This is a genomic window from Shivajiella indica, assembly GCF_042683085.1.
Taxonomy (GTDB): Bacteria; Bacteroidota; Bacteroidia; order Cytophagales; family Cyclobacteriaceae; genus Shivajiella; species Shivajiella indica.
Map to the genome: position 1 here is coordinate 930,333 of NZ_JBHUIV010000010.1, position 57,671 is coordinate 988,003.

The following is a 57,671-nucleotide window of genomic DNA, read 5'->3' on the forward strand; positions in this document are numbered from 1 at the left end:
TCCCCGTAACCATCCAAACTACTTCCTGTAAGTCTGTATTGTATCAGACCAAAGACCATTCCCAATCCGGCAAGTCCAAATCCAAAATGCCAATCAAAAGTGGCTACCGTACTACAGGCAATAGGGGCCACCAAAGCCCCAATATTGATACCCATATAGAATATGGAAAATCCGGCATCTCTTTTGGAACTTCCAGCAGGATATAACTGACCTACTATTGAGCTGATATTGGGCTTGAGTAATCCGGTCCCAATGGTAATTAAAATCAAACCGATAAAAAAGGAATTTGAATCTAGCACGGATAAAGTGTCTCTTGCCTCGATACTTGCTCCACCGAGTAAATTGGCCAGACCGGGTAATGCCATGGTAAAATGTCCCAATGCAATAATAATACCCCCATACCAGACGGATTTTTTCAAACCGAATAACCTATCCGCAAACCAACCACCAGGTAAAGCCAATAAATATACCCCCATGGTATACAGACCATAAATGGCCCCTGAAGTTTTATCGTCAAAACCCATTCCTCCATCGGCTATAGCGGCCGTCATAAAGAGGATCAACAGTGCCCGCATTCCATAATAACTGAATCTTTCCCACATTTCGGTGAAAAACAACGTCATCAAACCTTTTGGGTGACCAAATATAGTGGGGCCTGAGAATAAGTCTCCTTGCAGCCCTCCGGGGTTATTAACTTTTTCTATTTCCAAAATTTGAACTATTTAATGATTGAAGGGATTTATTATATCTACAATGATAAGAGAAAATTCCAAATTCTCTCAATAAATTATACAAAGCCATTAATTGGAAAAAAAATTGAAAAAGCTCAAGGTAACTTTTGTTACTTTTGGAAAAATAACATCTTATGAAAACTGCAGATATTTTAACCGAAAAGGGGCTGATGAAAGTTGAATTTTATGAAAAAGATGCTCCTAAAACAGTGGAAAACTTTATTAGTTTGGCAAAAAAAGGCTTTTATGATGGCCTTACCTTCCATAGGGTAATCCCAAATTTTGTTATCCAGGGCGGATGTCCCATTGGCAATGGTACAGGAGGACCGGGCTACAAGATAGATTGTGAACTTGATGGAGAAAACCAATACCATGACCGCGGTGTCCTATCTATGGCACATGCGGGAAGAAATACCGGAGGTTCCCAGTTTTTCATATGCCACAGTAGGGACAATACCAGCCATCTGGATAAAAGACACACATGTTTTGGCAAGGTGGTGGAAGGTCTTGAAGTTATTGACCAAATCCGTCAGGGAGATAAAATTGAAAAAATTACCATCCATGAAGATTAATAAAAAAGGCTGCTTCCGGAAGCAGCCTTTTTTATTATCCAAATAATGAGCCAGCTATGGTTGCGGTCATCAAACAGGCTAATGTTGCCGCTAATAAGGCCCTCATCCCCAATCTGGAAAGATTTCCCTGTTGGTTAGGTGCGATACTTCCAATCCCTCCTACCTGTATGGCAATGGAACTGAAATTTGAAAAACCGCAAAGTGCATAAGTGGAGATTACAATGGCCTTTTGGGAAAGTGAACCGGAAGTTTTCATATCAGCTAAACTCAAATAAGCGACAAATTCATTGATTACAGTTTTTTGGCCCAAAAGTGAACCCACCTGTAGGGTTTCACTCCAATCCACCCCTATTACCCAAGCAAATACCCTGAAAATCTGGCCTAAAATATATTCCAATGAAAAACCGGTAAACTGCCCGTCCGTGGAGGCTGCCACCAAAGAATTCAATCCAGAATATTGTCCGATCAATCCTGATAAAATATAATTCAACGCTGCAATCACTGCGATAAAAGCCAATAACATACCACCCACATTCAGTGCCAATTTCAAACCATCTGATGCACCGATTGACATGGCGTCAATCAAATTGACTCCCATATTGTCCCCACTTACTTCCAGTTTATCATTGATTACTTCCTTATCCGTCTCAGGAATCATTATTTTGGACATCACTATGGCTGCCGGTGCATTCATAATGCTGGCACCTAAAAGGTAAGCAGCAAACCTGGTCTGCTCTTCCAGGCTGTCACCTCCCAGGAAGGCCACATAACCAGCCAGCACACCCCCTGCTATAGTGGCCATACCTCCTGTCATTAAGCACATGAGTTCTGACCTGGACATAGTGGGAATAAACGGACGCACCAATAAGGGTGCCTCTGTTTGCCCTAAAAAAATATTTCCCGCGGCAGATAAGCTTTCCGGACCGGAAAGCCTCATGGTCCTCGACATGACCCATGCAATTCCAAACACTACTTTTTGAAGTACACCCAAATAATAGAGCCCTGCAGATACTGTGGAAAAAAAGATGATGGTAGGCAATACTTTAAAAGCAAAAATAAACCCAAAAGTATCAGTGGCTAAGTCACCGAAAATAAAGATGGCGCCATCACTTGAAAAACTGAGAAACTTCACAAAAACCCTGCTTATCAAGGAAAATATATTGGCAACAAATTCAACTTTGGTAATCAAAAAGCCAAAAATGGCCTGTAAGATAACCCCTATTCCAACCAACCTCCAATCCACTGCCTTTTTATTGGCGGAAAAAAGAAATGCAAAAGCCAAAAGTATAATGATCCCAATTAAGCCTCTGAAATAATCCATTGAGTAAGTGAAATAGGTAATAAGTGAATAAGATTATATTTTTAATTGATTTTCACAATCTATTTTGAAAGAAAGGATAGCATTAAAACATTATAACCAAAAGAAATTGAAGAACAGGATGACTTAAAATTTCTATTGGATATTTCCTGAATTTTCATACTTTATTTAAAAGTTTGAGTCAGGAAGAAGAAAAGCCTGGTAAAACCAGGCTTTTTCAGTTTCTCCGGTTTATTTCATCCCTTATCCTGGCAGCCTTCTCATAATCTTCATTATTGATTGCCTTTTCCAGGAGTTGGTTCAATTTATCCAGACTATAATCTTTTAAAGAATCAGAGGCTTTTGAAGATCCTGATGCCGGCCTTTTGGTCGGAGTGGATTTCTCCTCTTCCTTTCTTTCCTCCTCTTCAATATATTCAGAGGCAAATTCTGCCATTACTTTTGCCGAGCAATAAATCGGCGCATCGAATCTTACCGCAATGGCTATTGCATCAGAGGGCCTGGCATCGATTTCAACAACTTTAGAAGAGGATTTACATACAATATTTGCATAGTAAACGCCTTCTCTCATATCCGAAATCAAAATGTGGTCAATGGAATAGTTGAAATTGCCGGCAAACGATTTAAACAAATCATGTGTCATGGGCCTGTTGGGGATTATCTTTTCAATCTCAATTGCAATAGCCTGGGCTTCAAACATACCTATGACTATAGGCAAACGTCTTGTTCCCCCAACTTCTCCCATCACCAAGGTAAAAGACCCTGATTGAGAATGATTTGAAGATAATCCAAGAATTTCTAGTTCAACAGTCTGATCCACTTGTTATCCTATTTTAATGCTTTTACAGCTTCCGTTAATTTTGGCAAAACTTCAAATGCATCCCCAACAATTCCGTAATCAGCGGCCTTGAAAAATGGTGCCTCAGCATCTTTGTTGATCACAACAATGCATTTTGAAGAATTCACCCCCGCAAGATGTTGAATAGCCCCCGAAATTCCAACAGCTACATACAAAGAAGGAGCAACTTTTACACCTGTTTGTCCCACGTGTTCATGGTGTGGTCTCCAGCCAATATCAGAAACTGGCTTGGAACAACCTGTTGCAGCCCCTAATTCCTTGGCAAGGTCTTCAATAAGACCCCAATTTTCAGGCCCTTTCATTCCCCTTCCTCCGGAAACAACGATATCAGCTTCAGGCAAAAGAATCTCCCCTGTTGCTTTATCTGTTGAAGTGATTTTGGTAGCAAAATTATCAGGGGAAAGCTCTAAACTGGTTGTTTCAATCGCTGCGGCAGGACCATCAGTTTTTAGATCAACAGCGTTTTTCTTGACTGCCAAAATCCTATTCTCTTTATTGGCGACAGTTTCTGCAAATGCTTTTCCGGTATAAATGCTTCTTTTGACTTTGTAGCCCGAAGTCAAATCCGGAAGAGCGACAACATTGGATACTAGGGATGCATCCAATTTGATCGCCAATCGGGAAGCAACTGCATCTCCAAGTGAGGATTTCGCAAGAACAAGGGTCTTGGCCCCAACTTTTTTGAATACTTGGGCAACCGCTTCAGCATGGGCCTGAATTATTCCTGAACTGAGTTTATCATCATTGACATGAATTACTTTTGATGCACCTGCACTTCCAGCCTTTGACAATTCATCAGAGGCAATTGATCCCAAAGCCACGGCAATTACTTCCCCCTCTGAAGTTATACTTGAAAGTGCCTTTGCATATGAAATTGCTTCCAAACTGGTTTTTTTAACGGAACCATCCGCATGCTCTATATAAACTAATATTGACATATCTATCTGTTTTTCAATTATTTATTAATAAAAATTTAAAGTACTTTTGCTTCATTTTTCAGCAACTTCACCAATTCTTCCACATGGTCTTTATCCACCAGCTTAACAGTTCCTTTGGCAGGAGGAAGTTGATAAGAAACGACTTCGGTAGCATTGCTGTCCTCCATGGGCTCCACTACCTGTAAAGGTTTAGTCCTGGCAGACATGATACCTCTCATGTTGGGAATTTTCCATTCCGCAATAGGTTCCTGACATCCTGCGACCAAAGGAAGTTTTGCCTCCAGGTATTCCTTTCCTCCTTCAATTTCTCTTGCCATTTTGACTGTTTCTCCATCAATCTCTAACTTCATTACCGGTGATACTGAAGGCATGTCCAACAGTTCACCTACCATACCATGAACCATCCCACCATTGAAATCAATGGATTCCCTTCCCATTAAAATCAGGTCGTAGTTGTTTTGCTTTGCAATGGCTGCTATTTGTTGGGCCACAAACAAAGAATCTTTTGGAAAGCTGTTTACCCTAATGGCGTCATCTGCACCTATAGCCAACGCCTTTCTTAAAGTTGGCTCGGTTTCGGCTTCTCCAACATTCAAAGCGGTCAGACTCGCTCCCAGCTGTTCTTTAAGTTCAACTGCCCTAGCGAGTGCATAATCATCATAGGGTCCAATTATAAATTGAACTCCATTTTTATCAAACTTGGTATTATTATCTGTGAACTGAATTTTGGATGTGGTATCCGGTACATGAGTAATACAAACAAGAATCTTCATTTATAAATTTTTAGGTTATTTATTTTTAAATTGTGTGAATTTAGTAATTGCATTATAATTAAAAAAAGAATTCATGAGCAAAATGTCCCGCATTGAGATGCTACAATCGTTTGCGGAAAGTGAACCCGACAACCCCTTCAACTGGTATGCACTTGCCTTGGAATTTCAAGATTCCGATCCTAAAAAAGCATCCTTTTTATTTGAAAAACTATTAAATGAACATAAAAGTTATTTACCCACCTACTACCACGCAGCCCATTTCTTCTCCGAACAGGATTCAATCGACAGGGCAAAGGAAACTTATGAAAAAGGAATTTCTTTAGCTGAGGAATTAAACGAAAGAAATACCCTGAGGGAATTAAAAAACAGTTATCAAAATTTTCTTTTTGAAAATGACCTTGAATAATGTTATCATTAGAAAAAAGTGTAATCAGTTGACCAGCTGAACAAAGGCTTTTAAGAGATTTTAATTACAATTTTCCCCAACTGCATCCCTGCTTTCATCCTGTCAAATGCGTTTACGCAATCTTTTAAGGAAAAGACCTGATCTACCAAAGGTTTTATTCTATATGTTGAAATAAAGGACAGCATATCCTCAAAATTTTTATCACTGCCCATTGTGCTCCCAATTATGTGGATTTGGTTCCAAAAGACTTTTCTGGCATTAATTTCCTGCGGATTTCCTCTTGTAGCTCCGTAAAAAACAAGTCTTCCTCCAGGTTTCAGCACATGAATGAGATTATTTACCGTATCTCCCATGGCGCTGTCAATCACCAAATCAAAGCCTCCTGTTTTCTCCAATGCCTTATCTGTCCAGTTTTTCTCAGAATAATTGAACCCGCTTTTTGCACCTAAGGAAATAGCAGCATTGATTTTTTCATTTGAACTGCTACTTACATAGACTTCTGCCCCTATGGCAATAGCAAACTGGGCCGCAAACTGGGCAACCCCACCTCCGAAACCTGTTACCAAAACTTTTTGGCCAGGAAGGAGACCGCCCTGTACCAACAAAGCCCTATAAGCAGTAAGCCCTCCCAAAGGTAAAGCTGCTGCTTCATACCAGCTTAAAAAAGCCGGTTTTTTATGAATTCTGTCTCCTTTGACATGGATAAACTCCGCCAAAGTACCGTTGGTAGGTATGCCTATGATATGGAATTCCTTGGACTGGGCCTTTTCATCAGTACCCCAATTATTTGCAGGATTAATGATTACTTCTTTACCTATCCAACTGGAGGAAATTTTCCCTCCAACTTCCACTACAATACCCGCCCCATCAGAACCCATCACAATCCCATCCTTTAAATTGGGATACAAACCCTGCCTAGCCCACTCATCCCTATGGTTCAAGGCTGCAGCTTTAAGTTGGATTTTCACCTCATCTTCTCCCAATTCAGGTAATTCTACATCCGTATAAACGATCTTTTCTTTTGTGCCCCTATCTAATACTATTGCTTTCACGGCAGCCTATTTTTACTAATTTTAAAAATTATTATGATTTGACAGTAAAAGCTTCATTTTTCAAATAAGTTTAAACCTCAAACTTGAAGTTTGGAATTTTGGTTTTGATAATTGATAATTGATAATTGGTAATTGGTAATTGGTAATTGGTAATTTAAAACGGCGCAGGCTCCCCACTGCCAATTCCCCCTGGAAAAGGATCATCAAAATCACCTCCATTGGCCTTGCTTTGTAATCTGATAGTATTACCTGATTCGAAACCTTGAGAACCGGCTCCCGATGGGAATTTACTACCGTACATCACATCCTGAGCCTTATAGGGTATATTCATATCCAAATCAGTAAACTTGGTATATTTCCCAATGAACCTAAGTTTTACATTTTCAAGGGATCCATTCCTGTGCTTGGCTATAATGACTTCACCTACTCCCATGGTAGAATTTCCTTCCTCATCCTCTGTAATCCCGTAGTATTCTGGCCTGTATAAGAACATGACCATATCAGCATCCTGTTCAATAGCACCAGATTCTCTTAAATCAGATAATTGCGGACGCTTATCTCCTCCCCTTGTTTCCACTGCCCTGGACAATTGGGAAAGTGCAATCACCGGAATGCTGAGTTCTTTGGCAATTTTTTTCAATGCCCTGGAAATACTGGCAATCTCCTGCTCCCGGTTTCCTCCCCCTCCTGATTTGGAATCTCCTGACATAAGTTGAAGGTAATCCACTACCACCATCTGAATATCATGTTGGGCTTTCAGTTTTCTGCATTTCGCCCTTAATTCCAATATGGAAAGAGCGGGGGTATCATCCACAAATAATGGCGCTTTGGATAATTTTGCAGTCTTATGGACTAATTGTTCCCATTCATAATCTGCCAGGTTACCCCTTTTGATTTTTTCAGAATCCAATTCAGCTTCAGAAGATATCAACCTGTTGACCAACTGAACAGAAGACATTTCCAACGAAAAAATGGCTACTGGCCTATCATGATCTACTGCTGCATTTCTAAGAACGGACAATACAAAGGCAGTCTTACCCATTGCTGGACGGGCGGCAATGATCACAAGGTCGGATTTTTGCCACCCTGAAGTAACCCTATCCAATGCAGTGAATCCACTCGGTACACCTGTTAAACCATCTTTCTGACCCTTTTTCGATTCCAGTTCCATGATGGCTTCTTTCATGATGGAACGCATATCCGAATAATTCTTCCGGATGTTTTTTTCGGATATTTCAAAAAGGGATTGCTCCATTTTATCCAAAAGTTCGAAAACATCGGTAGTATCCTCATACGCATCTTTTTGGATCTCTGAAGCAATACTGATCATCTCCCTTTTCATGGACTGCTCGGTTATGATTCGGGCATGGTATTCTATATTCGCAGCAGAGGATACCTTGGAAGTAAGTTCGGTAATAAAAAATGCCCCTCCTGCCATTTCCAACAAACCCTTTTTTCTTAATTGGTTGGTTACTGTCAACAGGTCGATCGGCTGACTGTCTGAAAACAAGTCAAGTATTGCGGAATAAATAACCTTATGGGATTCTTTATAGAAACTTTCAGGCTTTAAAATATCAACAACAGTTGTCAAAGCATCTTTTTCAAGCATCAATGCTCCAAGTACTGCTTCTTCCAATTCAATCGCCTGTGGAGGTAATTTGCCCACTCCTGAAGAAATATTCAAATCCGGTTTACGTCTAATAGGTCTGTTGGGGTTAGGTTTGTTTTCTGCCATAAGAACAAATGTACAGGCTTTGGCCTTAAGTTTTTGAACAATTTATTCACGAGATATCCACAGCAATTTATTAGTAACTGATTATCAGTGTTCTATCTTGAAACGAATAAAAAAAAATTGTATTGTTCAATTTTGAAGAGGTTTGAAATATATACCATTCCTGTATTCCCAGAATGTTCCAGCAAGCAATCCCCAGCTAAAATACCAAAGCAATTCAGAAACAGGTATATTAAACCACTTCTTTTCAAGAAAAGTACCTTCCAATAAACCATATTTGACCCAAAATTCGGGGAAAAAGATGTTAAACAACAAAAAATAGAAAAAGCCTATCAGAAAAAGCATGAAAAATCCGGTTTTAATGGACACATGAATAAGATCCGGTCTTTGCACCCAAATGGTAAGGGAAAGGAAAGTAAAGGTCAAAATGCTTACTATCCCTGAATTCAATCCCATCAAAACATTAAATACCATCAAGCTTGACAAACCGATAAAAAAGAGGATGATGAATTGTTTGTTTTTTACTTTATTCTCTTTTTCATAATCTATGCTTCTCCTGGTCAGCACCAAATGTGCATAACAGGGTATTCCAAACAATGAAAATCCAACAATAAAGTCTTCAGGGCTGTACACTCCCTCTCCTAAAAGTGTCGGCGGCCTCCAGTAATCCCTGAAATACCAGTATTCCGCCAATAATCCGGCAATCCCCCCTACCAAACTGACCCTCAGCATACCCGGTTTAAAAGGATTCCTGATAAAAATCAGCGTCCAAGGAATCAGTAATAATAATCCTAAAAAGAGGTAAGCATATTTTTCCATAGCTTTAAAGATAAAATCCAAATATCTGGAAAAATAAGAAAAAAATAAGTTCTCCGAATCACAAGGATTACTACTTTTGGATATTCATTGTTTAAAGATGTCAAAGAAATATCATTTTATTGCCATTGGTGGGGCTGTTATGCATAACCTGGCTCTTTCCATGGTGGCCAAGGGATATCAGGTTACCGGTTCTGATGATGAAATATATGAACCTTCAAGAACCAGGCTGGAAAATGCAGGAATTCTTCCTGATCAAAAGGGCTGGTTTCCTGAGAAGATCAATTCTAATTTGGATGGGATTATCCTGGGAATGCATGCCAGGATAGACAATCCTGAGCTAATACGGGCAAAAGAACTGAACATCCCCGTTTACTCTTTTCCGGAATTTATCTATAACCAAAGCAAAGATAAAAAGAGGGTAGTTATATCTGGAAGTCATGGAAAGACAACCATTACATCCATGATTCTCCATGTATTAAAGTACCACCAAAAAGATTTTGATTACCTTGTCGGGGCACAAATTGAAGGTTTTGAGCTTATGGTCCGTCTTTCTAACGCTCCGGTTATCATTATTGAAGGGGATGAATACCTGACCTCACCTATTGACAGGACTCCCAAATTTTTTCATTACCATCACCACATACTTTTGATGAGTGGAATCGCATGGGATCATTTCAATGTATTCCCGACTTTTGAAAATTACAGAGCGCAATTTGAAAAACTGGTGGAAATGACTCCAAAAGGAGGTTCATTCATCTATTGCGAAAAAGATCCTGAGGTTAGACAACTGGGAGAAAATTGCAAACTTCCCGGTGTCCAAATAATCTCCTATCAGGCACATCCGCATACTGTGGAAAAGGGAATTACTTTTCTGATCACACAAAATGGAAAATTACCCATAGAAATTTTCGGAGAACATAATCTCCAAAATTTACAAGGAGCCCTTGAGGTTTGCCTAAGTCTTGGTTTAAGCAAAGAAGAATTTTATACTGCCATTCAATATTTTAAAGGAGCAGCAAAAAGACAGGAAATCCTCGCCAAATCTGAAAATTCCATACTCTTTAGGGATTTTGCACATGCACCATCCAAATTGAAAGCCACGGTACAGGCAGTAAAAAACCAGTTCCCTGAACGGAAATTAATAGCAGTGCAGGAACTTCACACCTACAGTTCACTCAACAAGGATTTTATCCACAATTACGCCCATACCTTTGATGCTGCTGATATTGCCATTATCTATTTAAATCCAAAAGCCGTATCTTTGAAAAAGCTGGAATTGATGGATGAGCAGACCCTTAGAAATGGATTTCAAAGAAATGACCTAAGGCTTTTTACAGAGATAGACCAATTGAAAGCTTTCCTGGAAGCACAGGATTATCATCTTACCAATCTTTTGATGATGAGCTCCGGGAATTATGATGACATGGACTTAAGTCAAATACAATCAAAAATCAATAAAAAATATCAATAATGAATTTAAAATTAAAAACCCCTATCGCTTTTTTTGATCTTGAATCTACGGGGACCAATATAGCAACAGACAGGATTGTAGAGATTTCAATTTTAAAAGTACATCCAAATGGCAGGGAAGAGATGAAAACTTCCCTGATCAACCCCACAATACCCATTCCTAAAGAATCTTCAGCCATTCACGGGATTTATGATGAGGACGTCAAAGATGCACCAACTTTTAAGTCATTTTCCAAAGATCTTCACCAATTTCTTATAGGAGCAGACCTTGCAGGCTTTAATGTATTGAAATTCGATATTCCTCTTTTGGTGGAAGAATTTCTTCGTGCAGGTATTGATTTCGATATCGAAAAAAGAAACATCCTGGATTCACAGAAAATATTCCACATGATGGAAAAAAGGAATCTTTCTGCTGCATATAAGTTTTATTGCGGTAAAAATCTGGAAAATGCACACAGTGCAGAAGCAGACACCATTGCCAGTTATGAAGTATTCAAGGCCCAGATTGAAAAATATGAAGGAGAAGAAGCAGAGGATTTATTGGGAAATAAATTGGGAATTTTTGAAAATGATATGAAAAAAATCCATGGTATTCTCAATGAAAAAATGGTGGATCTGGCAGGCCGGTTTATTTTTAACGAAAGTGGAGAGGAGTGCTTTAACTTTGGCAAACACAAAGGCAAAACCATTGAGGCTGTACTGAAAGAAGAACCTTCTTATTATGATTGGATGATGAAAGGTGATTTCCCATTAGATACCAAAAGGAAGTTTACCCAGGTAAAACTCAGGGCATTTAATCAGCGATAGGCTTAAGTTAAACCGGTTTTTTTACTGAAAAGTAAAATACTTCGAAACAAAAGATTTATCAAAAGAAAAATCATGTTGAAAATCATTGATTCCATAATCAGCTTCAAAAAATGTTAATTCTAATCCAAGTTCTGAATTTACAATTTAGGAAGGGTCAAAAATTATTCATTAGACCCAATCAATTATGAAATCTTTTCATTTTCAATTTAACCTCATTTTCAAAATAGGATAATCCCTTCCCTGATCGTCCTTGTCACTTCTTTCATACACCTCAAATCCCAATTTCTTATAAAAAGTCACAGCATTGGTATTCTCCTCGTTGACATCTACTTCATTGGCTTTGAGTTCCTGGATGGCAAAATCCATTAATTTTCTCCCAAGTCCTTTTCCAATGTGATCAGGGTCCAAAAAAAGCATTTCCACCTTATTTCCAGTTAATCCCACAAAACCCAAGACTTTTTGCTCCTGTATGAGGCAATACACCTCAAATTGGGTAAAATCCATTTGCTTGACCAATTCCCTGATTTCAACAAAATCAGTCAACTTCAAAAAATGATGTGTTCGGGCAACAGATTTACCCCAGACCGAAACCAATTGGTCTTTGTAATCTTCCTTAAAGGGTAAAATAGAAAAGTTCAAATTAAGGGTGCAGGGTATAGTCTGATTTTCTGAGATTTACCAAAAAAGGATTATGGATAGTTTTACCCAAAACCCCTTTGGTTTTCATCTACTTCAATAAAAGTAAATTTAATTTATCTGAAAATTCAATTTTTAAATTAATTTTTTTTTTGATACCGATAGCCTTAAATAACTAATCATTTTCAGAATTCAGATTTATTTTAATTCAAAACCTTGGAAGCAAAATCATTAAATGCAGCAAGCTGATTTTCCCTATCTTTAGTTGAAATCTCATTCCTCAAATTCAATCTGGTAAAAACATGGAGGTTGGAATCCACCATTTCTATCTCAATGTCTCCACCTTCACTGTTTTTGATACCCTTAAATAGCAGCACTGAACTTACAGGGTCAGCTGTAGGGTCTTTTATTGATTTATACACTTTTAGTGAACAATTTGGGGGAAGATTGATACCATCTTCCAATTGCTTCCTGACAGTTGTCAACAACTTGTTCAACTCCTGAAGAGTTTCCTGAGGGCGGAAATGGTACCAATATTTGTCTTCCTCCACTGTATTGTCTGCCTCTATGTAACCCAATATTGGGCCGACCAATGGAGCGAGTGAGAGGATTTTTGAAGAAGGGATAACAATTGGGTCTACAAAAAAGATATTTCTGGGAATTATCTTTCCCAAAAAATAGCCGGAATGGAGCATATCCACAATCAAAGTACAGCTAGTTGAAGATCCAATAAAATTGATATTTGTATATCCTAAAGTAACAAGACGGTCATATTCCTCTTTAATGGATATTTGCCAATCCTTCCAAGTGGCTCTTTTAAAATCTTCATAAGTTCTTCCATGTCCACCTAGCAACACCATAGATATAGCGTACTCTGGAATATTTTCCGACCAAGTTCTAAATTCTTCCCACTCAAAGGTAGAGGCACTATACCCGTGCATGACAATAAATACTGGTCTAGATTTTTCCTCAGCGGTAGGATTTGGATTGGATAGGGATAGAAGATAGTCTTCGGGATTATCCAATGATGGATCATAAATAATTTTTCCATCAAGCATCCCATCTGTTATGTCAGGGGAATCATTGCATCCTAAAGTAATTGAGATACTTACTATTAGAATTAAAATGCGACCTATTTTTTGAATATGCTCCATGATAATGTGGATTGGACGAATAGGGGATAGACTGTACCTGCGCCTTGATTACCATTTCCGGTGACTAAATTATAACCTAAAGTAATCATCACTTTAAATGGAGCTTTCGATTCAAAAACGGCTCCCAATTCCGGTGACAACAAAAAGGATGTATTATCTAAGACATCAAAAACAGGTTCTTCATAATCTGCTAAGAAATACCCAAAATTTAATCTTACGATTGGCCTGAATGTATGTTGTGGTCTAAAATACCAAGAAGTATTAAAAAGAAAATTGTCTTGTTTAATAGCATTTGAATTGATTGCCGTTCCCAAGCGACTCGTTACATAAGAAAACCCAAAATATAAGCGGTCAGGCTTCAGGTTTCTATGGGAATATTGTATTGATACCCCATTTTCCCAATAAAAATTAACAGTTTTCTGGAAGCGGATGCCAACATCTAATACTGATTCCTGTCCATTTGAAACTACTGGATTCAAAGCGAAAAAAACGGCAAGTATTACCAAATATTTGATTTTTTCTCTTTTCAGCATGCGTAATAGTATTTAGCAAACCTCTGAAACAATATACTTCAAGTTTTACTATAATTCAACCAAAATAGATAAAATATGCGGTATGGAACTACAAGCAGAAAAAGGCTTGACTGGCTGGAATTTCTATTCCCAGATAGAACAATGATCTATTCTTTTTCAATAATCAAAAAAAGTGCAGCGGTCAGCTGCACTTTTTTTACATTCAAATGAAAACAAAATCAGTTTACTAATTATTATTTTCAGACATCAATTTTTTCCACTCTTTTCATAATACTCCATGGCCTTTGGCATTTGCTTGGTCAGCTCTTCTTTCCTTCTGTTAGGTCCAGGGTGAGTAGACAAAAATTCCGGTGGAGCCTCACCGGACCCGGCACCTGCCATCCTGTCCCAAAAACCCGGGGCAACTCTGGGGTCATATCCCGCCATAGCCATAAAATTCAAACCAAGTTGGTCTGCTTCCAATTCATGTTTCCTAGAAAATGAGAGCATTCCCAATTGTCCACCTACACCAAAAGCCTGTAAAAATAAGTTTTGGGTCAAACTCGGATTTTGTCCCATTGCCACCTGCATTCCTCCCAATAATCCATTCATGACAAGACCATTGGACATTCTCTCTCGACCATGATTGGCGATGGCATGGGCTACTTCATGGCCCATTACTACAGCAATCCCTGCCTCATCCTCGCATACTGGAATTATTCCAGTATAAAATGCTACCTTTCCACCAGGCATACACCAAGCATTTACTACATCCTGTTCCAGCAAATTAAATTCCCAGGCAAAACCCTGTAATTCCTTTTCATAACCATTCTCCTTCATATACTTTTCTACAGCCTCCGCAATCCTTCTTCCAACCCTTACCACCATTTGACCATTAGGTGTATTCGTCACTACTTTGCCTTCCTTAAGGACTTGATTGTACTGGTCATAAGCCATAGGTAGCAATTCAGAATTATCGACCAATGCCAATTGGCTTCTGCCACTCATGGGTACCTTAGCGCAAGAATAAACAACCATTCCAAGGGCCAATAAAAAGATTAATTTCTTTACCATAACTTTTAAATTTTTAAACGAAAATCACCAAAAAAGATGCCATTTCAAAAAAGGATATCACATTTTTATTAATTTGAAGGCTAATATAATCCGTCTATGAACCCAGAGGCAGCACAATATCAAAAACGCATGAGCAATCCATTTATATTTTGGTGGGCCATGCTTTTCAAGTTACCATCAGTTATTTTTTGGAGGATTAGGATAAAATCTATATCAGAAGAAAAATGTGAAGTCACTATACCCTATTCCTGGAGGAGTCAAAACCCATTTAAGTCCATTTACTTTGCGGCTTTGGCAGGCGCTGCTGAGTTAAGTACAGGGGCACTTTGTCAACTTTCCATGGCAGGGAGGGGGAAATTCAGTATGCTGGTGGTGGATTTTAGGGCGGAATACCATAAAAAAGCCAATGGAAAGATCACTTTTGCCTGCAATCAGGGCAGAGAACTGACAGAACTTATACATAACCTCGAAACTGAGCAGACTGCAAAACTCACTTTGGTTTCAACAGGTACTAATCCTCAAGGGGAAATTGTGGCAAAATTTTATGTCACCTGGTCCTTTAAAAGGAAGACATAATAATTTGACAACTTTCTTTATTTGTTTTTCTTAGGTTTGAAATTAGGAGAAGACGTATTTATGGGTTCCTCATCCCTCCTAAATTTGGTCCTTTGATCCAAAAAATCAATCAGCATTTTCTCTACTCTCTGCCAGTCCATATCCAAAAACTGATGGTCCATATTCTGTAGGTTAAATTCAATGATGAGGTCATCCAGATCCTTATTGGTAAGGTTATATTCTAATTTCAGCGCATACATGACCGAGTCGGATTGGATCAGGTCCAGATAATCCTTTTGTCTTGCCAAAAAAGCCAACTTCCTGGCATACTGTCTCTTTTGACGCTCTGATTTCATAAAATAGGAAATGGGACCATCTAAAGTAAAGCCTGGCATCATGCCTCCCTGTTCAGAAGTACCCATATAGATTTTCCCGGGCCCGGCCGGTCGGCTACTTAAAGAGCGGTAATTGGAAAGATTGCCTGCTCTAAAGGGCATAATCATCAGATCCCCGTAAAGATCAAATCGGGGCAAGGTCCTGGCGTCCAAATAAATTTCCGTCAGGATATGCCTGTCTTCATTTACAGCAATAAATTTTGGAATGTAATAATTTCTTGTAATTAAAATAGTATCTCCTTTGGAAGCTTTCAGCCTGAAATATCCCCGTTCATTGGTAAGGCTGCTATCGTTGTTATGGAGATTGATTACCCATACATTGTCCAGAAAAGCCCTGTCCAAACCATCAATTACGTTTCCTGTAACAACCTGGCCAAATGTCATGACAGGGCTGAATGCAAAGAAATAAAGCGAGATCAGCAGAAACCTTTTCACAAAACGAAATTATTCCTAATTGGATTCCCAGAGAAATATCCGGCGTTAAAAATTATTAAAGGTTTACTAAACAGTAACCATATATAATCTTAAAAAATAATTTGTGCCTACACTAACATTAATTTGTATTTTGCTTAACCAATGACAAATAGCTATTTCTCGCGGCGGGCGCTGCGTGAAACCTTTTATTATTTGATGATGTGTAAAAGTCAAATTTTAAAATCTCAGCATGACATCTTATATTGTCATTACCTGTTTTGTACATTTACCTAAATGTTAAAATCTCAGAATGACACCCATTCCAAAAAATATACCCTTCAAACTCACCCGATTTGCACCAACACCAAGTGGTTTCCTTCATATTGGAAATATTTATTCCTTTATTATCACCTACCATCTTGCCAAAAAACATCAATCCAAAATAATGCTCAGGATCGATGATATGGATAGAGAAAGGATAAAAAACAAATATATTCAGGACATTTTTGAAACCCTGGACTTTTTGGAAATCCCATATCATCAAGGGCCTAAAAATCTACAGGATTTTCAGAAAAATTTTTCTCAGGTCAACAGGTTAAACTTATATCAGGATGCTTTGCTTCAATTAAAGGAAACGGGGCTTTTATTTGCCTGTGATTGCAGTAGAAAGAAAATTGAAAAAATGGATCCTAATGGATATTACACAGGATTTTGCCGCAATAGAAACCTTGATTTTAATAAAAAGGATTTAGCTTGGAGAATAAAAGTGGACAAGCATCAAGAAGTAACTTTTATCGACCTGAAGGATGGATTGGTTACGGGGAAAATCCCAGGAATTTTAAGCGATTTTATAGTCAGAAAAAAAGATACTTTCCCAGCTTATCAGTTGGCCTCAGTCGTAGATGACCTTCATTATGGAGTGGATTTAATTATCAGGGGGAAAGATTTATGGGGTTCAACGTTGGCACAAACATTTTTATCCAAACGCCTACCTACTAATAATTTTGCCGAAACAACATTTTATCACCATCCTTTAATAAAGGGGCCCAACAATCAGAAACTTTCAAAATCTGCAGGGAGTACTTCTATCCAATTCCTGAGAAAATCCGGTAAAAAAAAGGAAGATGTCTTCGAAGTGATCGGAAATCAAATAGGGTCAAAAAATCCATTACGTTCATTGGAGGATTTTTCTTTTGAATAATTAATATCCTTCCGACCATTTTAATTCTAACAGCCTTTATTCAAAAATAAAAAACCTTTGGGCATGCATTTAAATGCCCAAAGGTTCTTCAATAATTATCCGGTTATCATCCAAACACATAAAGTGTTTGTGGAAAAATCACCTTTATACTTCACATAAATTACCAATACTTGGCTGGTTTATCTTTGGCAGGAAGGGATTTTTGAATAAACTGTCTGATGTCTTCATTGGAGGTTGCCAGGTCTTCAGCTCTCAAATACATCATATGGCCGCTTCTATAACCTTTGAAAGACATCCTGTCCTGCAATTTCCCGGCAGGATCCATTTGCCACATATTGAATTTGGCATTAAAATAATCTGTTCCTCCGTCAAAATAACCGGATTGGGTCATGACATGTAAATATGGATTTTGAAGCATGGCCTGGGCCAGTTGGTTGCCCGTGTTCTCATTGCTTCTGTCCCAAGGATGTACAGGGCCAAAAAGGTAATAGGTCAGGTCAGTTTCGTATTTTAGGACATTTTTTGCATAATAGTTCATTGCGGGTGAAAATGCATGGTTCCAAGCGGTCAAAGCTGGATCATAATCATAGCGCTCACCGGCATCTGTTTGGTCAATTCCTCTATAACGGCTATCCAATCTACCAACCGTCAAACCCTTATCCCTCATCAACTCTTTCCAATAATAACTTGTCGGAACGGCCAGGGCAAATTGCATGAACACCTCCTCACTGATACCAGAATAATAGGCCATTTTTTTGGCAATGGCTTTTCTTTCCTCAGGATCCAAAGCACCACCTTTTGCAATGGCAGGAATGACTACATCCAAGGTATATTTTTCTACTTCGGGAAGAATCTCATCCAAGTCTTTAGACTGAAGATCTGCAGGTAATACCTTGTGATACCAGGCGGTAGCTGCATAATAAGGGAGGTAATTTGCCTTGGCAACAGGGCCGCTTCTGTCTAAACCCAATCCTGTTGGTGATACCAAAACCACCCCGTTAAAATACATCCAATGGGAATTTTGAAGCTCATGAACCAAACCGGCAACTCTGGTAGTTCCGTAGCTTTCACCGATCAGATACTTGGGAGAAGGCCACCTATTCTGTCTGCTAACAAAGGTTTTAACCCAATCTGCCAGATATTTGATATCTGCGTTGATCCCAAAGAAAGTAGATCTTGGCACTTCTTTGTCCACAATCCTGGAATACCCGGTATTTACCGGATCAATGTAAACAATGTCTGCCACATCCAAAATAGAATGAGGATTTGCCTTTACACCATAAGGTTGCAGTGGGTAACCTTCCTCATCAATATTTAAAACAAAAGGACCGGTATATGCTAAATGCATCCAAAGGGAACCTGATCCGGGGCCTCCGTTAAAAGAGAACACTAAAGGTCTGCTTGCTTTATCACTTACATCTGTTCTTTCATAATAGGTATAAAATAGGGTAGCAATTGGCTTTCCTTCCTCATTCCAAACCGGCATTGTCCCAGCTGTGGCTTTATAAGGCACCCTTTTTCCTTTAATAGTAGCTTCTCCTGTGGTAACTGAAGAAGATTCCACCTTTATTTCCCTATTCTCCTGTGCATAAGTCCATGAAAGAGAAATAGTTAGAAAGCATAAAATAAGTACATGTTTTTTCATCATCATCAAGTTATTTTTCTGCTTCTAATATAATGGAATGTAACTTGATATTTTTGGTAATTATTTAGGCGTATTGGAGAAAAGGATAAATGGAAATTGGCCTATCCTAAAATCAGTTTTCCTTCATACTGATAATATAATCTAACAAGTTTTTTATTTCTTCCTCACTTGCCCCGTTCAACAATCCTTCAAACATAAGGGATTTGTCCATGGGTTCTGTTCTTTCGATTTCGGATTTGGAAATTTGGACAATATAGTTCCCTACCAACATCAGGGAAATTTCATTTTCTTCAATGCTTACTGGCCTGCCCAATAACACTTGCCCGTCTTTTTTAATAACTTTTAATCCAACCATACTGGGTTTAATAATTTTAGAGGGATAATAGATCTCATCTAATATTTCTTCCCTCGAAAGCTTATTGCCAACATCTTTCAGATTGGGTCCCAACAATTCGGTGGAACCGTCCATAGAATGGCAGGCAAGACAGGCAAGTTCTGCAAACAATTGCTTACCTGATTCTACTGAACTGCTTGAAAAATTTCCGTTTTGATTCAAACTGGACCTTGAAGTCAAATAATTAACCTCCGGATCATAAACCAATTTGTAAAACTTCCCTGTTTTTTCCTCGGTAGGATTATACCAATAATCAGATTTACCATGTTGGGCAAGATATAAATCACCAATTTTTGAAAAGGTTAAATCGGATAACTTGGGCAGGTCAACAACAGGATATTCCTCAAATTCATAATTTCCGTTTTCAGATTGGGAAATGTGTACACGTGCCACTCCTCCCCTGTTCCATCTTTCACCAGGCCCATAAAAAGCCACAAAAAGATCAGCAGAGGTTCCCCCGAAATCATTATTCTGGCGGTTGAATTCTATGCCTGAAGGAGCTACTTCTGTTTTTAAGTCATATACGGAAGGTTGTACATGCTCTGGATTGTTAAATTTTTTGGGATTATGTCCATAATAAGCACCTTTTACCAGAAGGTTTAACTCTTCAGTAGGATTCCCGCCACCTTCATTGTCTGCAAAAAATAAATCCCCGTTAGGATGAAATGCCATCCCGTGGACAGAACGAATACCTGTACCCATTTGCTCCACATTTTTGCCATCAGTAGAAATTCTTAAAATGGAGCCCCTGAAACCATTGGGATCCGGAGAAGCTCCTGCATTCCAGGAATCCGTAGTGAGGTTGAAATATAACCAACCATCCGGACCGACATTTAAGCCGGGTGTCCATTCATAAGGATGGTGGCTGTAAGGAATCTCATTGAATACCGTCCAAGTGGAATCTGCCATTCCATCTCCATCCCTATCAATGAAAGCCCTAATTTCCTGGCTTGTCCCTATAAAAACGGTATCACCTTTAAAAGTAAAACCAGAAGGTGACCTAAGTCCTAAATTGGAAATATTGAAATATAACAGAGCTTCATCCTCCAATCCATCCCCATCAGAATCAATCAGGGTATAAATTTCCCCACTTTGATTGGCTGAGAAAATTTTCCCATCGGGCCCAAGAGAAATGAAGGTAGGATTTAAAATTCTGACACCTTTTTTAATGGGCAATTCAATCACTTTATAGGGTCCATAAACCTTGAATTCCTCTTCAACCTCCAGGTTTTTATTCTTTTCATGATCAGAGTTACAACTCATTAAAAGTAGGAACAGTATAAAAGATCCAAACCCAAGGAACTTATTTTTTTGACTTATCATTTGCTTTCAATTATTTATTAATCAACATGCAATGGGCTTGTGCTCTAAAATAGAAAAATCATAAAAAAGTATATTTTAGAAGAACACGCAAATAACCAAATTATACATTTAAATTTAGAATTTAAATAAAATAATTATTTTAATTATTTACAAATCAAAGAATTTAATTCTTTTAAATTAAATTTTTAGTGATGATAATTTCCATAAACGGTTATTCAAAAAATCAACTTAGCATTAGATTCGTTATATAAATTAAAACTCCTATGCGCAAAATTTACCTGCCATTTCTACTCTTTTTTTGGATCGGACAAATTCTAGCCCAAGAAGCCCATACCAAGGGAAATTATGAATTAGCAGCCCGGTTTTCCCCTGAAAAACTAAAAAAACTCATTTTCACCACTGAAGTGGATGCCCATTGGCTAAAAAAATCCGACCGTTTCTGGTATGAATATGAAACCACTGAGGGGAAAAACTGGTACATTGTCAATCCTGCAACAAAGCACAAAACAAGGCTATTTGATAAAGACAAACTGGCTGCAGAATTAACCAAAATTGTAAAAGATCCATTTGATGGCCAACATTTGGAGATCAGTAACTTGAAGTTCCTGGAAGATGAGAATACCATTCAGTTCAAGATAAAAAGTACTCAGGAAGTGATCAAAAAGGATTGGGAGGAAATCAAGTCAAAAAACAGAAATGCGAAGGATTCTTTGGAAAAGAAAACATTTGTATTCCGTTTTGATATTAACACCCATACTTTGACAGAAATCATAGATCCTGAGGAAGAAGCCAAAAGACTTTCCTGGGCCAATATCTCACCGGACTCTTCCAAGATTGTGTTTGCAAAAAACGAGAATCTTTTTTGGATGGATAAAGAGAATTTTCTGAAAGCGGTGAAGGATGAAAAAGACAGCACTATTGTGGAACAGCGATTGACTTCTGATGGGGAGAAAGATTACAGTTATGGGGGATTTGGCCGGGGAGAAGATAATGTTGAAGAAGAGAAGAACAAAGATAACCGTAAAAGGGCCAATGTGTTATGGTCATCGGATTCCAAGCAGTTCATTTTGACCAGGAATGATTCCCGGAAAGTAAAGGATCTTTGGGTGATCCATAATACCAGGGATCCAAGACCTACCCTGGAGACTTACAAATATGCCATGCCAGGAGAGAAAGAACAGCCTATTGCTGAATTGTACCACTATTCTTTTACTACTGGAGAAATGTCCAATTTGGATGTTTCAACATTCAAAGACCAAACTATCGGTTTGTGGTCAGAAAATATTCCTGCTTCCAATAGAGATGATGACTTCAAACCGGTAAAATGGTTGGGAAACAATGATTATTTCTATTTCTCCATTACTTCAAGGGACCTGAAACGCATAGATATCAACCGCTGGAATATTAAAGAAGGCAAAAAAGAGGTAATTATCGAGGAGAGGAGCAACACCTATATTGAAATCCAAAAACCTGAAATCATCAACAATGGAACAGAATTGATCCATTGGTCTGAAAGGGATGGATGGGGACATTATTATCTCTATGATTTAAACGGAACCCTAAAAAGACAACTGACCTCAGGACCTTTTCATTCAGAAAACATTGTAAGGGTGGACGAAGAAGGACGTTTCCTTTATTTTACTGCCAACGGTAAAGAAAAAGGGGAAGATCCTTATTATGAGCACCTATACAAAGTAAGTCTAAATGGGGGTACCATCACGATTATGAACCAGGGAGACTTTAATCATGCAGTTTCCATGAATGATAAAGCCACCTATTTTGTCAACAATTACAGCAGAGTCAATACAGTTCCTGCATCTGTTTTGCATGATGCCATGGGCAGGAAAGTCATGGATCTGGAAATTGCTGACTTAAGTTCTCTTTTTGCAGCAGGTTATAAGTTTCCTGAACCTTTTCAAGTGAAAGCTGACGACGGAATCACTGACTTATTCGGAGTCATGTACAAACCCTTTGATTTTGACAGTACCAAAAAATATCCCATCATTGAATATGTTTATCCGGGCCCCCAAACAGAAGCCGTCAACAAATCCTTCGGCAGGTCAATGGACCGAATTGACCGCTTGGCTCAGTTTGGTTTCATTGTGGTGACAGTAGGAAACCGGGGAGGACATCCGGGAAGATCCAAATGGTATCACAATTATGGCTATGGGAATTTGAGGGATTATGGTTTGGCTGACAAAAAAGCCACCATTGAGCAATTAGCGGACAGACATCCATTTATTGATAAATCCAGAGTGGGAATTCACGGACATTCAGGTGGTGGTTTTATGTCAACAGCTGCTATGTTGGTATATCCGGATTTCTTTAAAGTCGCGGTTTCTTCTGCAGGCAATCATGAAAACAACATTTACAACAGATGGTGGTCGGAAAAACACCACGGGGTAAAAGAAGTGGTAACAGCTAAAGGAGATACTACCTTTATTTACCAGATTGAAAAAAATCCTGACTTGGCAAAAAACCTAAAAGGCAGGCTATTACTTGTAACAGGAGATGTGGACAATAATGTACATCCTGCCCATACCATAAGAATGGCCAATGCCCTGATCAAAGCGAACAAACGTTTTGACTTTATTATCCTTCCAAGTCAGAGACATGGTTTTGGAGATATGACTGAATATTTCTTTTGGAGAATGGGAGATTATTATGTCCAGCATCTCTTAGGAGATAATACCCCTCCTCCTGTGGACATGTTGGAAATACAAAGGGAAAAACCCCAAACAAAATAAATTTTAAGTCGTCCAAATAAGTTGGACGGCTTTTCTCAACAAAGAGGTCGGAACCCTTGAATTTAATCTACCGTTCTTTCAGTCGGATTATTGATTTCAAAAGGCTTTTACGATATTAGGGTTTCATTTATTAAAGATTAATCGAACCATGCTCATTGACCAATACCAACGGATACATAACTACCTGAGAATTTCATTGACGGACAGCTGTAATTTCCGATGTGCCTATTGTATGCCCAATGAGCAGATTGAGTGCCTCCCCAATTCCCATTTGATGTCCACAGAAGAGATTGAGAAAATAGCCAGAATTTTTGTGGATCTTGGGGTTAACAAAATCAGACTAACAGGGGGTGAACCCTTAGTAAGGAAGGAATTTCCTGAAATCGTCAGAACTTTGTCCAAATTACCTGTGGAACTTACTTTAACCACGAATGGGGTTTTGGTCCAAAAGCATATTGAACTTTTTAAAGAGGCCGGAATCCGAAGCCTTAATGTCAGTTTAGATTCTCTCAACAAAGAAACTTTCTTCAAGCTCACCAAAAGGGATCAGTTTCAGCAAGTTTGGGACAATATCCTATTGTTATTGGATAAAGGTTTCCGTGTAAAAATAAATGCCGTTGCCCTAAATGGCATTATTGAAAAAGAAATTTGTGATTTTGTCCGAGTCACAGAAAAACTTCCCTTGCATGTTCGTTTTATAGAATTCATGCCATTTTCAGGTAACCATTGGAAAAGCGAGAAAGTAATCACTGCAAGGGAGATGCTGGAGATGGTAAAATCAGAGTTTGAGGTGGTTAAGTTACAGGATGAACGTCATGACACCGCCAAAAAATATAAGGTCTTGGGGCATGAAGGCACCTTTGCCTTTATCACCACAATGAGCGAGCACTTTTGCGGTGATTGCAACAGGATGCGTCTAACGGCTGATGGTAAAATGAAAAACTGCCTTTTTGGAAAAGAAGAAATGGATCTTTTAGGAACTTTAAGAAAAGGAGAGGATATATTACCATTAATCCATCTTTCTGTCAAAAGAAAACATGCCATGTTGGGGGGGCAGTTCAGTCCAAACTACCAAAAAACTGAAGCCGATAAAATCGAAAACAGAAGTATGATCAAGATCGGAGGATAAGCCAGTGGATATGATTTCAGTAATACAGGCAAAAAACCTACTCCAATCACATTTTATCAGAGGAAAAATACAGGAAATGCCTTTGGTGGAATCTCTGGGATTATTCCTTGCAAAAGATATTCAATCTCCATTAGATATACCCTTTTTTGATAATTCAGCCATGGACGGCTATGCAATTGCCTGGAATGACACTCATCCGATCAGGAAGCTTAGGCGGGAAACAAAAATCAGGGCTGGGGAAATGCAGGGAATTAACCTAGAAGAAAATGAAGCCATCCGGATTTTTACAGGTGCGCCGGTTCCAAAAGGTGCCGATACCATCATACCTCAGGAATGGGTGAAATTGGAAGGTGATCATTTAAGTTTCGATATTGAAAAATTTGTTAAAGGTTCCAATTTAAGAAAGCAGGGGGCACAGAATCGAGCGGGGGATTTAATTGCAAAAAAAGGAGCGGCCATCACTCCCGGAATGATTGGACTATTGGCCTCTGTTGGTATAGGGAATATTCCTGTTTTTACCCCCCCAAGTGTTGGAATTATCTTGACTGGAGATGAATTGGAAGATGTAGGAAATCCACTTGAATTTGGAAAAGTATATGATGCCAATGGACCGGTATTGCAGTCTTATTTGTATCAATTTGGAATCAAACATGTTGAATTGGCCAAAGCTGTGGATGATCCGATACAACTTCAAAAAACCATTGATGCTTTCATCAATAAACATGATATACTCATTATTTCAGGTGGAATTTCTGTGGGGGATTTTGACTATGTGAAGTCCGGTTTGGAAAAAGCCGGGGTAAAAGAATTGTTCTATAAAGTAAAACAAAAACCAGGTAAACCTCTTTTCGTGGGGCAAAGGTCCAATCAGTGGATTTTCGCATTACCTGGAAATCCGGCTTCTACCCTGACCTGTTTCAACCAATATGTTAAACCCTGTTTGTTAAACTGGATAGGAAAGGAAAATCCATGGGAACCCTTGGGTTATTTTCCATTAGATAGAGAATTCCGAAAAAAACAGGGTTTAACCTTCTTCTTAAAGGCAAAAATAAAAGATGGGGTACTTGAAATTCTACCTGGTCAGGAATCTTTTAACCTAATTTCTTTTGGATCAGCAAATTGTATTGCGGAGGTGCATGAAGATGTTGAACACTTGTCAGCAGGCACAAAAATACCCGTTTATTCCTGGTGATGTTCATATTGATTAACCTCAATAGAAAGAATTGGTTAAATTAGCTATCTGGAACCTGAATTCTTTCCTTGTTGGAAGAAGCAATTAATCTGAAAATGTGAATTCATGGAATCATGTCAGAAAAAAATTGAATCATGGAAAAAATAAATACCTCGATCAAAGTCATTGCTTTTGGATTGATCGCTGAAAAAATCAAAGCAAAGGAGTTAGTTTTGGAAGGGATGCCAAATACAGATGTTTTGATTGGTTTTCTCCATCAACAATATCCTGAATTACAGCATTTAAAATTCAGCATTGCCATAAATAAAAAACAGGCTATAGGAAATACCGAAATTCCGATCGGTGCAGAGGTGGCACTTTTACCGCCTTTTTCTGGAGGTTGATAAAATGGAAAGATTCAGTAGACAATATATTTTGAAGGGCTTTGGAAAAGAAGGGCAACAAAAATTGAAAAATTCCAAAGTACTTGTTATTGGTGCAGGAGGTCTTGGAAGCCCAGCCCTACTCTACCTTGCGGCTGCTGGAGTCGGTACCATAGGAATAATGGACGGGGACTTGGTGTCTATATCCAACCTGAACAGACAGGTGCTTTTCGGAGAGAATGATATCGGACACAACAAAGCAGAATCAGCTTCCCATCAACTAAAATCAAAATACCCGGATATTTTATTCCATTGTATTCCTGAATTTGTTTCCAATCAAAATGCCCTTGAGATCATTGCTTCTTATGACCTGATAATTGATGGATCAGATAATTTCCCGACCAGATACTTGGTCAATGATGCCTGTTGCTTATTGAAAAAACCTTTGGTTTTTGGGGCTATTTTCCAAAACGAGGGGCAGGTTGCATTATTGAATGCCAAGGGTGAAAGTTCCGTGAATTACAGGGATCTTTATCCCAATCCCCCTTCAGTTTATGAAATACCCAATTGTAGTGAAACAGGTGTTTTGGGCGTATTACCCGGAATAATGGGTACTTTACAAGCCTCTGAAGCCATTAAATTTCTCACGGGCTATGGTCAAATTCTGGAGGATGAAATGCTGTATTACAACCTTTTGAATAATGAGACTTATAAACTTCAATTAAGCCTTAATTTAGAAGGAAGGGAAAAGATGCCTAAAACAGTAAAGGAATTCCGTGAAATGGATTATGCTTTGGTTTGCGGTGCAGAGGAAAGTATAGGTTGGGAAGATGCCTTAAATGAAATTGAAAATAATTCCGGTTCTTTATTGATAGATGTAAGAGACTTGGATGAAAAACCAAGGTTGGAAATCCTTAATCCTTTGGAAATTCCCCTTTCTCAAATCCATTTTCCGAAAAGGGAAATCATTCAGGCTGAAGTTATTTTCTTATTTTGTCAAAGTGGAATCAGGAGTTTGAAAGCTGTCCAAATCCTGAAAAAATCCTTAACCGGAAAAAATATATATTCAATCAAGGGGGGGATAGAAGCACCCCAATCTCCCATAAATAAAGTACCCTATGGAACCTAATAGAACCCCGAAAAACATTTTTGTTCAAGGAGCAATTTCACCAGAAAAAATTGCCAAATCCATCGCCAATCATAGTACTAAAACAGAAATTGGAGGCCATAGCATTTTCCTTGGACAGGTAAGGGCCGACCAAAAAGAAGGAGGAAGCGTCAGGGCTATTGAATATACTGCCTATGAGGACATGGCTTTGGAGAAGGCATTTGAAATACGGGAAGACATCTTTTCAAAGTATCCTTTATCCTGTATGCATATCTATCATAGTCTTGGGGAGGTCAAAACAGGCGAAATCTGTTTGTTTGTTTTCACCTCCTCCAAACACCGCAAAGCCGCCATAGATTCCTGTGAGGAACTAGTGGAACGCATTAAAAAAGAATTGCCCATCTGGGGCAAGGAGCTGGTTGATAATGATAAATCTGTTTGGAAAGAAAATACCAATGGGTAATGGGTAATGATAAATTCTCAATTACAAATTACAAAATTCAACTCACAAGATTAAATTCTAAGAACTAGTAATCAATTAATATATACATCCAACGTCCTTCAACCTTTATATTTTTAACTTAAAAGAATGGTCGATATAACCCATAAATCCCCTACATTAAGAAAAGCCATTGCCCAGGCAATTGTATGCGTGAGTTCACAAGCCACAATTGATGCCATTATCAATAAGAAAGTCCCAAAAGGAGATGTTTTTGAAATGGCCAAGGTTGCCGGACTTTTTGCAGCAAAAAGGACTTCAGATATGATTCCGGATTGCCATCCTTTACCCATAGAATATACTTCTATTTCTTACAGAATTGAAGGGTTGGAAATATATGTGCATGCAGAGATCCATACCATTTACAAAACAGGTGTGGAAGTAGAAGCCATGCATGCGGCTTCTGTTGTGGCCCTGACCATGTACGATATGTTAAAACCTATCGACAAGGCAATCAGCATTAATCAGATAAAGCTTTTGGAGAAAAAAGGAGGTAAATCTGATTTCTTAAAAACCGATGGAATGGCTATCAATGCAGCTGTAATAGTTTGTTCCGACACTATTTCAAAGGGAGAAAAAGAAGATCGGGCAGGTAAAATTATTATTGAAAAACTTGAAAAATTCGGGGTCAAGATCAAAGACTATCGAATCATTCCTGATGAATTCAAACAAATACAAGATCTCGCCCAAAAATTTGTTAAGGAGAATGTGAAGTTGATTGTATTCACAGGAGGAACTGGGTTATCCCCAAGGGATGTGACACCTGATGCCCTAAGACCCATTATAGAAAGGGAAATCCCAGGAATTGAGGAGGCCATCCGGTCTTATGGACAGCAAAGGATGCCCATGGCTATGTTATCCAGATCTGTGGCTGGTCAAATAGGGAAATCTTTGGTTTTGGCACTCCCAGGTTCGACCAAAGGTGCAGCTGAATCAATGGATGCTATTTTCCCTGCCATACTCCATGTTTTCAAAGTATTGGAGGGAAAAAGGCATGATTAATTAAGTGTCTGTGTCCTTCCATTCATATATTTAGGCAATTACCGTTCCTAAGGATCATTCATCCAGAGGAAGAGTATTCTTATGCCATTCAGTAAAAAATCGCTTTATTTGCCCCATCAAAAATACCCCTTTCACCATGAAGATAATTGCTATTGGAAGAAACTATGCGGAACATATTGAGGAACTGAAAAATGAACGTCCCTCTGCCCCAGTGGTTTTCTTAAAACCGGATACAGCTTTACTTAAAAACAATGCTCCATTTTATCATCCTGACTTCTCGGACAATATCCATCATGAAGTAGAATTGGTCCTCAAAGTCTGTAAGGAAGGGAAATACATTCAAAAGCAATTTGCCAACAGGTATTTTGATGAAATTGGTCTGGGTATAGATTTTACGGCAAGGGATCTTCAGGATAAGTGTAAAGCCAAAGGATTGCCATGGGAAATTGCCAAAGCTTTCAATGGATCCGCACCTATCGGCGACTTCCTTCCGGTCAGCACATTCAAAGATTTTAATGACATCAATTTCCATTTAAATATAAATGGAGAACTGAAGCAAAAAGGAAATACAGGGATGATGTTGTTTGACTTCGGGACCATTATCGAATATGTATCCCAATTTTTTACCCTAAAAAAAGGAGACCTGATTTTCACAGGAACTCCTGCGGGTGTAGGGAAAGTCTCAATTGGCGATCATTTGGAAGGTTTCATTGAGGATAAAAAACTATTGGATTTTGAAGTCAAGTAAACATCTTCTTTTCTTATTACTTTTCTTTTCTTCTTTCATACAGGTCAATCTCCGGGATGAGATTCCGGCTCCTACCTATTTATTCCCTGTCAGGCCGGGAGAAAAGAATTTCCTTTCCGGGAATTTCTCAGAAATCCGCCCCAATCATTTCCATTCGGGAATTGACGTAAAAATTGGAGGGGTAAATGGAGAACCCATTTTGGCCATTGAAGAAGGCTATATTTCCCGGATAAAAGTTTCAAGTTTTGGCTATGGTAATGTGATTTATCTCAAACATCCAAATGGTCAATCCTCGGTTTATGCCCACCTCGATGCTTTCTCTCCCAAAATCATGGATAAAATGAGAAGAGAAATGTATGAAAATAGGAAAAATGAATTAGAGCTTTTTCCGGATCCTGATTGGTTTCCTGTAAAAAGAGGTGAAATCATAGGATATGGAGGTAATACAGGCAGCTCGGGCGGACCTCACCTTCATTTCGAGATCAGGGATAGTCTTGACAGGGCCATTGATCCTTTTTCATTTGGTTTCAGAGAGGTGGTGGACAACACTCCCCCTGTGCTTTATCGGGTTGCTGTCAGACCATTGGATTATGAATCCAGGGTAAACGGAAAATTTCAAAGGCAGGAATTTACTCCGGTCATGGAGGGGAACAGATATTTACTTCGGGATCAGGTGAAAATTTCGGGTAATGTTGGATTGGAGATCTATGCAATTGATAGAATGGAAGGTGTAAATAACGTGTTTGGAATACCCATTTATGAGTTAATGGAAGGCGAAAAAACACTTTTCCGAATTAATATAGACCATATTGATTTCAATATCGGCCGGTATTTTTTAACCCATACCCACCAGAACAGATTTACCAGATTATATCCTTATAATAATAACCCTTTGCAGATTTATGAACCTAACACGGGTTCTGCAGGAATAATTTCAGCCAATCCGGGAGAAAGGAGGCAGTTTAGGGTCAATATGAGAGATTACTTTGGCAATGTCCGATCTCTTGATTTCCGGGTTGAGGGAGAAGAAATCATACACTTTCCTAAAACCAATACCTCATCATCGGTTCCCGGAAAAGGAATAACTTATGATAGAGAGGTCATGGTGATTCAATCAGAAGTTTCCTATTGGGGTAATGTAGCAAAAGTCTTTGTAAATGGTTATGAAATGGATCTTCCGCCAGCTTATGTGGCAAATGGAAAAAGGACCTATTTATGGGATCTGAATTTTGGAATCCCTGATTCCGTAGACTTGTGCAATGAAATGATCAAGCCAAATGTTTTGAAAAAAATCCCTTTTGGGGAGGAAATATCCTTTGCCAATGCCGATGTTGAAATCAATTTTTCAGAAAACAGCTTATTGGATGATCTTTTTCTAAAAGTGGAGAAAAAAAACAACACCAGTATCACAGTTAACAATAGTCAGGAATTTCTACAGGGAAACATTGAAGTTTTGTGGAAGAGTCCCGAAATCTTTGGAGATAAAAGTAAAGTTCATGTATATTTCCAAGCAGATAATGGACGGAAATCTTTTATTGGTGGTGAATGGGAATCCGGACATATCCGTTTCCAAACCAGAAATTTTGGTACTTTTGTATTGGATGAAGATATTATTCCTCCAACAATACAAGCTGCTAGGGTCAATCGGGAAAATTTGAGGTTTATCATCAGAGATCAGAAGTCAGGAATCAAAGATTTTGAGGCCTTTGTGGATGGAAAGTGGGTATTGATGCGGTATGAACACAAACAAAATGTGATTTGGTCCGAAAAATTGGATAAACAACCATTCCTTGGGGAAGTTTTATTATTAGTGCGGGATATGGCCGGGAATGAGTCCCGATTCAGTACCGTAATAAAATAATTATCAACCAAAAAATTTTAAATTATGTCATTAGAAGTAGGAAAAAAAGCTCCGGATTTTGAAGCTAAAGACCAAAATGGAAATTTGGTTAAATTGTCAGATTTTAAAGGAAAAAAAGTTGTCCTGTATTTTTATCCAAAAGACAATACTCCAGGATGTACCGCACAGGCCTGTAATCTTAGAGATAATTATGAAGCATTGCAAAAGGCTGGATATGTAGTTCTAGGAGTAAGTTCAGATTCACAGAAATCCCATCAAAAATTCATTGAAAAACAAAGCCTCCCCTTTACTTTGTTAGCTGATGAGGATTTGAAAGTCCATGAGGCCTATGGCACCTGGGTAGAGAAGTCCATGTATGGAAGAAAATATATGGGAACTGCAAGGACGACATTTGTCATTGATGAAAAGGGGAATTTGGCTGAAATCATTGAAAAAGTAAACACAAAAGAACATACAAATCAAATTCTCAAATAATTCCAAACCAATGGAAAAAAAATCTATCGATCAACTCAAAAAAATCTGTTCTCAGGTCAGAAGGGATTGTTTGCGCATGGTACATGCGGTACAATCCGGACACCCTGGAGCAGCTTTAGGTCTTACTGAATATTTTGTTGCCTTATATTTCTATGAAATGGAACATAATAGCAACTTCAACATGGATGGTCAAGGTGAAGACCTGTTTTTCTTATCCAATGGACATGTTTCAGCACTTTGGTACAGTGTATTGTCAAGAACAGGATATTTCAGTACTGAAGAATTGAAAACATTTAGAAAGATCAGCAGTAGACTTCAGGGACATCCTGCCACAGAAGAAGGCTTGCCAGGTGTACGCATTGCTTCAGGATCTTTAGGACAGGGGCTTTCTGTTGCCATAGGAGCCGCCCAAACCAAGAAACTGAACAAGGACAATCATTTGGTTTATGTCATGATGGGAGATGGTGAGCAACAGGAAGGACAGGTTTGGGAAGCGGCCATGTACGCTGCCCACCACAAAGTGGACAACCTTATTGCTGCCATTGATTACAATGGACAGCAAATTGATGGACCTACTGAGAAGGTGATGGATTTGAAAAACTTACATGCCAAATATGAAGCTTTTGGTTGGGAGGTAATTGATATCAAAAAAGGCAATGATATTGAAGAAGTATTGAAAGGATTGGAAAAGGCTAAAAGTCTTACAGGTAAAGGCAAACCTGTGGTTATTCTCCTTTATACTGAAATGGGATATGGAGTGGATTTCATGGTAGGTACGCACAAATGGCATGGTGTTGCTCCAAATGATGAACAGCTTGAGAATGCCTTGGGACAATTAGAGGAAACATTAGGAGATTATTAAAATGGAAAAGACTTTGGATTTAAAATATACATTTACAGAAAAGAAAGATACACGCTCTGGTTTTGGGGATGGTTTATTAGAGGCCGGACGTAAAAATCCGAACGTGGTCGGATTATGTGCTGATTTAATTGGTTCCCTGAAAATGGGGGCTTTCCAAAAAGAATTTCCTGAAAGATTTTTTCAAACAGGGATAGCAGAAGCCAACATGATTGGTTTGGCTGCTGGTATGACCATAGGAGGAAAAATACCCTTCACTGGCACATTTGCAAACTTTTCTACCGGAAGGGTTTACGATCAGATCCGCCAGTCAATCGCTTATTCTGAGAAAAATGTCAAGATCTGTGCTTCCCATGCCGGACTTACCTTGGGAGAAGATGGGGCTACCCATCAGATTCTGGAAGATGTGGGAATGATGAAAATGCTGCCCAATATGACTGTAATCGTTCCATGTGATTATAACCAAACCAAGGCAGCCACTTTGGCTTTGGTGGACCATCATGGACCTGCCTATTTAAGATTTGGAAGACCCAGTTGGCCTATATTTACTCCTGCTGATCAAAAATTTGAAATCGGCAAAGCGGTAAAAATGATTGAGGGAAAAGATGTGAGCATTTTCGCAACCGGACATTTGGTTTGGGAAGCAATTGTAGCTGAAGCCATGTTGAGAGAAGAGGGTATTTCAGCAGAAGTAATCAATATCCATACCATCAAGCCTTTGGATGAAGCCGCGATTTTGGAATCTGTGAAAAAAACAGGATGTGCTGTTTCAGCGGAAGAGCATCAGATCAATGGTGGTTTGGGTGACAGTATTGCCCAGGTATTGGCCAGAAATTTACCTTCTCCTTTAGAGTACATTGGAGTCAATGATTCCTTTGGAGAATCAGGAACTCCTACCCAGCTGTTGGAGAAATATGGATTGAATGCTGAGAATATCGTAAAAGCTGCCAAAAAAGCCATTTCCAGAAAATAAGAAAAACCCCGAAAAATAAGATAAGCCGTGATGGGATTTCCATCACGGTTTTTTTATATTCGTTATTGGAAATGATTTATTTAAACTTAATCTCTTTTTGTATGAAACTATTTTCTTCAATTATCCTCCTATTTGCCTTTTTTGCAATCGATCCGGTAAGTTGTGAAGAAAAGGTTAAGCAAATGAATGAAAGTACAAAAAAGGAAAAGGAAGCCCCAAAACCTGCTGAGCCGGTCTTTATGCCAGAAGAAAATTCTACAATTGAAGGAGCCCGATTTGAAGAGGATAATAATGGAAAAACACAACTAGTGGGGGTTTATTTTATGCCTTCTTGGAATACCTCTTCTGATCCAAAAAAGGATATCGATAGTTTTTGGTCATGTCTAACAGGCAGGGAAGATTGTTCCAATTTAAAAAACCCAGCGATTTGGGGACCTAGAGGAAGAATTTATAATAATCAATACCGCTATGAGGGGCCTTTTTTGGAAAGAAAACCACATCCTAGTTTGGGAGGATTTTATAAAAGAGATGATCCCAAAGTAGCACGAAAACAGTTGGAATACATGAAGAGCTATGGGATAGATTTTTTCGCATATAATTGGTTTTTTGGAAGGCATTTTTATTACTACCGGTATTTCGGCCCCCAATCCAAAATCTATTATCCTGAAGGTTGGAAGATCGACCCCAATAGGGATGGTCGAGTTGCGGTACCCGGAGTAGAGGTTTGGAATGAACAATTAACGGTATTACTTCAGGAGAATGAAAAACTTCCAGCTGACAAACAAATGAAATGGGCTATCAATTGGTGCGATGACAGCGACGAAAGATGGCAGGCATGGCTGGATCTGGGTTCACCTGCCAGTATTCAGGCCGGAAGAAATTTTCCTGGGGAAAGTCCTGATAAAGCCCTGTATTTACAGGTACATGATAAGATTACCCAACTTTGGATAGATAAATATTTTAAAAGGAAGGATTATTTAAAGGATACTGATGGAAGACCTATTGTCTATTTTTATTTCCCTCATGATACCGAATCCAGAGCAGCGTTTTATGGTATTACCATGAAAGAGCTCTTGGACAGATCCAAAGCATTAGCTCAAAAAAATGGCTTGAAAGGAATCAAATTCATTGCAGTGTCCACCGGTGCCATGTTGCCTGTAGAAAAACCATATGGTATGCCGACCAAATGGAAGGCTAAAAACAGCAAAGAGCCTTGGAGAGGTGGAAGTTATACCGAGCGCCTGTTGTTCCAGGATTATGTACCTAGATTAAAAGGAATGGGATTTGAAGGATTAAGCTCCTATGTATACCATTCCTATTTTCAGCAGTACAACAAAAGTTACGCAGACATGCGAAAAACCTATGAAGGACATTGGAACAAATGGAGTGAATATTATAAAAATGATCCCGCTTTCGAATACCAAGTTCCGGTGGCTATGGGATGGGATATGCGGCCCATGGGAGGAACCTGGCCACAACAGACAGGCTTTCCTTCTGAACCGGAAAAAGACAGGGTACACAGTACCAAAGCCACTTTTAAGGCAAAGCTTGAAGATGCCAGGGAAATTTCTGAAAAATATCAATCCAGTAATGGAAATACCATCATGATATGTTGCTGGAATGAATATTTAGAAGGCAATTACATTGAACCGACAGAGGGCCATGGTTTCGGGTACCTGGAAGCCATCAAAGAAGTTTTCGTGGACAGAAAGACAGGATTTATCCCCTCTCCCTCAATTTCTGTTGCCAGTTCCAGGAATCCCTAAGGGAGTCTTCCAAAGAATATTTGGCTTTCCAACCTAAATATGAATTGATTTTTTCAGTATTGGCCCATACTTTCTCGACATCCCCGGGACGTCTTGGGCCAATACTATAATTGAGTTTTTGTTTACTGACTTTTTCAAAGGTATGGATTACTTCCAATACGGTATTTCCATTTCCTGTACCTACATTGAAGATATCATAAAAATTATCCTTTTGATTGAATAAAAATTCCAAGGCCTTTACATGGGCATCAGCCAGATCCATGACATGAATATAATCCCTGATACAACTACCGTCAGGAGTATCATAATCATCACCAAAAACAGTAAGCTTTTCCCTTAATCCTGCAGCTGTTTGGGTAATAAATGGAACAAGGTTACTAGGTACACCCAACGGCAACTCCCCTATCTCGCCGCTTGGGTGGGCCCCTACAGGGTTGAAGTATCTCAATGAAATAATCCTCGAATTAACCCCACTCTTGAAATAATCCCTTAATATATCCTCACAGATTTTTTTTGAATTTCCATAAGGGCTTTCCGCTTCCTTTCTTGGGGTGTATTCTGACACAGGAAGTTCGTCAGGTTGTCCATAAACAGTACAAGAAGATGAAAAAACCAGGTCTTTGACGCCGTATTTTGCCATTTTTTCCAAAAGAATCAACAAGGAATCAATATTATTGGAATAATATTTCAACGGAAGTTGGGTGCTCTCTCCTACTGCCTTAAAAGCAGCAAAATGGATCACACCTTTGAAGTCATTCTCAGAAAAAATTCTTTCCATCATATCCCTATCTATACAATCACCTTCATAACAGACGACTTCTTTCCCCAGGATATTCTTTAAACCTGCTAAAACCGATTTTTCAGAGTTTGAAAAGTTATCAATAATAATGGGCTCAAATCCAGCCTCCACCAAAGATACTGCAGTATGTGAACCGATATATCCGGCCCCACCTGTTATCAAAATTTTTTTCATAGAACAATAATTGATTTACAATTATAAAAGATTTATCTGACTAATGTAAAAATTCCCCGTTGCTGTTTTGTAAGTATCTGTCCCTCTAAATTAAAAGAATATTCTATCATGTAAGTATAGGTTCCCATTGGAGCTTCTTCACCATTGAATTTACCATCCCATCCATCCGTGCCTACAAACAACAATTGACCCCATTTGTTGTAAATCATTAATTTATAATTCACCTCACAATTGCTTATTCCTTGATAGAGTCCATCAGAAGGATTATAACCAGTAGGCATTCTTAATTGAGGTTCAGCTTCCTGCATTTCACCTATGAAACTTTGTGAGCATCCATTTGCATCTACAACGGAAACACTGTATGTTCCAAATGGGATATTACTTAGACTGGTTCCTGTCGTACCATCCCAATCCCAGGTAATGGTATAGGGAGCCACTCCACCGGAAGGAACTATTGTTAAAACTCCACTTGAAATACCTGGACAGGCAACTTTCTCTATTTCAAATTCTGCTGTTATGGGTTCAGGTGAACCCACACTGAAATTGACCTCAAATTCACACTTGGCTGCATCAAAAACCTTAATATTATAATCCCCTCTTGATAAATTGAACAGTTGGACAGAAGAACCCATAATCAGTACACTTTCCTTATCCACCCTATAGGGAGGTACACCACCTTTGATATTTAGGGTCGCAAACCCATCTTCACTATCAAAGCATGATGCATTACTTATGGCCGGTAGCCCATCCAATTCCATAGGTACAGACTCTTGGATCTGCAATTGGCTAAAGGAAATTTCACAACCTCCCAAATCCTGAATAATGACTTCATAAATCCCTGCTCTTAAACCATTTGCTTCAGGTTCTTTCAAATCTGGGTCATGAGACCAAATAAAATTATAAACCCCAGATCCTCCGTTCACATTCAACCTGATCAACCCTTCATTCGTTCCCTGACAGATAAACTCAGTAATTTCTGTAACCTCAGCAACAAGTGGAGGATTGACTTTCACTTTTAGCTTTTGAGACTCTCCTCCGCAAGAGGTATTTATAAAACTAAATTCTTCATACCATATTTCACCTTCTGTACCAATGCCTCCCCATAAGACTTCAACTTTTTCGGAAAATCTATCAGAAATGATTTCTCCTCCCTGAATAAACCATTCATAATTCCTATTAGGAATTACATCCTTTACTTCATAGAAATAGGTAGCATTTTCCTGATAACAGATCTGATTCAATCCTATGGCCAAACCGGGCTCAATAGTATCATTGATCAGAACTTCTAAGTCTATGGGTTTTCCCCAACAGCCCAATTCTGTAACCGGAATCGCAGTAACTTTCGCTTCCGGGGTCGAGGAACCCCATTTAATTTTTACCGAATAGTTATCAGATTGAAGGATTTCTCCTCCATTTACTTCCCAAAGAACTTTATCAGTATTTTGAAAATTCTCAAAAAGGTAAACTGCCTCGTCAATATCAGGACAAACATTTTCAGGGCCAATCAATTCTCCTTTACTCTCCAACACCTCAACTTCAAAATAGGCCTCTTCAATTTCATCACAGGATCTATTCCCCGTTAAGGCCACAATTTTGATTTGGTATATGCCGGGATTTTCAAATAAGTGATCTACTGTTTTACCTTCCTGTATTTCTGTGCCATCACCAAATGTCCATTCAAAAATTTCAAATTTTGGATCTCTGGGTAAAATAGTCCAGGAACCGGTTTCACCCAAGCAGGCCACTTTGTCCCCGGAAACTTCAAAATCATAGGCTACCTCTGTTTCAAAGTTAAGATTGCTAAGACTTGCACCGGCTGAATACCCATAAGACTCAATAAATCCTGATCCATAAGCATATCCTATGACCCCTTCAGGATTACTTAATGTGTGGCTACCTTCCGATACCTTTACTCTTGCATAGGAAAATTCAGGTTTCCAGAAAACCGGATTAAACTCTGCCCCAATATTGATACCATCTAATACTGTCTGGTTTGCTGATTCCGTTTTTGCCAGAATATTCACAAAGTGCTCGACTATACCTACTACTTTGACCGAAGAAAATACAGTCTTCTTGATTAATTGGTTATTGGGGCTTAGGGTAATCATAGTGGGGTCTCCATCCCCTGCACCCGCGCCTACCTGATTGTTACATTTATAACTTTTTGCAAAAGTAGTCACTGCTATGGGTTTGGTAGCCGTGATGTATGCCAAATCATCTTTTCCAAAGGAAAAAGAAACAAACTTTCCGGCATTTAGGGTAGCACTTTGTTGTCCGTTGACATAAACCACTGTATTGTTTTCGGAAGCAAGAATTTTAACCATTTCTCCCGATGACCTTCCTGCCAATGGAATATGGATATATTCTTTGCCCCAGGAAAAAGTGGGATAAATCTGTTGGAAAAGGTGATCACCGGTAGATGCATCATCACAACCCTCTCCTACAGAGGTCATTTTATTACCACCGAATACTGCAATATTTTTACAGTCACCGTCCGTAGAACCAACTACCCTAACCCTGGTTCCAGTCAAATCTCCCACAGCCTTAACCTGATAACTTTCTCCTCTCTTTAGCGTCACCGACAAGGTAGATCCAGCTGGTACAGGTACTGGCTCCACACTTGGAGCCGAAAGGACAATTTCGACCCTGGTTTCGTCTTCAACCGCCAGAATCAATAGGGTACTTTCAAAATTGACATTCGATCCAGGATTTACTCCTGGGCCAAAAACCTCATGATGTGCAGATACCCAATAATCTTTTCCGATAGAAGATAAGGGCAGAATAACCGTTCCATCCGCACTTCTTTCCCTAAAATTAAAGGCATGAACTGAAATGTTTCCATTGGAATTGACATAGACCCCTTTATTTTCAATCTGCCTTGATGACCTATGGATAATGTCCATTCCATCCTGTGGAAAATAATACACAAATTGCTCTCCAGCCTTTAATGAAAAATTGATAGTATTATTGACATATTGGATTATCCCAGATGCATCCTCTTCAGCTGAGATGATGATAGATGCCTGATCCAATCTATTAGGGGCCACCCGGTGATTCTCCATAAAGCCCACAAAAAATTCCCTTCCAATAGTAGTAAGTTGGGCGTTTACTTCTAAGCTTAGAAATAAACTGATTAAGGTGGTCAGGAAAAAACCAAATTTACTACCAAGGGCACGCATAATTAATTCACCTTCATGAAAGTACAATTTATCAATAATTTCTAAACTTAATCAATCTTGATTATAGTAACTTGCATTGATTTATTTAGAATAATCATTTGTATACCCAAAAGGTTATAACTTTAACGAATAATTGTAAAAACACCCCTAATTTCCTTTTCAAAAACTTCCCCATTTAGATTATATACATACTGGAATAGGTAAGAATAAGTACCCAAAGGAACAGGAGTATCACCATATTTTCCATCCCAACCTGAGTCTCCTGAATATATCAACTGGCCCCATCTGTTAAACACAGATAGGGTAAAATCCAGATCACAATTAGACACTGCAGAGAATAATCCTTCATCCAAACGGTAACCTGTTGGCATTCTGACCAATGGAGTGCTCTCTTTCATTTCCCCTATCCCAAAACCTTGGCAGCCCCTCCTATCTGTGACCGTAACATTATACACTCCCCTAGGTACATTTTCAAGGATTTGATTTCCGGAATTATCAAAATCCCACAAATAAATGTATGGACCAAATTGGTTATCAGGCAAGACTATTAATTTCCCATTATTTTGACCAGGGCATGATGGTTTTTCAATATTTACATCCACCATATAGGGTTCAGGTGAATCTATTACAAAAGAAATGGGAATGGAACATCCATTTGCATCCCTCACTTCAAAATCATATTCCTGTCCTTCCAAATCAGGCAATTTTATCTCATTTCCGGAAATGATAGCAAAAGGATAATCAATTGAATAGGGAGCAGTACCTCCCCTGACAATGATACTTGTTTCCCCATCACTTCTTCCGAAACAACTTGTCGGAGTGAGGGAAAGACTGACTGTTTCAAGAATTTCAGGTTGCACAATTTCAAGGTCATTGATAATTATCTCACAACCGAAACTATCGGTGATTTTTAAGGCATAAATGCCAGAAGATAAATTTTCCGCCAACCCGGAATTCAGGTTTACATCATGGCTCCAGGAAAAGGAATATGGTGGGGTTCCCCCTTTGGGCTTAATTGTAATATTTCCATTTGATTCTCCAAAACACAATACGTTGGAAATCAATTGTTCTTCAATTTCCAGTTTTGGATTGATAATAACCTCAAGTCTGGGAGACTCTCCTTCACACAAATCATCCAATAAACTGGATTCTTGAAACCAAATAGTTCCTCGGGTTGAGCCTTCAGCCCATCTGACATTTATAACCGGTAAATCATTTTCACCGATAATTTCTCCTCCTTCTATCATCCAAAAATATTTTCGGTTAGCGTATTGATTTTGCACCCTATATTCAAAAATCCCTTCGGGATTATAACAAATCTCTGTTTCACCGGTAGGGATTTCAGAAATAATCACAGGATTAATATTAACCTGTAATTGTACTTCTGCCATTGGACATCCTTCCATAGTGAATGGTATGGCCAGAACAAATGCATCTGGATTGGTTTTACCCCATCGGATGGTTACCAAGCCTTCTTCTTCATTGAGGTCAATGATTTCCCCTCCTTCCTGCTTCCATTCCACTTTAGAGAATTCTTCAGGAGATCTGAAGGAATAGGTAATTTCCTCCACTTCAGGACAAACTGAGGTCAAACCAATAATTTCTCCCTCAACGGTTTGCACGTTCACATTAAATTTTACCTCCTCTTGCTGATCACAACTATTTATACTCAGGGAGGCTATAACTTTAATTTCATAAACTCCAATCTCGCCATAGGTATGCTTTACCTGTTTTCCTTCTTTTAGGGGACTCCCATCCCCAAAATCCCACAAAAAATATGTGAACAGCTCATTTTCGGGAAAAATCTCCCAGGTTCCTTCTTGGTTTAGGCAGGCCACTTTTTCCCCTTGAACCTCAAATTCATAAGTGGGTTCTGTTTCAAAATTTAAATTGGACAAAGCGGCACCTACTGCATATCCATAAGATTCCACCACCCCGAACCCATAAACATAGGCTATAAATCCTTCCGAATTATCCAATCGATGAACGCCTTGGGGAATATTCAACCTTGCATAAGAAAAATCGGGATATTGCGGAAATGGCGTAAACTGATTACCTATATTTTGACCATCAAGCCTGGTGAGACCTGAAGCAGCAGATGGTACAATGATGTTAACATAATGGTTCCTTACTTCAGGGAGCTGAATGGCGTTGAAGGTTACTGATTGGAGCAATTGTTGGTTGGGGCTGTAACTCATCATGAATGGATCCCCATCTTCAAAAAGAGGTGAACCCGGATCATTACATTCCTGGCTTTTGGAAAAAACAGTGACCAATGATGGCTTATCCGTAGTTATTCTTTTGACTTCGTTTTGTTCAAAATTTAAAGTCAGAAACCTACCTGCATTAAGATTACCGACATTCACACCATCAACCAGAACAGAAGTATTATTCTCTGAAGCCAAAACTTTCACCATCTCCCCTGAGGTTCTTCCCCTCAAAGAAACATGGAGGTAATCTGTACCCCAGGTGGTAACAGGATACATATGTTGAAAAAGGTGGTCATTTGCACCTCCGCAATTGCCCACACTGGTCCATTTATTGCCACCAAAAACAGCTATATTCTTACAATCATCCACATTATCACCAACTACCCTCACCCTTGTCCCCGTCAAATCAGCCTTGGCTTTAATTTGGTATGATTGCCCTGAATTCAAAGAAATTTCAAATGGTATAGCGGCCGGATTGCCACTCAAAGTAAAAACTGAAGGAGTAATTTGTATCCTGGTATTATCTTCCACGGCCACTACCAATAAAAGACTTTCATCATTTACATTGGGGGAATATGGAAAATTGGTGGGTGCAGTCATTATTTCAAAATGAGATACTACATAGTATTCTTTTCCAAGGGAGGTAATAGGTAGCACTACTGTTCCATCAGCAGACCTTAAGCGTTCGTTAAATGCATATACCGAAACATCCCCGCTCGAATTGATATAAACCCCTTTGTTTTCCACTACCCCGGAAGCCCGGTGAAGAATGTCCATGTCCTCAATCCTATAAAAAAACTGGTCTCCGGTATTTAAATCAAAATTGACTGATCTATTGCCATATTGGATAATTCCGGTTGCCGGTTCGGCAGCAGTAATGACCACTATTCCATAATCTAAAGCCGAATTGCCGGGATTATCGTAATCAACAACCCTATTATTCTCCATAAAACCAAAGCGGAATTCTTTTCCCACTGTAGTCAATTGGGCAAATGCCTTACTTCCAAATAGAAAGACCAGGAAGAACAAAATAAAGTAATACCCCTTTGACATGCAGGACATTGGATCCGTGGAATTAATTTAATTTCTTAATATAAAACCCTAATTTGAAAAATGTTCAGATTATTGTACAAATACACAAAATTTAAAAAATATTATGGCAACTAAAAGATATTGCTTAACCCTTAACTTAAAAAATGATCCGGTATTGATTGAAGAATATGAAAGGTACCACAAGCAAATCCCTGAAGCTATTTTGCAAAGCTTTAAGGATGCGGACATACTTTCCATGGAACTTTACCGATGGGAAACGAGGCTCTTTATGGTCTTGGATGTTTCAGAAAATTTTTCCTTTGAAAGAAAAAAGCTTTTGGATGAAAACAACCCAAAAGTAAAGGAATGGGAGAATTTGATGTTGAAATACCAAGAACCAATAGCAGAAAATAAATCTTCTGAAAAATGGGTTTTAATGAATCAGATTTTCAAAACAAATTGAAAAAATGGCATGCGTCATTTTGAATGTAATGGAATTCTAGGTTTTATGAAGGTATCAAAAGAATGAAAGGGAAAAAATACAGGATAAAAAATGAGATTTTTCCTAAAATATTAAACTGAAAACCAACAAAATATCACATTTTAGGTAAAAATCAGTTTATTTAGTAAAAGATTGAAAGTAAATTTGATCAAATAATATTAAATTACTTTACTGATTCGTTACACCCATATAATTTAGATTGTATCATTCTAACAGACCCGAATTGTGCCATATAAAGAGAAAGAGATTGAAAAAAAGTATTACTCTATTGGAGAAGTGGCCAATATTTTCAAAGTTGCACCTTCTCTCATCAGGTATTGGGAAGGTGAATTTGACGTCATAAAACCAAAAAAGGACAAAAAGGGAAATAGAAGGTTTACAAAAGATGATATTGAAAAAATTAGGTTTATCTACCAATTGGTAAAAGTCAAGGGATATACCTTACAGGGTGCGCAGGAAGTGATCAAAAAGAATCAGGAGAAAATTTTTGACAAAGCTACAATGGTGGACCGGCTCCATCAAATAAGACGTTTTTTAATAGAAATTAGAGATAGTATGCATGTTGACTCCACTGACAGATGAATTACAATATCAATTAGCATTACATCGGATTCCGAAAATCGGCCCAACGGTATACAGAAACATTCTGGCTTATACGGGGTCTGCCAGAAGTTTTTTTGAAATGCCTTCTGGCAAAGCTGCTAAAATCCCAAGGATCAGCCAGAAACTTTTGGAATTAAGAAAAGAAGGCAAACTTTACCTTAAGGAGGCTGAAGAAATTATTGCCCAATGTCAAAAGAAAAATATCAATATCCTTACTTTTTCCAATCCTGAATATCCTTCCCGTTTGAAATCCCTGGATGATTGCCCGATGGTACTTTTTACTAAGGGTAAAATAAATTTCAACGCCCCCAGGACCATTGGTATGGTTGGAACAAGGAATGCCACAGAGTATGGCCGAAGTATAACAAGAAAAATTATTGAGGATTTAAGTCCTTACCTGCCAACTGTGATCAGTGGACTTGCTTATGGGATTGATATTGAATCCCATAGGGCAGCATTGCAGAACAAACTCCCTACAATAGCCATATTAGGTTCTTCTGTAGATCAGGTATATCCTTCAGCCCATAAAGGTACGGCAGAGGCTATGTTGGATTCCGGGGGATTGATAAGCGAATATCCACCTGGTACTGTCATGCATCCCAGCAATTTCCCGCAAAGAAACCGGATAATTGCCGGATTGTCGGATGCACTGATCGTAGTGGAAGCTGCCAAAAAAGGAGGCGCATTGATAACAGCAGAAATTTCCTTCAGTTACAACCGGGAAGTCTTTGCCGTTCCTGGAAATCTCCATGCTCCTTATAGTGAAGGATGTAATCATTTGATCAGAAAAATGAAGGCTTCAATTTTTACAGGTCCGAAAGACTTGGAAGAATCCCTGTCCTGGTCAAAAGAAAATCCTGAAACAAACAACTCAAATAAAAACAGAAAAGACTTTGCTGGTTTTGAAGAGGAAGAAAAGAAGATCCTTTTATTACTCCAGGAGTATGTAGAATTGGAGATTGACCAGCTTTCCCTGATGACCGGAGTTTCTATTTCGACTTTAGCCATGAAACTCTTAAATCTTGAATTTGAAGGACTTATTAAATCCTTACCAGGTAAAAAATACCGATTAACCTAAACACAATATGAATTTCCCCAAATTTCGGGAGAATAAAATCCATATTTGGCTATAAGTAAAACTTGAAATACAGAAACCAAGGTCCTTAAAAAGCACAAATAAAAAACCCCAAACTACCCTACTGGCAATTTGGAGTTTTTAAAATAAATGATTTGAATTTGGATTTTGGATTTCGAAAATTGGTAATTAGTAATTGGTAATTGGTAATTGGTAATTGGTAATTAGTAATTTCTATTTATCTTCTTCCCATTCCAGGCATCATTCCGCCCAATGCTTTTTTAGCCCCTCCCATTTTATTCATCTGCTTCATCATTTTTCTCATATCAGAAAATTGTTTCATCAGGTTATTCACCTCAACGATAGTTCTCCCGCTACCATTCGCTATCCTTTTTCTCCTACTTCCATCAATGATGTCCGGATTTTCCCTTTCTAAAGGAGTCATACTTCGGATAATTGCCTCTATTGGTTTAAAAGAATCATCATCTATATCCAATCCTTTCATGGCTTTGCCCATTCCGGGTATCATTCCCATCAAATCCTTGATATTCCCCATTTTTTTGATCTGCTCCAATTGTGACAGGAAGTCATCGAAATTGAATTGATTTTTTCTGATTTTGGCATTGATCCGTTTGGCTTCATCCTCGTCAAAAGTTTGTTGGGCCCTTTCAACCAAGGATATGACATCACCCATGCCAAGGATTCTTTGGGCCATCCTGTCCGGGTGGAAAACATCAATGTTTTCCATTTTTTCACCGGTTGAAATAAATTTGATCGGCTTATTGACTACATGTCGGATTGAAATCGCAGCACCACCTCTTGTATCACCGTCCAATTTGGTCAACACCACCCCATCAAAATTCAATCGCTCATCAAATGTTTTAGCAGTATTGACAGCATCTTGACCGGTCATGGAATCCACCACAAACAGGGTCTCTGAAGGATTGAGCGCTTTTTTCAGGGCTTCAATCTCTTGCATCATCTGTTCATCTACCGCCAAACGACCTGCAGTGTCGACGATGACTATCTTTTTTCCATTTTTCTTTGCATAATCTAAGGCATGGTTGGCAATTTCAATGGCATTTTTGTTTTCAGGTTCCGCATACACCTCCACTCCAATCTGCTCTCCCAAAACCTTCAACTGATCAATAGCTGCAGGTCTGTAAATATCGCAGGCTACCAATAAAACCTGTCTACCCTGCTTCTTTAAAAGATTGGCGAATTTTCCAGTAAATGTAGTTTTACCTGAACCCTGAAGACCTGAGATTAGGATAACTGCCGGATCTCCCTTGATGTTGACATCAACTTTGGATCCTCCCATCAGTTTAGTCAATTCTTCCTGGGTAATCTTCACCAGTAACTGGCCAGGTGATACTGCGATCAACACATCCCTGCCCAATGCCTCATCTTTAATGGTATCCGTTACTTCCTTCGCCACTTTATAATTGACATCAGCGTCAATCAACGCTCTCCTTATCTCCTTTACTGTAGTAGCAACATTTATTTCGGTAATTTTACCGGTCCCTTTTAGGGTTTTGAAAGCTCTATCTAATTTTAAACTAAGATTATCAAACATGCCTGAATTCAATTTGGGGCAAAAATAGGGAATTTATTTGGTAGTAAAATGGTATTGGATCCTATGACGGTATTTTTCACCTGGATTTAGCCTGGCGCTTGGGAAATCAGGTTCATTGGGAGAATTGGGAAAAGTCTGTGGTTCCAGACATAAACCCATATATTGGGAATAAGTGATACCTGCGGTAGTAAGCTTTCCATCCAGAAAATTTCCTGAGTAAAATTGGACACCCGGTGAATCGGAATACAGTTCCATCACCCTTCCGGAACCCGAATGACTAAGTTCTGCCATTTTCACCAATTCACCATCATGCTGTTCTTTGATTACATAATTGTGGTCATATCCCCCTGGAATCTGGTCAATTCTTTCTCCTATTTTCTTGGCTTCATTAAAATCAAAAGCAGTATTGCTTACAGATACCAATTCCCCGGTAGGAATCAATTCATTATTCACCGGGGTATATTTGGGTGCATTGATAACCAACTCATGCCCGAGAATATTTTCCTTCATCGCACTCAGGTTGAAATAACCGTGATGGGTAAGGTTAATGATGGTGGGTTTATCCGTTTCCGACTCAAATTCCAATAGTAATTTATTATCAGCTGTCAGTTCAAAAGTAAGTGTTGTGGTCAAATTTCCGGGATAGCCCTCCTCCCCATCAGGACTTAAATAGGTCATTTTAACCTTCATAGAGTTTTCACTTTCGACCATTTCTGCATCCCAATGTTTTCTGTTAAAACCCAAAAGGCCTCCGTGAAGATGGTTATTTCCATCATTTGTAGCCAATTGGTAAGCTGTCCCATCCAATTCAAATTTACCTTTTGCAATCCGGTTGGCGTACCTTCCAACCGCTGCACCCAAATAGTAATCATTGGAATCATATCCTTCCAGATTATCATAACCCAAAACAATGTTTTCGGAAACTCCTTCCCGGTCTGGCACTATTAATTTGGTAATAAGGCCTCCAAAGCTTGAAATTTCAACCTGCATACCGTTACCGTTGTCGAGGTGGAAGACTTTTGCATTTTTACCTGCAACTGGAACTTCTTTAATTTTAACTTCAAATTTAATTTCCTTCTTTTCCATGGCACTATCGCTTTGTTTGGCAGGATTACAATAACACATCAATCCCATTATCAGGGCTGAAAACAACAATTTGGCTTTTGATTCCATGTTTCGATTTTGTTTTGGTTTATTAACATCCTTGTCCGTAATAGGCATTTTTCCCATGTTTCCTTTCGTAATGCTTACGGATAAGGGAATCTTTTAATCTAGGTGCATTGGGATTTATCTGTAAGGTAAGATATGCCATTCTGGCAATCTCTTCCAGGACTTTACTGTTATAAACTGCCTTGTCAGCATTTTTACCCCAGGAAAAGGGGCCATGATTCCCAATTAATACCATTTCCACCTCTTCCGGACTCAGGTTTTTCTCCGCAAAACAATCCAGAATCTGTCGGCCGGTATTGTGTTCATAATCTCCTTGAATCAATACATCTGCCATAGGTGGAGCGCAGGGGATATCAACAGTCAAATGATCGGCATGTGTCGTACCAAATATTGGAATATCCATCTGGGCCTGGGCCCATGATACCGCATACGTCGAATGGGTATGGCAAATCCCTCCAATATTCTTCCAATGTTTGTATAAGTATGCGTGCGTTTTGGTATCCGAAGAAGGTCTCATTGATCCTTCAATGATATTGTTGTCAAAATCCACAATGACAATATCATCCACTTTGAGTGCTTCGTAAGGAACTCCACTGGGTTTGATAGCAAATACCCCCTTTTCCCTATCTACAGCACTAACATTTCCAAATGTGTAGACCACCAAGTCAAGCTTAGGTAGTTGGAGATTGGCTTGAAGGCATTGTTGTTTTATTTCTAAATATCTATTCATTTGCAATAAAAAGGATGAAGTATAAAGGTTGAGGGATGAAAATTAATTTCCTCTTTGATTAGTCTTACGGTAATTTAATACTATCTATTTTTTGAATTCCTATTTTTCATTTTTAAAGCTATAGAAACAAAAATAGCAGTAAGTTCATTGGCTTCTTTTATATGCACATCAACATTCACCCATTTTTTTTCATTTATCACTTCTAACCAAAATTCACTTTCATCAGCCTCTTCAATTACCACCCCAATTTTTGCAACAAACTCTTTGTCACTTCTCCCTCTACTGGCAGCCCTATAATTTGAAGCTACGGAAGTCCCACTTCTAACCAATTGATTACCGACGGCTCTTCCTGATATTGTGTTTGGTAATTTTTCAACAACATCAATTATCGCAAGAGCAAACCGCTTTGTTCTATCTTTCAAATCATTTTTCATATGTCATTAAGTTTTGTCTCAAACTTAATTTATAAAATATGACAAGAATTTTATAAAACTTATTAATTCAATCAGAGAAGTTTGGCTTGAAAATATGCCAAATACTTTCTCTTTTTTAATATTCAATCTCTTTATAATTATTCCAAATTGGTCATTCATGTTAACCAAGCGAGCATATTAGAGATTTAAGAACCGTTTTCCAATTTTTCATTTCCCTAGAAGCCAAATTGACTATCCATGGTTAAAATCTTTTTGGGTTTATTTAATTTAATATAAGAATTCAACAATAACTTCAATTTAATACAAATTAGCTTCTTCATTTTCGTCCTCATCCTTCATCCTTCATCCTTCATCCTTCAACAAACCTTCCAAACCTCAGATACTCCTGATAAAGTCTTTCATAAATTTCCACATGTTCAGCAATAGGTTCATAGACCTTGTCAAACCCATTTCCCATATGATTAATGGCTTCTTGGGTGCTGGAATAAATACCACCAGCTACTGCAGCATACATTGCAGCACCAAGGGCAGGAGCCTGATCTGAACTGGCCACTTTGATGGGCATATTCAGCACATCCGCAAGGGTCTGCATGACCAAAGTAGATTTTTTAGCTACTCCCCCTAAGCCAATAACGTTGTCTATTTTCACTCCTTCTTCCCTAAATCGTTCAACAATTCTTTTAGATCCAAAAGAAATGGATTCTACCAAAGCTTTAAATACCCTTGGGGCATCTGAACCCATATTCAGGTTCATGATGGCTCCTTTCAAAGCCTGGTTGGCATCCGGAGTCCTCCTGCCATTTATCCAATCTAAAGCCACAATTTTGGATTCCTTCACAGGAATTTTTTCCGCTTCGGAAGAAAGTTTTATAATAATCCGATCCTCTATTTCTGCAATTAATTTGGATTTTTGTTCTTTATCCAAGATCGAACTCCCTTGGATAATTTCCAGGGATGGTTCTATGACCAAGTCTTTAAACCAAGCCAATACATCGCCAAAACCGGATTGTCCTGCCTCAAGGCCAATTGTCCCTGGAATGACAGAGCCATCAACCTGACCACAAATTCCTCTGATCAGATTGTCCCCTATAGTATCTTTTGGAGCAATCATTACATCGCAGGTGGAAGTACCCATAACTTTGATAAGGGTATTTTCTGATACCTGTCCGCCCACAGCTCCTGCATGGGCATCAAAAGTTCCCACTGCCACCACTGTATCTTCAGAAAGCCCTAATTTTTCAGCCCAGGATTTACTGAGTTTTCCTGCAGGAGTGTCTGAGGTATATGTTTCTTTGTATAACCTGTCTTTTAGTCGGGCCAAATAGGGATCAAGTTTTTCAAGAAACTTTTTAGGAGGCAATCCTCCCCAGCTCTCATGCCACAAAGCTTTATGCCCTGCAGCACATCTGCTTCTTTTTAATTCCAATGGATTTTCACAACCGATCAACTGAGCGGTGATAAAATCACAGTGTTCCATCCATGAATAAGCTTCCTTTTTTACTTCTTCATCTTCTCTGATTACATGGAGAATCTTGGACCAAAACCACTCTGAGGAATAAATTCCCCCTTCATATTTTGTGTAGTCCTCTCCTCCCCAGTTTCTGGCCATTTCATTGATCTCATCAGCCTCTTTAATGGCAGTGTGGTCTTTCCAAAGGACCATCATGGCATTAGGATTTTCTGCAAATTGGGGATTCATTGCCAAAGACTGGCCTTTTTCATCTACGGGTAAGGGAGATGAGCCGGTTGTATCCACGCAGATAGCTTTTACAAAGGATGTCGAAATTCCAGATTTGGAAATTACATTTTTAATAGTTGACTCCAATCCTTCTAAGTGGTCTAAAGGATGTTGCCTGAATTGATTGGAAACAGGATTGCAGTATTTCCCTTTTTTCCATCTTGGATACCAAAAAACATCCTCAGCTAGACTTTGCCCATTCAAAGTATTTACAAGAACAGCACGAACAGAATCGGTACCGTAATCAAGTCCGATGACAATTTTGTTTTTCATGAATTGGAATTTTTTTCATTTATCTCCTTTCCATTGGAAATGTTATCCAAAAAGAGATTATTTAACCCTGACCATTATAATTGATTTTGCCGGCACTGATATATTCAATGATTCTTTAGACAATTTGAAATCCTTGAATTCAGCTGTTTTGACTACTTCTTTCTTTTCAAAAGAATTGTAAGAATTGATTTCAGGCGCTGTAATTATTTTTGCAGTTACTGATTTTGGATCCATCCCTCTCAGCAAAACATCTAAGTCTATTTTCTTATCAGGATTGATATTGGCAATACTGATATTGACAGTTCCGTCAGCTGATTTCGATGAGGAAACATTCAATGCCTTCATAGTCTCATTGCCGATGCTGACATCTTCCGAAGTTAGATGATGGGACAAAAGCAAAGCATCTTTATGAGGTTTATAAAGATCAAAAACATGATAGGTTGGGGTTAGGATCATGTCTTTATCATCAGTAAGGATGATTGCCTGAAGCACATTGACTGTCTGGGCCAAATTAGCCATATGCACCCTGTCTGCGTGATTATTGAATATATTCAAAGACATTGCGGCAACAAATGCATCTCTAAGTGTATTCTGTTGGTACAAGAATCCAGGGTTTGTACCAGGTTCCACATCAAACCATGTTCCCCATTCATCAAAGATAATACCCACTTTCTTCTCAGGATCATATTGGTCCATAATTGCACCATGTCTGACAATAAGTTCTTCCAGGCGAGCTGCCTTCTTCAAGGTTACCAAGTAAGTGGCTTTGTCAAAATCAGTTGCTGAGGTTTTATTTTGCCAAGTGCCTGTCACAGTGTAATAATGGATTGAAAGACCATCCATCATATCCAATGGAATATTCTTCATCAACACCTCAGTCCAGTTATAATCGAAACTGTTAGCCCCTCCTGCTATTTTATACAACTTATTGGCACCGTAATCCCTGGCATAGGTAGCATACCTTTTATATTCATTGGCATAATATTCTGCCGTCATGTTGCCGCCACATCCCCAGTTTTCATTTCCAACGCCCCAATATTTGATATTCCAAGGTTCTTCCTGACCGTTTTTCTTTCGAAGGTTGGCCATGGGGCTTACACCGTCAAAGTTGATATACTCTATCCATTTGGACATCTCTTCCACAGATCCACTTCCCACATTTCCGGTGATATAAGGCTCAGCACCGATTTTTTTGGTGAAATTCAAAAACTCATGAGTACCGAATGAATTGTCTTCCACTACACCACCCCAATGGGTATTGATCATCATGGGCCTTTCTTTTGGATCACCTATCCCATCAGTCCAGTGATATTCATCCGCAAAACAACCTCCCGGCCATCTGAGATTTGGAATTTCAAGGGCTTTGATGGCATTCATGACATCCAATCTATAGCCATCCTCGTTTGGAATATCTGAATCTGGTCCAACCCATATTCCTCCGTAAATATTTCTCCCCAAATGTTCGGCGAAATGTCCGTAAATATGACGGCTGATTACAGGTCCACTCTGGTCGGTATTGACAATGAGCTGGTTTGTTTGGGCATTTGCAGAGAAAATCACCAAAAACCCGATAAGAAATGAGGTCCAATTGAAGTAATATGTTTTATTCATGATTAAAAGATTATTTTTAAGGTTATCGTTTTTAAGTCAGCCCAATAAGATGTGAATAAGGAATTTAAGAAACAATTTGAAATTTATAATGTAATCCAATGTGGAAATTTTATTCAAACTTAAACGAATTTCAAAAAATTTAATCAATAGGACAATATTTTAATTGTATTTTTTACACTAATATTTTTTTGATTCATTACATCAAGGCAATTCAAGCTGATAAAGTAGATTTGTTTTATTTATCGTTTCCAAAAAATGATTGATGAAGTCTAATGATTTCCTCATGCTTTTACAGAACTTTATTCTAAAAATTTCTAATTTTATAAATCAAAAGTTAAGATTATGAAATACTCTAATCAAAGCAGGGTATTGGTAGCTGTAGATAGCATTATCATTGGATTTGATGGTTTTGACTACAAAATCCTGCTCATACAAAGGGGATTTGCCCCGGAGAAAGAAAAATGGAGCTTAATGGGAGGATTTGTTCAGAACAATGAATCCGTAGATGAGGCAGCCAACCGTATTTTAAAGCAACTCACCGGACTGGAGGATGTTTATCTGGAACAATTACACGTTTTTAGCGAACCTGATCGAGACCCCATTGAAAGGGTAATTGCCATCGCATATGTCGCTCTAATTGATATTCAAAAGTACCAGCAGCAAATCAATGATGATTTCCATGCCAGGTGGTTTTTATTAAAAGAATTGCCCAAACTTATTTTTGATCATGAGGAAATGGTGAGAGCTGCATTGGAAAGATTGCGCTACAAGGCGGCCTTCCATCCCATTTTATTTGAGCTTTTGCCGGAAAAATTCACCCTACCCCAACTCCAGGCTATGTATGAGGGACTATTCGACACAAAAATTGACAAAAGAAACTTTAGCAGGAAAGTTTTGTCCACTAATTTATTGAAAAAGGAAAAAGATAAAGATAAGTCCTCCAGTAAAAAAGGTGCATTTTTTTACAGCCTGGACGAGCAAAATTACAAGGAAAATTTCCAAAGCATCCTGAATTTCATTCCAAAAAATGAAATTCAATTGTTGAATGAATAATTTCCAATGTCTTTATTTTTTTTAAAAATTTATTTAGGTGTATTTGTGACACTTAAATAAATTTGCCGATCTTTAGATAAACCTATTAACCTATACATGAACTCAGGCTTTTCAACATTAGATTACATAGTTTTCATATTGTATGGAATTGTTATTGTCACTATTGGCCTTTATGTTTCCAGAACAAAAAAAGGTGTTCAGAAAACAGCAAAAGAATACTTTTTAGCAGACCGGTCCCTTACATGGTGGGCAGTTGGTGCCTCACTTATTGCCGCAAACATATCAGCTGAGCATTTTATTGGTACATCTGGATCAGGTTTTGCCATCGGTTTGGGCATAGCTGCTTATGAATGGATCGCAGCCATAGCACTGATCATTGTGGCGAAATATTTTCTCCCCATATTTCTTGATAAAGGCATATACACCATGCCGCAATTTCTTAGTGAAAGATTCAACAGGGGAGTAAGTTCTGCATTTGCGGTATTTTGGTTGTTGGTATATATTTTCGTCAACCTCACTTCAGTAAGTTATTTGGGAGCTTTGGCCCTGGAAAAAATCATGGGAGTACCTTTGGTATATGGAATCATTGGATTACTCATTTTTTCGGGCATTTATTCCATTTATGGAGGACTTGAAGCAGTAGCCTGGACGGATGTGGTTCAGGTTCTGGTTCTTATAGGCGGAGGGCTGGTCACTACATTCCTTGCTCTCGATGCAGTGGGAAATGGACATGGTATATTAGCAGGGTTTGAAAATATTTATGCCAGCGGAAGGGACCATTTTGCCATGATCATCCCAAAAGGAGCAAAAATGATCCCAGATGGTGAAGGGGGATTAAAAGATGCCTACCAGGACCTTCCGGGTGTTGCGGTAATTTTAGGGGCTATGTGGCTGACCAATATAGGCTACTGGGGATTTAACCAATATATCATACAAAAAGGTTTGGCGGCAAAAAGTATCCAAGAAGCAAAAAAAGGGTTGATTTTTGCAGGATATCTTAAAATTCTCATTCCACTTTTAGTAGTAATTCCAGGAATCGCAGCTTATGTCCTTATCAATGATTATACGCCACAGGAGCTGTCAGAAATGCTGAATATTCCAGTGGAACAAATTGGAAGCATTAATAAATCAGATGAGGCATATCCCTGGTTATTGAAGAATTTTGTCCCTGCCGGTGTGAGGGGACTCGCTTTTGCAGCCCTTGCTGCCGCGATCGTTTCCTCATTGGCTTCCATGATCAACAGTACATCTACCATTTTCACCATGGACATTTACAGGACTTATTTCAACCCCCAAGCCAACAATAGGCAATTAGTGACTACAGGAAGGATAGTAGCTGTATTGGCCTTGTTGATAGCCATGTACATTGCACCAAAATTGAGCACTTTAGATCAAGTATTCCAATATATCCAGGAATATACAGGATATATCTATCCAGGAGTGGTTGCTGTATTTTGCATGGGCTTGTTTTGGAGGCAAATTACTTCAAATGCTGCCCTCTGGACAGCCATTGCGACAATCCCTGCAGGTATCCTGTTCAAAGTACTTTATCCCGAAATGCCTTTCATTCTTAGAATGGGGTATGTATTTATCGTCCTTTGCTTTCTGGCATCTTTGATAAGTTTTACCGAGAAGAAAGCTTCTGCAAATCCCAATTATGGCAAAAACAAAAAAATACTGGTGATCGGGAATCTCTTTATAATTTTTGGATTGGTTCTTTCAATTTTGGGATTTATTCAATTTGAAGCATTTGCCTACCTTGGAATTGAATCCATTTTTATGCTTTCCACCTTATTTTTCATGTTGGGAGTAATACTGTATACGAATGTAAAAATGAAAACCTCAGATAAAAAAGCATTTGAAATTGACCCGGAATTATTCAGTACCACCTCTTCCTTTAACCTAGGAGCCGCTGGTATTATATTGATTGTGGGTCTTTTATATTATTTTTTCTGGATGTAAAAGTAAAATCAATAAACCTAAAATGACTTATTATGGCTAGTTTGAAAGAATACGAAGTTTGGTTTGTGACAGGCAGCCAACATCTTTATGGAGAGGAGACGCTGAGACAGGTGGCTGATCATTCACAAATCATTTCCAGGGAACTGCACAGTTCCCCAAATATCTGTGTCAGTATTGTTTTCAAACCTGTCGTCAAAACTACAGAAGAAATATTTTCTCTATGTCAGGAGGCTAATCAAGCCAATAACTGTATAGGTCTGATCACTTGGATGCATACTTTTTCCCCGGCAAAAATGTGGATTTCGGGATTGAAGATTTTGTCCAAGCCCCTACTCCACCTTCATACCCAATTCAACAGAGATATTCCATGGGCCTCTATTGATATGGATTTTATGAATCTCAACCAAAGTGCCCATGGAGACAGAGAATTCGGTTTTATTGTTTCGAGGATGAAAATCAACCGGAAAGTGGTTGTAGGCCATTGGCAAGATTCAAATGTCAAATCCCAAATTGATACCTGGGCAAGGGCAGCGGCTGCCTGGAAAGACTGGCAGGGGGCTAAATTTGCAAGGTTTGGGGACAATATGAGAAACGTTGCTGTGACAGAAGGTGATAAAGTAGAGGCTGAAATGAAATTCGGTTTTTCGGTGAATACGCACCCTGTTGGCGACTTGGTTCAGGTGATCAATTCCATATCAGATAAAGAAATTAATCTTTTGGTGGAAGAATACGAAGCTTCATACCATCTGGCCCCCAATCTTCAAAAAGGTGGTGAAAAAAGAAATTCACTTCTGGATGCGGCAAAAATTGAGCTCGGCATGCGCCATTTCCTTAAAGCCGGCGGTTTCAAAGGCTTTACCAATACGTTTGAGGATCTACATGGCATGAAACAGTTACCGGGAATAGGAACACAAAGACTCATGGCTGAAGGATATGGGTATGCGGGTGAAGGGGACTGGAAAACTGCTGCTTTGGTTAGGGCAATGAAAATTATGGGTACCGGCATGGAGGGAGGAAATGCCTTTATGGAGGATTATACCTACCATTTTGAACCCAACAACAATTTGGTATTGGGTGCCCATATGCTGGAAGTGGATCCTGTTTTATCGGCAGAAAAACCAAAGTGTGAGGTACACCCTTTGGGAATAGGTGGCAAAGAAGATCCTGTAAGGTTAGTTTTCAATGGAAAAGCCGGATCTGCGCTCAATGCCTCTTTGGTGGATATGGGAAATAGATTTAGACTCGTTGTCAATGAAGTGGAAGCGGTGACCCCTCCATTTGATTTACCAAAATTACCGGTGGCCAGGGTTATGTGGAAACCCTTGCCCGACATGAACACTGCCTGTGCGGCATGGATTTATGCCGGGGGTGCACACCATACCTGCTTTAGCCAAAACCTTTCCATCGAACATTTGACAGATTTTGCCACGATTGCGGGATTGGAAAATATTATCATTGGCCGAAATACCAATTTACCGGCCATTCAAAAAGAGCTGAAATGGAGTGAGGTTTATTATAAACTAATGGAAAAATAACTGATACCTCAAAAGGGGCTTAGATAAGCCCCTTTTGGTTAATATATTTTCCATGAATATCTCCCTAATAAGAGACATACTGAAAGTATGCTTTTTAAATTAATGTACTGACAAATATTTCCCTTGATTCAGGCTTGGACTAAAATTTTTTGGTTCAACAATTTTAAAATCAACAGGGCAAAGCAGAAAGCAAGTTTTTTCTCCTAATAATTTATAATTTGCAGACTCTTTACCAATTGAAAAAAACTGAGAATGCAGATTAATATCAAAAAAGATATCCTGCCCCACCTGATCGGAGTGGTGCTTTTTTATCTGGTTGTAGTGTTTTATTTCTCTCCGGCAGTTTTTGACGGAAAAATAATATTCCAGTATGATATTTTACAATGGGAAGGTGCTTCCAAAGAAATTTTGGATTACCGGCAGAATAATGGAGAAGAGGCACTTTGGGCAACCCGTTTGTTCAGTGGGATGCCCGCTTATTTGGTCAGCTTTGAGGTTCCGGGGGATATAACAAA

At 38.8% G+C, this 57,671-nt stretch carries 50 protein-coding genes (2 of these 50 cut by a window edge); 26 read left to right on the plus strand and 24 right to left on the minus strand.

The genetic code is table 11. From position 1 onward, the window contains the following. Positions 1 to 623, minus strand: partial view of a peptide MFS transporter gene (locus ACFSKV_RS07355; protein WP_380801385.1) — the 5' portion only. The gene continues 880 nt to the left of window position 1, outside the view; only the first 623 of its 1,503 coding nucleotides appear in the window; it begins with the start codon at positions 621 to 623; its stop codon lies beyond the left edge, outside the window. Between the two features lie 242 nt (positions 624 to 865). On the opposite strand from ACFSKV_RS07355, the gene ACFSKV_RS07360 reads away from it, so the two are divergent. Then, complete coding sequence (locus ACFSKV_RS07360; protein ID WP_380801297.1) at positions 866 to 1,303, plus strand: peptidylprolyl isomerase; 438 nt, start codon at positions 866 to 868, stop codon at positions 1,301 to 1,303. Between the two features lie 34 nt (positions 1,304 to 1,337). Here the strand turns inward: ACFSKV_RS07360 and ACFSKV_RS07365 are convergent, their stop codons facing one another. The 4 genes from ACFSKV_RS07365 to ACFSKV_RS07380 form a co-directional block, all read right to left on the minus strand. Beyond that, complete coding sequence (locus tag ACFSKV_RS07365; RefSeq protein ID WP_380801298.1) at positions 1,338 to 2,624, minus strand: NupC/NupG family nucleoside CNT transporter; 1,287 nt, start codon at positions 2,622 to 2,624, stop codon at positions 1,338 to 1,340. 214 nt (positions 2,625 to 2,838) lie between these two features. Further along, positions 2,839 to 3,441: a bifunctional nuclease domain-containing protein gene (locus tag ACFSKV_RS07370; RefSeq protein ID WP_380801299.1), complete on the minus strand. Its 603-nt coding sequence runs from the start codon at positions 3,439 to 3,441 to the stop codon at positions 2,839 to 2,841. A gap of 8 nt (positions 3,442 to 3,449) precedes the next feature. Continuing rightward, on the minus strand, positions 3,450 to 4,418 hold the full coding sequence (locus ACFSKV_RS07375) for an electron transfer flavoprotein subunit alpha/FixB family protein (RefSeq protein ID WP_380801300.1): 969 nt from the start codon (positions 4,416 to 4,418) through the stop codon (positions 3,450 to 3,452). A 35-nt stretch (positions 4,419 to 4,453) separates the two neighbouring features. Further along, complete coding sequence (locus tag ACFSKV_RS07380; protein WP_380801301.1) at positions 4,454 to 5,191, minus strand: electron transfer flavoprotein subunit beta/FixA family protein; 738 nt, start codon at positions 5,189 to 5,191, stop codon at positions 4,454 to 4,456. A 73-nt stretch (positions 5,192 to 5,264) separates the two neighbouring features. Between ACFSKV_RS07380 and ACFSKV_RS07385 the strand changes: the two genes are divergently transcribed. After that, complete coding sequence (locus tag ACFSKV_RS07385; RefSeq protein ID WP_380801302.1) at positions 5,265 to 5,597, plus strand: tetratricopeptide repeat protein; 333 nt, start codon at positions 5,265 to 5,267, stop codon at positions 5,595 to 5,597. A gap of 50 nt (positions 5,598 to 5,647) precedes the next feature. Here ACFSKV_RS07385 and ACFSKV_RS07390 read toward each other — a convergent pair whose 3' ends face one another. From ACFSKV_RS07390 to ACFSKV_RS07400, 3 genes are all read right to left on the minus strand, one after another. Then, positions 5,648 to 6,649, minus strand: a complete 1,002-nt coding sequence (locus tag ACFSKV_RS07390) for a zinc-binding dehydrogenase (RefSeq protein ID WP_380801303.1) — start codon at positions 6,647 to 6,649, stop codon at positions 5,648 to 5,650. Between the two features lie 154 nt (positions 6,650 to 6,803). Further along, entirely contained in the window at positions 6,804 to 8,384 is a 1,581-nt protein-coding gene (gene dnaB / locus ACFSKV_RS07395; RefSeq protein ID WP_380801304.1) for a replicative DNA helicase, read from the minus strand. Positions 8,385 to 8,510: 126 nt separating this feature from the next. Next, the gene (locus ACFSKV_RS07400) at positions 8,511 to 9,200 is read right to left on the minus strand and encodes a lycopene cyclase domain-containing protein (protein WP_380801305.1); all 690 of its coding nucleotides are present in this window, start codon (positions 9,198 to 9,200) and stop codon (positions 8,511 to 8,513) included. Positions 9,201 to 9,297: 97 nt separating this feature from the next. On the opposite strand from ACFSKV_RS07400, the gene ACFSKV_RS07405 reads away from it, so the two are divergent. Then, positions 9,298 to 10,671 carry a UDP-N-acetylmuramate--L-alanine ligase gene (locus ACFSKV_RS07405; protein WP_380801306.1) on the plus strand — a complete coding sequence of 458 codons (1,374 nt, stop codon included), beginning with the start codon at positions 9,298 to 9,300 and terminating at the stop codon, positions 10,669 to 10,671. Continuing rightward, positions 10,671 to 11,477, plus strand: coding sequence for an exonuclease domain-containing protein (locus ACFSKV_RS07410; protein ID WP_380801307.1), 807 nt, complete (start codon positions 10,671 to 10,673; stop codon positions 11,475 to 11,477). Before ACFSKV_RS07405 ends, ACFSKV_RS07410 begins: the two co-directional genes overlap by 1 nt. Before the next feature lie 201 nt (positions 11,478 to 11,678). On the opposite strand, the gene ACFSKV_RS07415 is transcribed toward ACFSKV_RS07410, so the two are convergent. The 4 genes from ACFSKV_RS07415 to ACFSKV_RS07430 form a co-directional block, all read right to left on the minus strand. Continuing rightward, positions 11,679 to 12,116, minus strand: a complete 438-nt coding sequence (locus tag ACFSKV_RS07415; RefSeq protein ID WP_380801308.1) for a GNAT family N-acetyltransferase — start codon at positions 12,114 to 12,116, stop codon at positions 11,679 to 11,681. 200 nt (positions 12,117 to 12,316) lie between these two features. Continuing rightward, on the minus strand, positions 12,317 to 13,267 hold the full coding sequence (locus tag ACFSKV_RS07420) for an alpha/beta hydrolase (RefSeq protein WP_380801309.1): 951 nt from the start codon (positions 13,265 to 13,267) through the stop codon (positions 12,317 to 12,319). Beyond that, positions 13,246 to 13,800 carry a hypothetical protein gene (locus ACFSKV_RS07425; protein WP_380801310.1) on the minus strand — a complete coding sequence of 185 codons (555 nt, stop codon included), beginning with the start codon at positions 13,798 to 13,800 and terminating at the stop codon, positions 13,246 to 13,248. Before ACFSKV_RS07425 ends, ACFSKV_RS07420 begins: the two co-directional genes overlap by 22 nt. Before the next feature lie 246 nt (positions 13,801 to 14,046). Continuing rightward, the gene (locus ACFSKV_RS07430; protein ID WP_380801311.1) at positions 14,047 to 14,853 is read right to left on the minus strand and encodes a M48 family metallopeptidase; all 807 of its coding nucleotides are present in this window, start codon (positions 14,851 to 14,853) and stop codon (positions 14,047 to 14,049) included. 96 nt (positions 14,854 to 14,949) lie between these two features. Between ACFSKV_RS07430 and ACFSKV_RS07435 the strand changes: the two genes are divergently transcribed. Beyond that, the gene (locus ACFSKV_RS07435; RefSeq protein ID WP_380801312.1) at positions 14,950 to 15,429 is read left to right on the plus strand and encodes a PaaI family thioesterase; all 480 of its coding nucleotides are present in this window, start codon (positions 14,950 to 14,952) and stop codon (positions 15,427 to 15,429) included. A gap of 17 nt (positions 15,430 to 15,446) precedes the next feature. Here the strand turns inward: ACFSKV_RS07435 and ACFSKV_RS07440 are convergent, their stop codons facing one another. Beyond that, positions 15,447 to 16,238, minus strand: a complete 792-nt coding sequence (locus ACFSKV_RS07440; RefSeq protein ID WP_380801313.1) for a hypothetical protein — start codon at positions 16,236 to 16,238, stop codon at positions 15,447 to 15,449. Positions 16,239 to 16,527: 289 nt separating this feature from the next. On the opposite strand from ACFSKV_RS07440, the gene ACFSKV_RS07445 reads away from it, so the two are divergent. Continuing rightward, a complete protein-coding gene (locus tag ACFSKV_RS07445; RefSeq protein ID WP_380801314.1) occupies positions 16,528 to 17,418 on the plus strand; it encodes a glutamate--tRNA ligase family protein in 891 nt (296 codons plus the stop codon). Positions 17,419 to 17,578: 160 nt separating this feature from the next. Here the strand turns inward: ACFSKV_RS07445 and ACFSKV_RS07450 are convergent, their stop codons facing one another. Both ACFSKV_RS07450 and ACFSKV_RS07455 read right to left on the minus strand, forming a co-directional pair. After that, positions 17,579 to 19,063, minus strand: coding sequence for a S10 family peptidase (locus ACFSKV_RS07450; protein WP_380801386.1), 1,485 nt, complete (start codon positions 19,061 to 19,063; stop codon positions 17,579 to 17,581). A gap of 112 nt (positions 19,064 to 19,175) precedes the next feature. Then, complete coding sequence (locus tag ACFSKV_RS07455; protein ID WP_380801315.1) at positions 19,176 to 20,720, minus strand: DUF7133 domain-containing protein; 1,545 nt, start codon at positions 20,718 to 20,720, stop codon at positions 19,176 to 19,178. A 323-nt stretch (positions 20,721 to 21,043) separates the two neighbouring features. Here ACFSKV_RS07455 and ACFSKV_RS07460 point away from each other — a divergent pair, with 323 nt between their 5' ends. From ACFSKV_RS07460 to ACFSKV_RS07520, 13 genes are all read left to right on the plus strand, one after another. Beyond that, complete coding sequence (locus tag ACFSKV_RS07460) at positions 21,044 to 23,527, plus strand: S9 family peptidase (protein WP_380801316.1); 2,484 nt, start codon at positions 21,044 to 21,046, stop codon at positions 23,525 to 23,527. Positions 23,528 to 23,675: 148 nt separating this feature from the next. Next, on the plus strand, positions 23,676 to 24,656 hold the full coding sequence (gene moaA / locus ACFSKV_RS07465) for a GTP 3',8-cyclase MoaA (protein WP_380801317.1): 981 nt from the start codon (positions 23,676 to 23,678) through the stop codon (positions 24,654 to 24,656). 10 nt (positions 24,657 to 24,666) lie between these two features. Further along, the gene (locus tag ACFSKV_RS07470; RefSeq protein WP_380801318.1) at positions 24,667 to 25,848 is read left to right on the plus strand and encodes a molybdopterin molybdotransferase MoeA; all 1,182 of its coding nucleotides are present in this window, start codon (positions 24,667 to 24,669) and stop codon (positions 25,846 to 25,848) included. A 134-nt stretch (positions 25,849 to 25,982) separates the two neighbouring features. Then, positions 25,983 to 26,231 carry a MoaD/ThiS family protein gene (locus ACFSKV_RS07475; protein ID WP_380801319.1) on the plus strand — a complete coding sequence of 83 codons (249 nt, stop codon included), beginning with the start codon at positions 25,983 to 25,985 and terminating at the stop codon, positions 26,229 to 26,231. Between the two features lie 4 nt (positions 26,232 to 26,235). Then, entirely contained in the window at positions 26,236 to 27,339 is a 1,104-nt protein-coding gene (locus ACFSKV_RS07480; protein WP_380801320.1) for a ThiF family adenylyltransferase, read from the plus strand. After that, a complete protein-coding gene (locus tag ACFSKV_RS07485) occupies positions 27,329 to 27,781 on the plus strand; it encodes a molybdenum cofactor biosynthesis protein MoaE (RefSeq protein ID WP_380801321.1) in 453 nt (150 codons plus the stop codon). The genes ACFSKV_RS07480 and ACFSKV_RS07485 overlap by 11 nt, the downstream gene beginning before the upstream one ends. A gap of 126 nt (positions 27,782 to 27,907) precedes the next feature. Next, positions 27,908 to 28,819 (plus strand): bifunctional molybdenum cofactor biosynthesis protein MoaC/MoaB, encoded by a 912-nt coding sequence (gene moaCB, locus ACFSKV_RS07490; protein WP_380801322.1) that lies wholly within the window; start codon positions 27,908 to 27,910, stop codon positions 28,817 to 28,819. Positions 28,820 to 28,955: 136 nt separating this feature from the next. Continuing rightward, the gene (locus ACFSKV_RS07495) at positions 28,956 to 29,567 is read left to right on the plus strand and encodes a fumarylacetoacetate hydrolase family protein (RefSeq protein WP_380801323.1); all 612 of its coding nucleotides are present in this window, start codon (positions 28,956 to 28,958) and stop codon (positions 29,565 to 29,567) included. Beyond that, complete coding sequence (locus ACFSKV_RS07500; protein WP_380801324.1) at positions 29,554 to 31,428, plus strand: M23 family metallopeptidase; 1,875 nt, start codon at positions 29,554 to 29,556, stop codon at positions 31,426 to 31,428. Before ACFSKV_RS07495 ends, ACFSKV_RS07500 begins: the two co-directional genes overlap by 14 nt. Positions 31,429 to 31,452: 24 nt before the next feature. Further along, positions 31,453 to 31,902 carry a thioredoxin-dependent thiol peroxidase gene (gene bcp, locus ACFSKV_RS07505; RefSeq protein WP_380801325.1) on the plus strand — a complete coding sequence of 150 codons (450 nt, stop codon included), beginning with the start codon at positions 31,453 to 31,455 and terminating at the stop codon, positions 31,900 to 31,902. 10 nt (positions 31,903 to 31,912) lie between these two features. Next, positions 31,913 to 32,764: a transketolase gene (locus ACFSKV_RS07510; protein ID WP_380801326.1), complete on the plus strand. Its 852-nt coding sequence runs from the start codon at positions 31,913 to 31,915 to the stop codon at positions 32,762 to 32,764. Position 32,765: 1 nt separating this feature from the next. Further along, a complete protein-coding gene (locus ACFSKV_RS07515; RefSeq protein WP_380801327.1) occupies positions 32,766 to 33,734 on the plus strand; it encodes a transketolase family protein in 969 nt (322 codons plus the stop codon). Between the two features lie 101 nt (positions 33,735 to 33,835). Then, positions 33,836 to 35,500 (plus strand): glycoside hydrolase family 99-like domain-containing protein, encoded by a 1,665-nt coding sequence (locus tag ACFSKV_RS07520; protein WP_380801328.1) that lies wholly within the window; start codon positions 33,836 to 33,838, stop codon positions 35,498 to 35,500. Here ACFSKV_RS07520 and galE read toward each other — a convergent pair. The 3 genes from galE to ACFSKV_RS07535 all read right to left on the minus strand — a co-directional run bounded on the left by galE (position 35,454) and on the right by ACFSKV_RS07535 (position 42,915). Next, positions 35,454 to 36,473 (minus strand): UDP-glucose 4-epimerase GalE, encoded by a 1,020-nt coding sequence (gene galE, locus ACFSKV_RS07525; protein WP_380801329.1) that lies wholly within the window; start codon positions 36,471 to 36,473, stop codon positions 35,454 to 35,456. The genes ACFSKV_RS07520 and galE overlap by 47 nt on opposite strands. 32 nt (positions 36,474 to 36,505) lie before the next feature. Next, entirely contained in the window at positions 36,506 to 39,652 is a 3,147-nt protein-coding gene (locus ACFSKV_RS07530) for a PKD domain-containing protein (RefSeq protein WP_380801330.1), read from the minus strand. Positions 39,653 to 39,774: 122 nt separating this feature from the next. After that, positions 39,775 to 42,915 (minus strand): PKD domain-containing protein, encoded by a 3,141-nt coding sequence (locus ACFSKV_RS07535; protein ID WP_380801331.1) that lies wholly within the window; start codon positions 42,913 to 42,915, stop codon positions 39,775 to 39,777. Between the two features lie 103 nt (positions 42,916 to 43,018). Between ACFSKV_RS07535 and ACFSKV_RS07540 the strand changes: the two genes are divergently transcribed. The 3 genes from ACFSKV_RS07540 (at position 43,019) to dprA (ending at position 45,077) form a co-directional block, all read left to right on the plus strand. Beyond that, positions 43,019 to 43,357, plus strand: a complete 339-nt coding sequence (locus ACFSKV_RS07540) for an L-rhamnose mutarotase (protein WP_380801332.1) — start codon at positions 43,019 to 43,021, stop codon at positions 43,355 to 43,357. Positions 43,358 to 43,621: 264 nt separating this feature from the next. Further along, a complete protein-coding gene (locus ACFSKV_RS07545) occupies positions 43,622 to 43,978 on the plus strand; it encodes a MerR family transcriptional regulator (protein WP_380801333.1) in 357 nt (118 codons plus the stop codon). Then, on the plus strand, positions 43,956 to 45,077 hold the full coding sequence (gene dprA / locus ACFSKV_RS07550; RefSeq protein WP_380801334.1) for a DNA-processing protein DprA: 1,122 nt from the start codon (positions 43,956 to 43,958) through the stop codon (positions 45,075 to 45,077). Before ACFSKV_RS07545 ends, dprA begins: the two co-directional genes overlap by 23 nt. A 235-nt stretch (positions 45,078 to 45,312) precedes the next feature. Here the strand turns inward: dprA and ffh are convergent, their stop codons facing one another. The 6 genes from ffh to ACFSKV_RS07580 all read right to left on the minus strand — a co-directional run bounded on the left by ffh (position 45,313) and on the right by ACFSKV_RS07580 (position 52,606). After that, entirely contained in the window at positions 45,313 to 46,650 is a 1,338-nt protein-coding gene (ffh, locus tag ACFSKV_RS07555) for a signal recognition particle protein (RefSeq protein ID WP_380801335.1), read from the minus strand. 33 nt (positions 46,651 to 46,683) lie between these two features. Then, positions 46,684 to 47,823 carry an aldose epimerase family protein gene (locus ACFSKV_RS07560; RefSeq protein ID WP_380801336.1) on the minus strand — a complete coding sequence of 380 codons (1,140 nt, stop codon included), beginning with the start codon at positions 47,821 to 47,823 and terminating at the stop codon, positions 46,684 to 46,686. A 22-nt stretch (positions 47,824 to 47,845) separates the two neighbouring features. Beyond that, a complete protein-coding gene (locus tag ACFSKV_RS07565) occupies positions 47,846 to 48,550 on the minus strand; it encodes an L-ribulose-5-phosphate 4-epimerase (protein ID WP_380801337.1) in 705 nt (234 codons plus the stop codon). Between the two features lie 80 nt (positions 48,551 to 48,630). Beyond that, the gene (locus tag ACFSKV_RS07570; RefSeq protein WP_380801338.1) at positions 48,631 to 48,984 is read right to left on the minus strand and encodes a four helix bundle protein; all 354 of its coding nucleotides are present in this window, start codon (positions 48,982 to 48,984) and stop codon (positions 48,631 to 48,633) included. Between the two features lie 349 nt (positions 48,985 to 49,333). Continuing rightward, a complete protein-coding gene (locus ACFSKV_RS07575) occupies positions 49,334 to 50,995 on the minus strand; it encodes a ribulokinase (RefSeq protein ID WP_380801339.1) in 1,662 nt (553 codons plus the stop codon). Positions 50,996 to 51,052: 57 nt separating this feature from the next. Beyond that, positions 51,053 to 52,606, minus strand: coding sequence for an alpha-N-arabinofuranosidase (locus ACFSKV_RS07580; RefSeq protein WP_380801340.1), 1,554 nt, complete (start codon positions 52,604 to 52,606; stop codon positions 51,053 to 51,055). A gap of 342 nt (positions 52,607 to 52,948) precedes the next feature. Between ACFSKV_RS07580 and ACFSKV_RS07585 the strand changes: the two genes are divergently transcribed. From ACFSKV_RS07585 to ACFSKV_RS07600, 4 genes are all read left to right on the plus strand, one after another. Next, positions 52,949 to 53,659 carry an NUDIX hydrolase gene (locus tag ACFSKV_RS07585; protein WP_380801341.1) on the plus strand — a complete coding sequence of 237 codons (711 nt, stop codon included), beginning with the start codon at positions 52,949 to 52,951 and terminating at the stop codon, positions 53,657 to 53,659. Positions 53,660 to 53,755: 96 nt separating this feature from the next. After that, positions 53,756 to 55,621 (plus strand): sodium:solute symporter family transporter, encoded by a 1,866-nt coding sequence (locus tag ACFSKV_RS07590; protein ID WP_380801342.1) that lies wholly within the window; start codon positions 53,756 to 53,758, stop codon positions 55,619 to 55,621. Between the two features lie 32 nt (positions 55,622 to 55,653). After that, positions 55,654 to 57,156 (plus strand): L-arabinose isomerase, encoded by a 1,503-nt coding sequence (araA, locus tag ACFSKV_RS07595; RefSeq protein ID WP_380801343.1) that lies wholly within the window; start codon positions 55,654 to 55,656, stop codon positions 57,154 to 57,156. Between the two features lie 252 nt (positions 57,157 to 57,408). Continuing rightward, positions 57,409 to 57,671: the 5' end (the start) of a YfhO family protein gene (locus tag ACFSKV_RS07600; RefSeq protein ID WP_380801344.1), read on the plus strand. 2,170 nt of this gene lie beyond the right edge of the window; 263 of the gene's 2,433 nt are visible here — the first part of the coding sequence; the start codon lies at positions 57,409 to 57,411; its stop codon lies beyond the right edge, outside the window.

What these genes read in the sequence shown, in the direction of transcription:
- ACFSKV_RS07360 (WP_380801297.1), top strand. Translation starts at nt 866, where the DNA reads ATGAAAACTGCAGATATTTTAACCGAAAAGGGGCTGATGAAAGTTGAA.
- ACFSKV_RS07365 (WP_380801298.1), bottom strand. Translation starts at nt 2,624, where the DNA reads ATGGATTATTTCAGAGGCTTAATTGGGATCATTATACTTTTGGCTTTT.
- ACFSKV_RS07375 (WP_380801300.1), bottom strand. Translation starts at nt 4,418, where the DNA reads ATGTCAATATTAGTTTATATAGAGCATGCGGATGGTTCCGTTAAAAAA.
- ACFSKV_RS07380 (WP_380801301.1), bottom strand. Translation starts at nt 5,191, where the DNA reads ATGAAGATTCTTGTTTGTATTACTCATGTACCGGATACCACATCCAAA.
- ACFSKV_RS07385 (WP_380801302.1), top strand. Translation starts at nt 5,265, where the DNA reads ATGAGCAAAATGTCCCGCATTGAGATGCTACAATCGTTTGCGGAAAGT.
- dnaB (WP_380801304.1), bottom strand. Translation starts at nt 8,384, where the DNA reads ATGGCAGAAAACAAACCTAACCCCAACAGACCTATTAGACGTAAACCG.
- ACFSKV_RS07400 (WP_380801305.1), bottom strand. Translation starts at nt 9,200, where the DNA reads ATGGAAAAATATGCTTACCTCTTTTTAGGATTATTATTACTGATTCCT.
- ACFSKV_RS07405 (WP_380801306.1), top strand. Translation starts at nt 9,298, where the DNA reads ATGTCAAAGAAATATCATTTTATTGCCATTGGTGGGGCTGTTATGCAT.
- ACFSKV_RS07410 (WP_380801307.1), top strand. Translation starts at nt 10,671, where the DNA reads ATGAATTTAAAATTAAAAACCCCTATCGCTTTTTTTGATCTTGAATCT.
- ACFSKV_RS07420 (WP_380801309.1), bottom strand. Translation starts at nt 13,267, where the DNA reads ATGGAGCATATTCAAAAAATAGGTCGCATTTTAATTCTAATAGTAAGT.
- ACFSKV_RS07425 (WP_380801310.1), bottom strand. Translation starts at nt 13,800, where the DNA reads ATGCTGAAAAGAGAAAAAATCAAATATTTGGTAATACTTGCCGTTTTT.
- ACFSKV_RS07430 (WP_380801311.1), bottom strand. Translation starts at nt 14,853, where the DNA reads ATGGTAAAGAAATTAATCTTTTTATTGGCCCTTGGAATGGTTGTTTAT.
- ACFSKV_RS07435 (WP_380801312.1), top strand. Translation starts at nt 14,950, where the DNA reads ATGAACCCAGAGGCAGCACAATATCAAAAACGCATGAGCAATCCATTT.
- ACFSKV_RS07445 (WP_380801314.1), top strand. Translation starts at nt 16,528, where the DNA reads ATGACACCCATTCCAAAAAATATACCCTTCAAACTCACCCGATTTGCA.
- ACFSKV_RS07450 (WP_380801386.1), bottom strand. Translation starts at nt 19,063, where the DNA reads ATGAAAAAACATGTACTTATTTTATGCTTTCTAACTATTTCTCTTTCA.
- ACFSKV_RS07455 (WP_380801315.1), bottom strand. Translation starts at nt 20,720, where the DNA reads ATGAGTTGTAACTCTGATCATGAAAAGAATAAAAACCTGGAGGTTGAA.
- ACFSKV_RS07460 (WP_380801316.1), top strand. Translation starts at nt 21,044, where the DNA reads ATGCGCAAAATTTACCTGCCATTTCTACTCTTTTTTTGGATCGGACAA.
- moaA (WP_380801317.1), top strand. Translation starts at nt 23,676, where the DNA reads ATGCTCATTGACCAATACCAACGGATACATAACTACCTGAGAATTTCA.
- ACFSKV_RS07470 (WP_380801318.1), top strand. Translation starts at nt 24,667, where the DNA reads ATGATTTCAGTAATACAGGCAAAAAACCTACTCCAATCACATTTTATC.
- ACFSKV_RS07475 (WP_380801319.1), top strand. Translation starts at nt 25,983, where the DNA reads ATGGAAAAAATAAATACCTCGATCAAAGTCATTGCTTTTGGATTGATC.
- ACFSKV_RS07480 (WP_380801320.1), top strand. Translation starts at nt 26,236, where the DNA reads ATGGAAAGATTCAGTAGACAATATATTTTGAAGGGCTTTGGAAAAGAA.
- ACFSKV_RS07485 (WP_380801321.1), top strand. Translation starts at nt 27,329, where the DNA reads ATGGAACCTAATAGAACCCCGAAAAACATTTTTGTTCAAGGAGCAATT.
- moaCB (WP_380801322.1), top strand. Translation starts at nt 27,908, where the DNA reads ATGGTCGATATAACCCATAAATCCCCTACATTAAGAAAAGCCATTGCC.
- ACFSKV_RS07495 (WP_380801323.1), top strand. Translation starts at nt 28,956, where the DNA reads ATGAAGATAATTGCTATTGGAAGAAACTATGCGGAACATATTGAGGAA.
- bcp (WP_380801325.1), top strand. Translation starts at nt 31,453, where the DNA reads ATGTCATTAGAAGTAGGAAAAAAAGCTCCGGATTTTGAAGCTAAAGAC.
- ACFSKV_RS07510 (WP_380801326.1), top strand. Translation starts at nt 31,913, where the DNA reads ATGGAAAAAAAATCTATCGATCAACTCAAAAAAATCTGTTCTCAGGTC.
- ACFSKV_RS07515 (WP_380801327.1), top strand. Translation starts at nt 32,766, where the DNA reads ATGGAAAAGACTTTGGATTTAAAATATACATTTACAGAAAAGAAAGAT.
- ACFSKV_RS07520 (WP_380801328.1), top strand. Translation starts at nt 33,836, where the DNA reads ATGAAACTATTTTCTTCAATTATCCTCCTATTTGCCTTTTTTGCAATC.
- galE (WP_380801329.1), bottom strand. Translation starts at nt 36,473, where the DNA reads ATGAAAAAAATTTTGATAACAGGTGGGGCCGGATATATCGGTTCACAT.
- ACFSKV_RS07530 (WP_380801330.1), bottom strand. Translation starts at nt 39,652, where the DNA reads ATGCGTGCCCTTGGTAGTAAATTTGGTTTTTTCCTGACCACCTTAATC.
- ACFSKV_RS07535 (WP_380801331.1), bottom strand. Translation starts at nt 42,915, where the DNA reads ATGTCAAAGGGGTATTACTTTATTTTGTTCTTCCTGGTCTTTCTATTT.
- ACFSKV_RS07540 (WP_380801332.1), top strand. Translation starts at nt 43,019, where the DNA reads ATGGCAACTAAAAGATATTGCTTAACCCTTAACTTAAAAAATGATCCG.
- dprA (WP_380801334.1), top strand. Translation starts at nt 43,956, where the DNA reads ATGTTGACTCCACTGACAGATGAATTACAATATCAATTAGCATTACAT.
- ffh (WP_380801335.1), bottom strand. Translation starts at nt 46,650, where the DNA reads ATGTTTGATAATCTTAGTTTAAAATTAGATAGAGCTTTCAAAACCCTA.
- ACFSKV_RS07560 (WP_380801336.1), bottom strand. Translation starts at nt 47,823, where the DNA reads ATGGAATCAAAAGCCAAATTGTTGTTTTCAGCCCTGATAATGGGATTG.
- ACFSKV_RS07565 (WP_380801337.1), bottom strand. Translation starts at nt 48,550, where the DNA reads ATGAATAGATATTTAGAAATAAAACAACAATGCCTTCAAGCCAATCTC.
- ACFSKV_RS07570 (WP_380801338.1), bottom strand. Translation starts at nt 48,984, where the DNA reads ATGAAAAATGATTTGAAAGATAGAACAAAGCGGTTTGCTCTTGCGATA.
- ACFSKV_RS07575 (WP_380801339.1), bottom strand. Translation starts at nt 50,995, where the DNA reads ATGAAAAACAAAATTGTCATCGGACTTGATTACGGTACCGATTCTGTT.
- ACFSKV_RS07580 (WP_380801340.1), bottom strand. Translation starts at nt 52,606, where the DNA reads ATGAATAAAACATATTACTTCAATTGGACCTCATTTCTTATCGGGTTT.
- ACFSKV_RS07585 (WP_380801341.1), top strand. Translation starts at nt 52,949, where the DNA reads ATGAAATACTCTAATCAAAGCAGGGTATTGGTAGCTGTAGATAGCATT.
- ACFSKV_RS07590 (WP_380801342.1), top strand. Translation starts at nt 53,756, where the DNA reads ATGAACTCAGGCTTTTCAACATTAGATTACATAGTTTTCATATTGTAT.
- araA (WP_380801343.1), top strand. Translation starts at nt 55,654, where the DNA reads ATGGCTAGTTTGAAAGAATACGAAGTTTGGTTTGTGACAGGCAGCCAA.